The following is a 57,671-nucleotide window of genomic DNA, read 5'->3' on the forward strand; positions in this document are numbered from 1 at the left end:
GTTTGTAAACCACGCCGTAGGTCGGCATCCAGCGGCTGCCGTCAAAGCCATCGGCGGGGTTTTCCGCGCCGGTTTTTTTGTTGTATCCGCGGATCACCACTTTTTGATGACGTGCGCCCGCGGTGAACAGCAGTTTATCGTCCAGCACGCCGAGGGTGTCGCTCAGCAGCCAGCCCTGCATGCGGGTGCGGCCGCTGGTGAGCGGATCGCTGTAGTTACCGCCGGAGCCATTGAAGTTGCTGCTCTCAGGCTTATCGACGCCGGTGTTGTGATAGATGTTAGTGACCGGGTTATCCGCTGCCGCCGACATCTTCCACGCGATTTTTTCGTTTTTGGTCATCGCCGAGTAGCCGACGTTAACTTTGTGCGAGACGAAACCGGTATCGAAGTTACCGCGAATGCCCGCCATCCCGCTCATGGAGTCGCTGATGCGGTTGGTGTCCAGACGAGTCGCCGTCGCTTTGCCGCTCTTATCGACCAGCTTCGCGCCGCTGTACAAACCTTCCTCGTGAGCGTGCTGTGCGCCGAGCCCGGTGTAAGCGGTCCAGTTATCGGTAATGTCGTACTCGCTGCGCCACATGCCGAATTCGTTTTCGATGTTGCTGTAGGCCCATTTCTGCGAGTAGTTGCGATCGTTTTTCGGCGGCGTCGGGACGAAATCCACGGCGGAAATATTCACGCCCGTTTCGCTACCGTGGAAGGTTTTCTTCTGATAGCCCATGTCCACGGAGGTGCGGAAGTTGTCGCCTTTGTAATCGAGGCCCGTGGAGAGCAGCGTGGTGCGGCGGCGATCGTTAGCAATCGGCGCTTCCCCTTCGCGGTGGACCAGGTTGACGCGCGCGCCAAACTGATCGCCTTCGCCAAAGCGACGGCCCGCATCCAGGGTGGTGCCGATCTGCGAGTCGGAGGTGTAATCCACGCCGATTTTGGCCTGCGGCGTGTCGCCCGCGTATTTCGGCTCGAGGTTGATCATCCCGCCGACGCCGGAACTGGCCGCGCCGTTCATCAGGGAGTTGGCCCCTTTGAAGATCTCAATGCGATCGACCATCTGCGTATCCACCACCTGACGCGGCAGCACGCCGGACAATCCGCCGAAGGTCATGTCGTCCCCGTCGAATTTCAGGCCGCGAATGCGATAGCTTTCCGCGCTGTTGCCGTAGCCCTGCACCGACTGTACGCCCGCATCGTTGGCGACCACGTCGGCGATGGTTTTGGCCTGCTGATCTTCCACCAGTTTCGAGGTGTAGCTGATGATGTTGAACGGCACATCCATCGCGTTCTGCTGGCCGAGCATGCCCATGCGGCCGCCGTTAGCGACCTGGCCGTCGAGGAACGCAGGAACCAGCTGATCGCCGCCCGGTTTGAAATCGCTGGCCGGAGCAGACTGGACGACGAGCGTCTCTTCTTTTGGGGTGTCCGCCGCAAAGGCGGAGTGCGTTACCGCGCCGATGGCGAGCGCCAGCAGCGTTTTATTCATTCTGGTATTGGTCATGACTAACTCGTTCAATTTTCGCGCAAAATGGCCCGTTGCCGGGCCTGATTTTTATAAGAGGTTTATTTCAGTGCAATTCTGACCACGCTGTCCGGCCCGTTGGTCGAGTGGTCTTTGTTGAAAGGCTGTTTGACGGTCACGAACAGCGTCTGGCCATCGTCCGACAGCAGCAGGCTGTTTGGATTCGGCGGCAGATCCCAGCTCTGTTTGACGGCGTAGGTGGTCGCATCCAGGCTCAGCAGTTTCCCGCTTTCGCGCTGGGTGATGTAGAGCTCATTGCGTTTGGCGTTGAATTTCACCGCCAGCGAATCGCCCACATCGAGCTGCTTAATCACGTCGCCCGTGTGGATATCCAGCACCAGCGTGGTTTTCGCTTTGGAGTTATCGGTCACGAACAGGCGGCCCGTGGCTTTGTCTTCCGCCATATTCAGCAGCAGCGCCGGTTTGTCGCCGAGCGGCTTCCAGCGTTTTTCGATGCGGTTGGTGCGCGGGTTGACGATCAGGATTTCACCGCCGCCATTGGCAACATAGATGCGCTGCGTCTGTTCAGACCACAACAGCCCGGTCACCCACTGTCCGGCGTTTTTGATGGTTTTTTTCAGTTTCAGGGTTTCGGCATCCACCACCCAGACCACCGCCGGATCGGCGACGCCGCCGATGTACAGCGTGCCGTCATGGAGCAGCACCTGACGCGCGCCATACGGGAAGCCCTCTTTGTTACGTTCGGTAAACAGCAGACGGTTTTTCACTTTGCCGTCGGCGGTGCTGATGGCGCTGATGCCGCCGTCCAGGGAGTTGGTGGCATAAACGGTGCTACCGTCCGGGGAGATCGCCAGCGCGAAGTTTTTCAGGTCGGTGTGACTGCGGCCAATGGTTTTCAGCGTGGTTGGGTCGAGTTTGTAGATCACCCCGCCCTGCACATCCTTGAAGCCTTCCGAGCTCGCCACATACAGCGCGTCCCCTTTCGGGCTGAGCACCATTTCGTACAGGCCGTCGGCGAGTTCACGCTTCACCACGCCGGTTTCTGCCGGGGCGGTAACCGTGGTCTGGGCTTCAGGAGCAGGTTTGGCGGCGTGCTGCGCGGCACAGCCGGAAAGAGAGGCAGCCACCAGCAGCGCCAGCGCGGACAATTTTTTTGTCATCAGGAACATCCTTTACCGTTCAAAAAGAGAATCAGGCGGGAAACTGCGTCGCATGCTGCTGTGCGATTAGGGTTGTTTTGACAGGCTGTGAGGCCAGTGCAGATTCCACCGTTAACACTCAGTGTTCCGTGTGAGATCTGCGCTCACTGTTGATGCGGGAATCGTCCGTCGCTGCCCACAAACACTAAAGAGAATGAGAACTATACTCATTATCTTTATATGATCAAGCGTAAATATGGGCAACAGGATGAAAATGGCGTGCGTACGCGGGACTTTGCCCGGCGGGTGTTTATCCCTTAGTACAATAAAACACAGGTGCGTTGCCGTAGATAAATAAATAGCTGGAAGCGTTCGCCGGTATTATTTCCATCTTGAGTCCCCGGTCGCGAACCTGAAAGAAATCGGGGATATTATGCCTGAAGGCCTGGCTTCTCTTCGGCCGTTCATTGGTGTCACTGGACACCATAATGACGCTGTCCCCTTCCCGCCAGTAGTTAAACTCAATTTTATTGCTAATAGCAACCGGCGGCTGACCCAGCTGAATATAATCCCCGGAGGTTTCATAATTCCCTGTGTCGCCGCTAAAAGAATAATCCGCGACAACATCAAGAATATAATTATCATCCACAATGGTCAGGTGCGACTCGCAGCTAAAGTGATTACGCTGATAGTGAATGTACCAGGCATAAAGCAGCGGCGTGACGATCGCCAGCGCGATCAGCGTCCAGCTCAGAGCGGTTTTATTCATCTTCATTATTCTGCTGCCTGTAAATAATAGAATCGCACTGCGCACCAATATCCTGAGGCTGGCGGTCACAAACGATCACCGTATTCCCCTGCTGCGCGAAATTGACCGTCATCCAGGCCGTGCCACCGGGTTTGCACTGAATAGCAAAGCGCTTCGAAAGCGCGGTAAACATTTCACGGCTTTTTTCATTTTCATGCCATGAGGAATAAAGCGCACAGCCGTTAACCTGCCCGACGGACTGATAATCCACCAGCCAGGGCTTTCCCACTTTCATAACTGAATAAAGCACACTGCATGAAATAATAAACAGTATTCCGGCAAGCCCGTATGCCAGCGGCGAGTGAAAAAATGACCGCTTAGGACGAACCTCAGGCGTGATAACGCTGACAGGATCCGGTTCAACAGATTCCTCGGATGAAACGAAAACCGGGACTGTTTTCTTCGGAGAGACAAACTCACCCAGCTCCCCCACGCGTACCTGCGCAATCGACTTAAAACCCTCCTTAGGGAGAGTCTTAATGATGTTTTCTTCCATTCCAGCGGATTTCAGAACCTTACGGATTTGAGAAATCGTCTGGTAGAGGGCATTGGTGCTGACAATAGTGCCCTGTTTCTCCCACACCGAGGCGAAGAAAGTACGCTGCTTAACGACCTGATCGTTGTTTTCTAACAACAAAAGCAGGCATTCACTGACCGGCCCGTGCAGCGTGGTGGCCCGGTATGGGTACCCTTCCAGGGGTCCCAGTCGACGAAGATCAGGTTCAAAGAGCAAGGTATCGTTGATAAGGTACACTTTCTTCATAGTACTTTCGCAAGTTGTCATAAAAAACCTGATTCAGAATTTAATTATTATATATCAGCAGGTTGAAAAAACCACATCCACTTCTTATCGACACTTTCAGCGCCACGCTCTCCTCCCTTACTCAGTATAAATCATATAACTTCACTCCTCTTTTTGTCAGGTAATTCTTAAAGTTGTCGGTATCGAAAGCACGAGCAGGAGAAATCTTTATCATGAGTTCCCGCAATCAGCGATTAATGCTAAACGGCATAAGAAATTCACAACTTTATGTTAATGGGTTGATCGATAACGATTTTTTGACACATAAAACCACAAACAACATGAAAGGCAGTCATTAACACTACTAATTAGCCATATGTGAATGGAAACTCTATTAACGAAGCTTAAACACAGGGTTTCTTATAGCGCATGGGGTTGTGTATTGGAAAGCCCTGATAGCAGCCATATAATCCACCTTATAAAATGTATGGTCTCTAAAAAGCGTTATTCCCAGTGGCGTATGTCAGGTTTACTCTAAAGTAGGTATATAAGAGATGGGCTATCGTCTATATGGCTTTATGATCGGTGAAGAAATTCATTTTGATATTTCTAATCGCAGGCTTTACCGGCTCACCGGTAGCCATACCGATAAAAGCGTGGCGTTTGCGTCAATATATTTTAATGAAACCATGTTACGGCTTTTTCTCTATCTGCTGGAACATGGTCGTAAGAAAGTTATCGCCAAAGAAGAGTTGTTTGAAAAAATCTGGGAGGACAATAATTTAAGTCCTTCGACCCAGCGGTTATGGCAGGTACTTCATAACCTGAATAACAAACTCAATCTTCTTGGGCTGCCAGATGATTTTATTCGAAATATTAGAGGGCACGGTTACATCATTAACTATCAAGATGTCGTCCCCGTTTATTATAGAATGAGCGAACTCCCTGCTCATTCTGACAAAAAAAAGGAGAAGTCTGATCCCCTGAATGAGTGATGTCAATTCAGCGGTTTTGCCCTTAGCACCGAGTGCAAAGGGCTTTTTTTTATCTCCCTGGTTATCAATTTTTTCTTCCCCTTAATGATGAAACGCATAGCAGTAAAATATTGTTAATCGGCACAGGCCGGTACTGGATAAATAAATGAGTGTAATGAACAGCTTTGGAAATTTAAAAGTCAGCAGGAAGTTATTCTTCGGTTTCGCCACCGTACTCCTGGTGACCCTTGCCATTTTGACTGCCGGGATGCTGGGAATTAACAGTATTCAGGACCGCGTCGAAAAAAACGAACACACTACCGGGCTGTTTAACGCCCTCTCCGCCGTGCGTCTGGCCCGCTTGAACTATGGCTACACTCAGGATCCGAAGTTTCTGGATCAGACCAATGTGGCAGCCCAGCGCATGCAGGAGATGATCGCCACGCTGGAAACCTACAACTGGACGCCAGAGGGTAAAACCTCCGTTGATAACACCGATAACGCGGTGAAGAACTACATGGCCTCCCTGACGCCGTTTGTGAAAGCCGTGGGCGAGAAAAAGGAAAGCGAAAGCAAACTGAGCACGCAAAATATCAGCAACAACTCAGAAATCGCCTCCCAGTTAAGCCACAGCAATACGCTCACGACCCAGCAGGCACTGGTGGCTTCACAGATGGCTTTCATCATGAGCGATATCGACAGTCAGGCCACTCAGTACAAGCTGCACCCAACGGATGAACTCAAACACGGCCTGTTGGCGCGTCTGAACACCGCGGAAACCGCATGTGAAGGGCTGCTGCAGGTGGTTCCGGAAGATCAAAAAGCCTGGCTGAATTCCAGCATCAAAGATATGCAGACGATTGCAGGCGAACTGGATAACTACGAGCTGCTCTGGACCGAACAGTCGACGTTGTCAGATACCATGACGGCTAAAGCCGTGGCATTGATCGACACTATCCAGTCGATGTTCGCCCGTCAGCAGCAAAAAGTGGTTGAGACCGTGGATAGCGTGCAGCTGCAGATGACCATCGTGGCGGCAATCGGTATTGCCCTCGGTATCATGCTGGCGTTAGCCATCACCAAATCGATTACCCGTCCGCTGAATGAAACGCTGCGCGTCGCCGAGCAAATCGCCAAAGGCGACCTGACCAGCACGCTGACCAGCGATCGTCGCGATGAGCCAGGGCTGCTGATGCAGGCCGTCTCGACCATGAACGAAAACCTGAAAAACATCATCAATGATGTTCGCGAAGGCGTGGAGAGCGTCGCCCGCTCCTCCACGGAAATTGCCGCAGGCAACATGGATTTATCCGCTCGTACCGAGCAGCAATCTGCCGCCGTGGTGGAAACGGCGGCCAGCATGGAAGAGCTGACCTCGACCGTCGCGCTGAATGCGGAAAACGCCAACCAGGCCCGTGTGCTGGCTGAAGAGGCCTCCCTTAATGCCAGCGAAGGCAGCCAGATTTCGCAGAAAGTGATCGATACCATGAGAAACGTGCGACTCAGCTCGCATCGCATCTCTGAGATCACCACCGTGATTAACAGCATCGCTTTCCAGACCAACATTCTGGCGCTGAACGCCGCCGTGGAAGCCGCTCGTGCGGGCGACCAGGGCAAAGGTTTTGCGGTCGTCGCCGCAGAAGTTCGCACCCTCGCCCAGCGCAGTGCGCAATCTGCGAAAGAGATTGAGAACCTGATCCGCGAATCAGCGGTCCACGTCGATACCGGTTTTAACCTGGTGGAAGGCGCGGGCGAAGCGATGTTCAAAATCGAGAAATCGGTGGCGCAGGTGCGCGACATCATGAGCGAGATTGCCAGCGCGACGGATGAACAGAGCCGCGGGATTTCCCAGATTGCTCAGGCGATGGCCGAGATGGATACCACCACGCAGCAGAATGCGGCGCTGGTCGAAGAATCGTCTGCCGCAGCCAGCTCGCTGGAAGATCAGGCCGTACAGCTTGAAAAAGTGGTGTCGATTTTCCGTGTGAGCAAAACGCCGCAACCGCGCGTTGAGGTTCGCCCGGCAACGAAGGGCCACGTAGTTGCCCTGAACGCCGCCAAAAAAGAAGCCGCTCAGGATCAGAACGACTGGGTACAGTTTTAATCCCGGTCCACTGATTTAACTCCCACGCTCGTCAGGCGCTCTCTTACGGATCGCCTGACGACATTGCGATGAAAGTGAAAGATGGAAAACATCCTTAAAAAAGAACACGCGATCCTGACCGATATGGGTTCCCCGTGGACCCGCGCACTTTCATGGCTCAAAACCCCGAAGATCGACCCGACGGTGAGAACCCTGAAAGCGGCTATCGCTCAGGGTCATATCACCCCTTTTTATCAGCCTTTTGTCAACGCAGCGACGGGGCAAATTGCCGGTGTTGAGGTCCTCGCCCGCTGGCGTCACCCGATTTACGGCTATGTTTCACCTGACGTATTCATTCCTATGGCGGAAAAACACGATCTGATCGTGCCGCTGACCCATCTGCTGATTCAGCAGGTGATTGCCGATCTTGAGCATCAGATCCACCGCTTCCCACCAGGGGCATACATCAGCATTAATATCAGCGCCCAGAACTGTCTCGATCCTCATTTTGAGAAAGACACCTGCGAGCTTTTACAAAAATTTCTGGTGAATGAAAGCCAGGTGGTGCTGGAAATCACGGAAAGGCACCCGCTGCATTTTACCCCGCAGCTGAGCAACTGGTTTGCCGCCCTGAGACGCTCCAATATCTCCGTGGCGCTGGATGACTTTGGCACCGGCTATTCCAATCTGTCCTACATTTCGGCCCTGAATCCGGAATTTATTAAGATCGACAAAATGTTCGTCAGCCAGATTGGTGTCAGCGCCGATACGCGCCTCGTGGACAGCCTGATTGCCCTGGCCAAAAACATGCATCTGAAAATCATTGCCGAAGGGGTTGAAACGCTGGCGCAGGCTGAATATTTGCGCGATAAAAAGATCGACTTCCTGCAGGGGTTCTACTTTTGCAAACCGATGCCGGTCGCCGAGTTGATCAATGTCGTGATGGCCGGGCGTATTCCCCCGTCTGGGGCGCTGAACAGATCGGTATAAATGCACGCGTGACAAGGCTGTCCTACACAAGTCCGTAATCAGAGGGCTGAAAAAGCGACGTAACCCGCACAGAATTGATGGTTATTTATATTCTCAATCGTACCCGTTACGCTATACTTGTTGATTATGGCTATATCACTGATTAATTGTTAATTTCTTTAGCGGGCATTATTCTGACTTCATCTAAATGCATCGTCTAATGATGAATATACAATTAAGCAGTAGTCGATAATTTGTTCAATTATATCTTCGGGAAGTATGTGAATCATGTCAAATGACAAAAATACATCAAATTTTGAACGCATTCATACCTTTGACTTTAATTTATTATTAATTTTTGAAGCTGTCTTTACCCATGGCAGCGTCAAAAAAGCAGCCGAAACGTTAAACTCCAGCGGTTCAGCGATCAGTCAATCCTTGAGTAAATTGCGACTGCACTTTGCCGATCCCTTATTTGTTCGCACCGGGCAAAAAATTGAGCCGACGACGGTTGCCATAAAACTCCACGAACAAATCGGGAAAAACTTTGGCAGTATCATTGAATCGATTATCAATTTCTCGACGCAAACCACACCGCATCGTATTGTCATTTACGCGTCACCCTATCTGGCGCTGCGCATGTTGCCCGACCTCTGTGCCGAAATTAATCAAAGCGAAATTCCTTGTGAAATCGTGCACTTATCGGCTGATTCACTGCTGAACAATGGGGAAGATATCCTTACCTATCGCAAAGCGGATATTGTCATCGACACGCATCCTTATTACAGCGCATCCGTTATCTCCAAACGCTGCCTGAAAGAGCATGTCGTGCCGGTATGCCGCAAAGATCATCCCCGCATGGACCAAAACCTCACGCGTGAAGGGATGAAAGAGGTCACTTCCACCTTCCTGAACGTCAATACCGAAGGGCTAAAACGCGTGCAGCGCGATATTGATAATAACCTTGATGCGCGGAATTTTAGCTTTAACAGCAGTTCGGTCTTAGTCAACGCAGCGATCTCTGCAAAAACCGACGCCTTAAGCTTTGTGCCAAAATGGTTTGCCGAAAACTTTGCCGATGCGATGGGGTTAAAAATATTGCAGCCAGAATTCAGTATTGAACCGGCAGATTTATATCTTAACTACAATAAAAGCGCGATGGGCAACGATAACTTCGCCAATATTATTACGAAAATTGAAGATCATTTCCTGGCGAAAATGGCTGCAGAAGATAACAAACAATAACGGGTGAAGGTATTTATCCGCGCTGAAAAGGGTGACAGGTATTTCGCTGTCACATTTTCAGATCTTTTTTCTTAATGACTTTATCTTAAATTCCACCACTCCCGCCCTGTCTTTGGATATCCGCCCTCCTTTAATAACCTCAGCAGTTTTCCCGCTGTAAAGAGCGTCAACCTTTTAACACGCCATTATATTTATTGAAAACACTCACAATAAACGATTGGATAATATAATTGAACCTAATATAAAAATGATTTAAAAAAGCGACCAATAGATATATATGTAAAGAAAAACCACCACACGTTAATTTATGAGCATAGAAATCATAGCGTTACGTAATCATACCCAATTGTTTATAAATACTTATTTAATAAAACAGTATCACCTTAGATTTGTCATTTGTATATTATCTCAAGTTTAATCTCTTTACATACTTGACAATAATAAAACTCATTTGTAATTCATAGTGTTATGCCAGTCAAGGTTGTGTTTATTGATTTATTTCTGGAATGGAACCCTTATTAACGTCACTTATTCATTGCGACGTTAATGGACAAGACAGCCACGAGACCAGGATATGTTCACCCAGGGTTATTACTTAATCGTCACAAATGGAAATGGCCCTGCTCGCCTGAAATAGCGTGAGGGTTAATTCAAGGAGAACAGCAGCATGCCAAAACACCCTCACACGCGCCTTCATGATAAAAGCAAAAATACGCTTAAGATGCGTATACTCTCCGTTGCCATATTAGCAGCAATATCAGGTACCTCAGAGGCCACAACGATTATTGGGGACAGCACGAATGCCCGCACTTACAACAATGATACTGACTTTATAGTAGAAAAGGGAACAGTATCAGGCACGTTGTACATGGGCGGTGTAGACGGAATGGACGGTTATACTTTAACCAATTATGGCACAATCCGTTCTGCCCAGGATCCAACTGATTCAGGCGTAAGTACCTTCGCTTCTTTACACGGTACGATTATTAATCACGGTACGATCCGCAGTGTTCTGGGGGCAGCCATAACCCTGGACCACGGCCTTAACACTGTCGATAGTCACGGTTATAACCTTCAAGGGGATCATTCAGTTATCCTCTGCACAGGCTCAGTTTTAAGTAGTAGTAATAACACAGCTATCTTTAGTGCAAGCGAGGGAAATACCATCACACTCACCAGTGATGATGATGAAACGACCATTGAAAATGGCGATATGGTTGGTATGGCTGAGAGCTGGAGGAAATTTGTAAAGCTCACATCGGCGGCCAACAGTCACTGGCAACTTGGAGGAAATGTTGAGCTGGGCGGGACCACGGCTGATACCCTTTTTGTTGAAGGTGATTTAACCATCACCGGACATATCAAACAATTTGATCCTAACGGTGGAACGACCATCGCTGAGGGCGGCGTGCTTACGCTGGGGACGAATGGCATTGTTGACAGCAATATCATTGATAACGGCAGCCTGGTCTTTAACAGCAGTAAAGATGCCGTCAGCAACAACGTCATTTCAGGCACGGGTTCACTCACACAGGCAGGCACAGGTAACCAGACGCTATCGGCGGTCAACTCCTATACCGGCGCGACCTCTGTTCAGGCGGGTACCCTGACGACCGGCGCGGCCCACACACTTGACAGCAGTAGTAGCGTAGATGTCGCCAGCGGCGCGACGCTCAACCTCAATAACCTTTCTCAGACCCTCAAGGGATTAACGGGTGCCGGTAATGTCACAATGGGCACGGCAAACCTGACAGTGAATAACGCCGGCGCTGACAATTTCGCGGGTGTTATGTCCGGTACGGGCTCACTCACCAAAAGCGGTGCGGGTACCCTGACTCTTGGCGGGAGCAATACCTATGCGGGTGGCACTAACGTGGCGGAGGGCTCGCTTGCCCTGGCCAATAATAATGCGGCCAGCAACGGACAGATTAATATCCAGCAAGGGGCGAATCTCGATCTGGCGTACAGTGATGCTTCCTTCACCAACGAAGTCACAGGTGCGGGTAAAGTTAAAGTCAGCGGTCAAAATGTTGTGCTGAACGAAGACGCCACCACCCTCACCGGCGGCTGGGATATCACCGGCAGCGCGAGCATGACTCAGCAGTCTCAGCTGGGAGCCTCAGGCGTTCAGCTCGACGGCGCTCAGAGCAAATTGACCCTCAATCACCTCGGCAGCACCTTCACCAACATCCTCACCGGTAACGGGACTCTGGCGGTTAATCAGAGCAACATCACCGATGAGTTCCATATCTCCGGCAGCATGGGCACCGCATTTACCGGCACCCTTGAGATGCAGAAAGGTAATCTGACGCTCGATGACACCGCCGAGAAAGCGCTGGCGAACGCGACCCTGGCCCTGACCAAAACCGGCATCGCGACGATGAAAGACGATCGTACCCTTGGCGGCTTCACGACCGGCGGCGGCACCCTCATCGTCGATAACACCCGTACCGACCCGGATGTGCTCACCGTCAAAAATCTCGATGGCAGCGCGGGCGGCACTATTCAGGCCAATATTCCGACCGATCTCACCCCGCCGGTGATCTCCACCAACCCGTCCTGGTTCGCTCAGGATAACGTGCATGGCGTGCAGGTTGTGAAAGCCACCGGCGACGTCACCGGCGTCGGGACCCACCTGACCCTGCTGGATCAGAACGGTAACTCACTGCACAACCCTGTTGACGTGGACTTCAGTGAGAACGGTCAGCAGATCGGCACCGCGACCTACGGCGATGCGGCCGTCGTGGCTGCCGATGGCATCTGGGCGGGCTATGACCTGACCCGCTTCAACGTCAATGCCGGACAAACGCTGGTGCTGCAAAATGAGCCGGGCAAGGACAACGCCCTGGGCGCACAGCTCACCGGGGCCGGCAACGTCGATGTGCAGGCCAGCGGCAACGTGATCCTGAGTAATACAGACAACGACTACACCGGCAACACCACGATCAGCAGCGGCAGCGTGCAGATGGGCAGCGACAATGCCTTCGGCCACACCGCAGACCTGGTGCTCGCGAACAGTACCGGGCTGGATATGAACGGGAAAGCGCAGGCCGTCACGTCCCTGCACAATGCCGCAGGCAGCAGCCTGAATCTCAACGGCGGCAGGCTGACTATCGCGCAGGGAGGAGAAAGCCTCGGCACGCTCAGCGGCGGCGGCCAACTGGATGTGGATGGCGGTGAACTGACCGTTCACGGCGCGAACCAGGGGTTAAGCGCTGAGACAGACATTGCAAAACCCGCCACGGTCACTCTCGACAATACGCAGGGCCTGGGCACGGGCGCGGTCGATCTGGCAGGTAACCTGAACCTGGTCGGCGCGAACGGCGTCATGAACAATGCGCTCGCCGGTAACGGCACCCTGTCTCTCAAAAACAGCGCGCAGGTGACGCTGAACAATACGGCATCCACCTTTGCCGGTCGCATCGACGTTGCGAGCGACACTCAGCTGACGGCGCAGGGCGCCGGCACGCTGGGCACCGCGAGCGTCGTGGATAACGGTAATCTGGTGCTCAATTCAGCGACGGACGAGACGCTCAACAATGCCATCAGCGGCAAAGGCGGCATGGAGAAAACCGGCGCGGGCACGGTCACCGTCGGCAAGGCACAGACTTACACCGGCGATACCCACATCTCTCAGGGTGCCCTGAACGTGAACGGCGACTTTGGCAGCACCGGCACCGTCTATGTAGCGAAAGCCGCAGCCTTAAAAGGTAACGGCAGCGTGGCGGGCTCTGTGGATAACAGCGGCGTGATTGACCTGACCAGCGCCACCCCGGGCAACAACCTGGTGGTGAACGGCGACTACAGCAGCCACGACGGCCAGCTGTGGGTCAACAGCGCGCTCGGCGGGGATGATTCCGCACACGATCAGCTGACCGTGAAGGGTAACACCAGCGGCAACACGGCTGTCACAGTCAACAACATGCACGGTCTGGGTGACCGGACCGAAAACGGGATCAAGCTGGTCGACGTACAGGGTCAGTCCGGCGGGAACTTTGTGCTGCAGGGCCGCGCGGTAGCCGGGGCTTATGATTACGCCCTCAACAAGGCCAGCGACGGGGACTGGTATCTGCAGTCCACCTCCGCCCTGCGTCCGGAAGCCGGGGCATGGCTGGCGAACCAGAGCATGGCCAACAGCGTGTTCATGAACACCCTGCACGATCGCAGCGATGAAAACCGTCAAAGCGGCGACGATGCGCCGGCCACCTGGGCACACTTCGACGCCGGTCGTACCAACAGCAAAGGGGCAGACGGTGCCCTGTCGATGGGCTCCAACACCAGCATCCTGCGCATTGGCAGCGATATCTTCCGCCATGACTTCGGCAACCAGCGCATCAATGCCGGTGTGATGACGGGCTATGCCCACGTCGACACCGACAGCGATGCGAAAAATGCCAGCAACCGCGCAACGGGTAAACTGGATGGCTACAGCGTGGGCCTGTATGGCACCTGGTATGGCGGCGCGGCGGATCAGAAAAGCGGTCCGTATGTCGACACCTGGGTGCAGTACGGCACCTTCCATAACACCGTGAAGGGCGACGATCTGGCGGAAGAGAAATACCACTCGCACAACTGGATGGCGTCTGTCGAAGCGGGTTACGACCTGCCGCTCGGTGCGCTGACTGTTCAGCCGCAGTTCCAGACCCTGTACACCGATTACAGCCAGGGCGACTACACGGAATCCAACGGCACTCGAATTAAGAGCAAGGACTCCGGCGGCGTGACCACCCGTCTCGGCGCACGTCTGTATGGTGAACTCGGCACTGAAGCCGTCACTCAGCCGTACGTGGAGCTGAACTGGTGGCACGGCGGGAGCGATAACAGCGTGCAAATGGACAGTGTGACCGTGAACCAGTCTGTGCCGGTGAGCCGCTACGAAGCGAAAGTCGGTGCCCAGACGAAGGTCAGCGCAAACTGGACGCTGTGGGTCAACACCGGTGTCGAAGCCGGGAAAGACAACTACTCCAGCGTTCAGGGCCAGGTGGGCGGCAAGTACTCCTGGTAAGCGTTAAGCAGCAGTAACACGCCAGCGCGAACAACGGGATGGAAACGTCCCGTTGTTCGCGTTTTTCATTTCAGGATCGGCGCGAAAAGCAATGGGTACGACGGCATGGTTTGGGATGTTAAAACAAGGGGGAGAAAGCAATGGTACGCCCTGTAGGATTCGAACCTACGACCTACGGCTTAGAAGGCCGTTGCTCTATCCAACTGAGCTAAGGGCGCACTGAGAGAAGTGCACTTGCGGTGTGAAACGCCTGGAATTATACGGTCAATGGCAAGTGAGTCAATGCCTTTTAGCGCGATCGCCTGGCTTCTCACCTAAGCCGCCTCAATCCCCCATTAATACGCCTGTTTTTTCTCCATTCCTCTCATATTTCTGCCACTTGCCCGCGCTGCGAAAAGCCTTAACCCTCTTTAAGTAACGCCTGCTATTTTCAGAAGACAATCACCGTCACACTCGTCAGCGGTATCCCGGCACCAGGAGCCGGAAGATAACAGGACAGTGTTGTGACCGCCTCAGCCCCCCGTTTTCCTTCTGATCCGTCAGAAAGCCGCATTCCTCCGCTAAAAGGCGTCTCGCCAGAGATTGTCGGCATCAAACTCGAACCCATTGTGGCCCTCTCCTCTTCCCGCGTCGTCGGTATGGAGCTCCTCAGCCAGCTCGCTTCGCCCGAACAAAGCGAAACATTTTTCCAGCATCAGTCGGTGAAACAGTGCATTAGGTTACTGGAAGTGCAGCTCGCGGCTCTCAAAAACACAGGTTACGCTAATCATCTTTTCATCAACCTGCCGATAACCGTATTTATGGAGCCGGATTATTTCGCCCGGATCCTGCCGCTGCTTAACGCCGGACAGAACATTGAAATCGTCGAACCGGGTCTGTTCTTCCAGCTGCCTGCGGAGTTGCGCGAACGGGTGACCCGACACTGGGGAATGTTAGCCGATCGAGGCTGCCGGATTTGGCTGGACGACGTGAACACCGCCTCCCTCAGCCCATTTTTGTCACGTCAATTGCCGTTATGCGGCGTCAAGATCGATAAGATGGCGTTCTGGCGTAAAAGATCAACGCCCGCGCTGGCTGAGCTGGTGAATCTTTGCGCGCAGGTGGCGAACAATGTGTTGATTGAAGGCATCGAGTCAAAAAGGGATCGGGAATACGCGCTGCAGGCAGGGGCGGAATTCGGTCAGGGATATTACTGGCCCTCTGTAGGCTGGTCTGAGGAGAAAAAGAGATTAGCCTGAGAGAGAATCAATGCGCATGACCGTACGCCGCTACCGGCGTCGTCGAAAAGGGAGCGATTCGCTGGGTTTTTCCGATGTCCGTTCCCGCGCCCCTTTTTTTGACCGTCTTGTATACCTGAGTCAATCCATCAATCAGACACGCAGACCCGACGCACCCTTTATGCTCCTCGTCACGCACGATCAATTCCTGCAGACGGGAATTCAGTGCGGCCCTGCCCCTATGAAACATTGCTGCGGATACGACACCCTGGAATCAGCCTTCAGCGCGCTGGAGAACTGGCCGTCGGCACGGCTGGTCGTCGACATTGAAAGCCGGACGCTGCCGCTATTAGAGATGCTTGATGCCCTGCGCCGCATTATCTTGTACCCGCCGTTTACCGCCGTCAGTCTGCTGGTTCGCGCCGATGACTACGACGCCCGAATCATGTGTAAAACCAGCGGCCCTTTCGAGGTGCTGGAGCGGCAGCTGCCTGCTCAGGCCCTGCAGCACGCACTGGCAACCACCCTTCCCCCGGTTAACCATCGCAGCGCCTATTTTTCGCGTGAAGAGTGGACCATCCTGCAATTTTTATCTCAGGGCGAGTCGCTACGGAATATCGCCCTCTTCCACCAGCGCCCCTATAGCCGCATTGTTTATCGTCTTGGGCGGATCCTGAGTAAACTGGGATTACATCACCGTCAGGAATTACTGCATCTTCTGCATCGCCTCGCCGTATCCCCGTCTTATTAACCCATTAATTCCTAAAGAACTTTAGGAAATTACTTACGCAAAGCATTAAAAACATGTTTCATTTTAACATTCTGTTAAAGATTACAACTATTCCTAATCCCGCCTTTCTCTCAATGCAAATCTCTGACTAACGCAGGTAATCCAGGATTTTCATCCAGAAGTTAAGATTTAATTTAATCCGTTAAGAAGATGATAAGGATGTAAAGACGTGAGTATTCAAGGACTCGCTAAAACGGGCGCTCCCTGGTGGCAGGAGATCCTGCTGCAGTCTGAGGGAATTTTTGCTGAAAGGTGCACAGCACTTTCAAATGAAGGTCTCGCGCGCAGTGAGGAAAGATTTTTTCCGACTTTGTGGCCCAGGAATTTCCGCTGAAAGCGCTTAAAATAGCAACATTATATTAACATTGAGGGGATTCTATTATTTTTTGCAATTACATAAATAGGATAATCTCTGTTAAGAGCAATAACTGGTTATTTAGCCCAAATTTAAAATCATCGCTTTCCGTCCTCAGAAGATCATATTAAGAAACACTCCGCAGTTAATTTACAGGCTTTTCGGAGAAAACTTACACGGTATAATAAGCATGTTCTCAATGAGAATAAGAAATACCTTTACTCATCAAAGAAATTTAAATTTGGCAGACAGGCCGAATCAATTTTCATCACAACGTAAACAAGGATGCTTTCGCTTTTTCCAGGGAAATACCCCGTATAAGGATCTGCAGAATTATCCTTCCGGCATACCAGGCGCCTTTGTACCGATCTCAATTGCGCTTTCACAACCTGAGGCATAAAAAATGAAACCGGCATCCGTTATCATTATTGACGAGCACCCGATCGTCAGAATGTCAATCGAAGTTCTGCTCCAGAAAAATAAGAACATTGAGATTAAACTCAAATCCGGTGACAGCCACGAAGCGCTGGACTACATCCGCAATCACCCTATCGATCTGGTGATCCTCGACATCGAACTACCGGGCACGGATGGGTTCTCTTTACTCAAGAGAATCAAAAACTTAAACGAGGATATTAAAATCCTGTTCTTGTCCTCAAAATCAGAATCATTTTACGCCGGGCGCGCCATGCGTGCGGGTGCAAATGGATTTGTAAGCAAACGAAAGGATTTGGGAGATATCTATAACGCGGTGGAGATGCTACTGGCGGGGTATTCTTTCTTCCCCTATGAAACCCTGAGCTTTATAAACCATCAGGGCTCACACCGGGGAGCGATAAATGACATGCCATTATCTAACCGGGAAGTCACTGTCTTACGTTTTCTGGCGAATGGATTATCCAACAAGGAAATCGCCCAGCAATTACTGCTTAGCAACAAAACAATTAGCGCACACAAGTCAAACATCTATTCGAAATTAGGTGTGCAGACTATCGTTGAGCTTATTGATTATGCCAAAGCCCACGAGCTGTTATAATCTGAAAGCACTCCCTGCCGCTCAGGCGAGTTTCAGGGAGTGCAGTTAGTCTTAATTATAGTTAATCATAAAGGTCGCATCCGCATCGGCACGACCTGGCTGCGGATTATTGGCTGTGGCAATGTAATTCGCATAAAAGTCCAGAACGGCATTACCCTGCGCGTCTACCACCACGTCCTGACTCGCCTGCTGTAGCGGCAGACGCGTTTTATCCCGGTCGCGGATCTCCACCGCCACATTGCTCGCCTGGCTGGCATCATTGAGCGCCAGCAGCTCCGGGTCCTGTGGATCAGTTTTCCCCGAAAAAGTAATCGACGCCGCCCCCGGCGGGCATCCCGTGAGCTTTAAGGTGAAGGGCATCGCCTGCGTACGGCTGCCGGTGGTACTCAGCTGCTTTGTCGGCCAGGTGCCCAGCGTCACTGATTTGTCGCTGTCGCTCCCTTCCGCCACGCAGGTGAAATCCACAATGTTGCCGTACAGCTCAATGTTGATCTCCCCGAGCGGGGTATCCGCCAGCGCGCCGCCCGATGTCATACCCGCAAGCGCCATTGCGGCGAGTAAAAACCGTCTTTTCATCGCCCTCTCCTTAGTCGTAATCCACGCGCAGATAGCCGCGGGAAGTGAAGCGCCCTTCGCTCGGTTTGTTCCCGGTGATACTCACCGGCCAGGCGCTGATGCCGACCACCGCCGAGGCATTATTATCCAGGCGGAACGGGATCTTACTGGCGAGGTTGTTTGGTGTGAGCGGCGTGCCGCTGGTCGTGGCGACGATAAACCCTAAATCCGGGTTATCGGAAACCAGTGCATTTCCGGACACCTTTTCCGCCTCGACGCGCATCGTGAGATAGGCATTCGCTTCCACGTTGGTGCACTTGATGGCAACGGTCTGAGTTTTCGGGTTGATCCCCTGCGGGCGATTACCGGCCCCGGCCTGGCTGAACAGCGACGCGCCGATATCACCAAAATCAAACTCCACCACTTTCCCGGCGTTAATCGCGCAGCTCTGCGGCACCTGAATGGTTCCGCTGTAGCTGATGGTATAAACCGGCGTGGTGAGCGGGTCCGATGAGGTGGTGGTGACGTACACGCGGAACATCACCTGACGCGGGATCACCACCATATTGATAAACCGTCGCGTCACCTTGAGGCGAAACACCAGATTCGAGTCATTCACCGGGAACGGCTGATGTTTAGACACGTTCGGGTGGCTGCCCATCTGAATGAAGTTTTGCGGCGGATAAAATACCCCGGCATAGCTGTCGGTGATCTTCATCGCCCCATCAAGATAGTCATTCAGCTTCAGGTACTTATAGCCGTCAATGGTGCTGGTGATCGGGAAATCGGTGACGTAGCTACGTTTGGTGGTATTGCCCGAGGTGCCCGAAGGACACACGGCGTTAACCCCCACCCACTGTGATTTTTCAGCCAGGGTGACGATCTGCCCGACCTGGTTGTTGGAGCTGTTAAAGGTGTTCGTTAAATCGTAAGAGATATCAGTGGGGACACCGTTTTGGTTGGCGCAGACCGTGGCCAGCGCCTGCGTGGCAGGAAACCAGGGCAGCAGCGCCGCCATCAGGTATCTCATCTTAATCACAGCGGATCTCCTTCATCGTGATCGCCTGTTGCAGGCTCTTTTCTGGCAGGTCATAGGACGCGCGGCACTGGGCGTTCACGCCATTGCCCCACTGAACCAGTAACTCTCCCCTCAGCGGCAACCCGCTGAGATAGGCCTGCCCGTCATCGCCCACCATGCTGGTGACGCCGCTTTCGGTTTCGCGAACCACGGCCCCGAATGGCACCGGCTGATTGCCGCGCATCAGGGTCAGCAGGGCACGCACGCCAATGCGCGTGTCAAAGCTCGCGCGAACCAGCGCCCCGTTAGTCGGCACGACGCTGCTGACGTTGTTTTCGATATCGGTATTGTTGTTCATGGTATTGGTGTCCAGCGCCACACGGTTGTAGCGATAGACCGTGGCGTAAGGCATCACGGCATAACCGCGCCAGTCGGTTTTCACCCCGGTCTGGTTTTCGATGTTCACCCCGGATGCGCCCGGCGCTTTAATCAGCACGTTGGTATCGCCCAGCGGCTGGCTGAACGTCACGCCGTCCGCGTGGCCCACCACACCGCCGGACATCTGCCAGTTCAGGTCATGCTGGTCGCGGGAATAGTTATACCCGGCCCCGAAGGTGCCGTAGGTCGCCTGCCAGTTGGCGCTGGCGCTCCCGCTTGCCCCGTTGGTGCTAGTGTGACCCTGGCTGACGCTGTAGGTCAGGTTTCGGTCTTCCAGCAAGGTGCCGCTGACCCCGGTCTGCCAGCTGGTATCACCGTCACTGTTGCGACTGGCGGAGGCTGTGGCGTAGGCGCGGTCGATGGCGCTGTCACGGCGGAAACCGTGGCGGGTAAACAGGCTGAACGGAACAGAGACGTTAAACGAGGCCAGCTTATCGGTGCCGCCGATGCCCACCGCCTGGTTCCACGACCAGGAGACGGAATAGCTCACGCCCTGCCAGCCTCCGGCGTAGCCCAGCTGATACCAGGTGCTGGAATCGCTGGTTCCCCAGTAGGTCTGCTCGCTGCCGGAGACGTAGAGCGAACCGTAATCACCCAGCGACTGGGAGATGTTCACCTGGAAGCGCCCTTTTTTGTTCCACGTCAGGTTGTGATAGCTCTGCACGTCCGACGTACCGTCGTCGTTCTTGTCGTCGCTATATTGGTAGCCCTCCATGGTTTTCCACGCCACGTCATCGAGGGTGTAAAACCCTTTCGTCGAATAGCGATAGCCCAGGAGCTGGAAGTTGGTGCCGAAACCGTTGAGTGATTTGGCGTACAGGAAGCGCAGGGATTGCCCTTCGTGACGGCTGTCATCGGCCAGTTGGCTGCGAGCCTGGGTGAGATCGAGTGAGATCGCCCCCCAGTCACCGAGGTTTTTCCCCGCACCGAGCGCGATAGAGGTATAGCGCGAAGCGAGCTGGGTACCGCCGTACAGCGTGTAGCCGTTGCCCAGGCCCGCAATCAACGTTCCCTGGGTGAAGAACGGCGTGTCCTGATCGTCGTTGCCGCTGCGGTAATCCCCGGCGACCAGATCGTATTTCAGACGGCCTTCACGCTGTAACAGCGGCACGGTGGAGTACGGCACGGTGTAGTGCTGCGGATTGCCGTCTTTCTCTTCCACGGTCACATCAAGGTCACCGCTCGAGGAGGTTGGGTTCAGATCGCTGATGGCAAACGCCCCGGCCTGAACGTAGCTCTGGTAGATGACGTAGCCGTTCTGGCGAATCACCACTTTCGCTGGCGTGCGGGCGATCCCGCGCACGGTCGGCGCGTAGCCCTGCATGCTGTCCGGATACATACTGTCGGACGAATACATGCGCAGACCGCGAAAACCGAGGCTGTCGAACACATCGTTGCCGGTATTGCTGTCGCCGAGCACCAGCTCGCTTTTCAGCGGGATCACCGTGCGCTGCGCAGAGGTGCTGATATTCTGCCACTCGTTCTGGCTTTGACCGTTGCTTTGCGAGTAACGCCACGCGCCGTTATTGCGCAGACGCCACGGGCCATAGTTCAGGCCGCTTTGCAGGTTCAGATAGTAGCTGTTGTCATCGTCATTGCCCCGGTTGCCGGAAAAGCTGTAGTTGAGCAACAGGGCCGGGATCCCCTCGTCCCACTGGTCCGGCGGAATGTAGCCGCGCGCGCTGTTCTGCATCGCCACCTGCGGAAGGTTGACGTTAAGGCGCAGGGAGGCAAAGTTGAACGCGATTTCGGTGCCGGGGATCGCCGTCGTCAGCGGAATACAGGACTCTCCGGTTGCCTTCGTCAAGTCCGGAAACGCACTAATATTCACGCCAAAGCGGTCGAGCATCGCGCGCGTGATACACGGCGACAGCCCGCCAGCGACGGGCGGGGTCTCTTCTGCAGCCGTCTCAAAGCGGACATCCTGAGCGCCGAGAAACTCATCGTTACGCCAGATATCCACGCGATAGGTGCCAGGCGCCTGCTGATGTCCCTGCTCAAAGCGTGATAAATCCGCCACGCCTGCCGTGTCTTCCGACAAAAACGCGGGGTTGAAATAGCTCTGCGCCCACACCATCGCCGGGCAGAGCACCGTCATCACTGCCAGCGCACACGGGCGGAAGCGCCATCGTGGATTATTCATCACTCTGACTCGGCTCAAAGACTGACGCGACGCGCAGGAGTGATAGCGCCGTAGTCATTCACGCTCTGCCAGGACAGCGCACCGCTGGCCCCCGTCGGCAGGGTCTGCTGCGCAGAGTTCTTCGGCGCAATCATGATATTTTCCAGCTTCTGCCCGCCCAGATACAGGTTCACCAGCGTCACGTAATAGGGCGAGGCGTTGCTGACTTTCAGGTGGTTACCCGCCCGCTCAAAACGGAGCTGGGACAGAGCTTCTTCGGGCGGCATCGCCAGGTTTTTTGGCCGCACAAAGAGTTTGATGCGCGACAGGATCGCCAGCTGGAGCACGTTTTTCCCTTCCAGATTGTCTTTGTTGACGGAAGGAATGGCTTTGACGTTCATGTAGAAAAGGGATTCGCGATCGGCAGGCAGCTGCGGACCGGCGTAGATAATACGCAGCGTGTTTTCGCTGTCCGGCTCGCTGACAAACAGCGGCGGCGTCACAGCAAAGGTTTTTTCTTTCTGGCCGCGGTCATTTTCGATCCACGCGTTGACTAAATAGCGCTCTTGTTTATTGCTGTTCGTAATGGCGAGCGAAGTCTGTTTAGCCTCCGCCGGATAAATAACCCGCGTGGCCCCCAGGGCAATCCCACCGGACGCCTGAACGGGCAGAGAAATCATCATTAAAATAAACGAAACAATCAGTCCTGGTTTTATTAGAGTGTTCATCACAACTATACCTTTACTATTAAGTTCGCAGGTGTGTACGACGTTATGGATAAATCAACGTAAACCAGACATCCGACTGAATATTGCCCGGCACAAGGTGTTCTGAAATAGCCCGATAGCGAGCGCTGAAATGAAATGTCACATCACTGGTGTCTATCGGCAACATCGTGGTTGCGGTGGCATTAGGGATAATCTGGCGCTGCTGCGAATCAAATAACGCCAGCCCAATTCCGCTGCTGACGCGACTATCGCCGGGCCGGGAGGTCGCCAGAAAAACCTGCGGATCTTCTGCGGGCGTGACGCCCTCAAACATCATCCCCACCGTGCGTGACACGTCCACGCTGCAATCCACCAGCCGTAAGGTAAAGGGCACTGCTACCGTTGAAAAACTGCCGACGCTGGTAAAGGAGTTTGTGCGATATTGTCCCATTTCCACGCGCAGACTTTGGCTCTCAGGCGCCACGGCACAGCCGCCGTTAACCAGCTCGCCTTTCATCTGTACCCGCCCGCCGTCTACCACCACCGTATGCGCCAGCGCTGGGATCGCTACGAAGATGGACAGCAAAAACAGGAGCCATTTTCTGGTCATCCTTAGCCCTCGATATGCTTCAAACAGGCCTCTTCCCTGAGGCCGGGTCATCCCTGAAGCGCGGTTTATTCGTATTTCATCACGAAGGTAGCGTCCGCGTTGGCCTGACCAGGTTCAGTGGTCGCCGCAGTGGATTTGTAACGCGCGGTAAAGTTCAGAGTGTTAGTGCCTTCAATCAGCGTTTTCGCTGCGGAGAAGGTGGCACCGTCTGGAGTCAGGGTGCTGGAAGAGCTGTCGAGGATTTCGATACCAACACCTTTCGCGGTGTTGTCGTTATCGCCTGCGGTGACTGCCAGCAGGGTTTTATCGGTAGCATCGATCTGGCCGGTGAACGCAACGGAAGCGGTTGCCGCGACAGTCGGGTCACAATCATTCAGTTCAATGGTGAACGGAATATTGGAGGTGGTATCACCCACTTTGGTGAATTTCGCCGTACGATATTGACCCAGGGTCACAATCTGATCCGCAGATTCAGTATTTACCGCACAAGCTGCGTTAACTAATTCACCTTTAAAGTGAACGGTACCACCATTTACGGATACGGGATCCGCTGCATGTGCGGCACCCGCAACTAATACCAGCGATGCGATGACGGAAGAAGCAATATTGCTAAATTTCATATCTGTTCCTTTGAATGTAATAAGCCCTTCCCGCGTTAATTCGGGAATTAAAAACACAATCAATTGCACAATTGAATGTTTATTTTGGAAGCATCAAAGTAGCCTGGTAACGAATATTAAAACAGGTCAAAACACTGGCATTAATCCAGGCTACATCCTAATTTGTCTTAGGAAAAGACCATTCAAAGCACAGGGTTTAGCGCCTGATTGTGGAAATCTCTCAATGGGTGACTGACAGCGGGCCTCGCTTCTGACAAAATATAGGCAATCCCCCTTTCAAACGTTACAGACGGAATCCTCTCTCTGATGGCAGCAAAGATTATTGACGGTAAAACGATTGCGCAGCAGGTGCGCTCTGAGGTCGCGGAAAAAGTGAAGGCGCGTACAGCGGCCGGAAAACGCGCTCCAGGGTTAGCCGTTGTGCTGGTTGGTAGCAACCCGGCATCGCAAATTTATGTCGGCAGTAAACGCAAAGCATGTGAAGAGGTGGGCTTCGTCTCCCGTTCCTACGATCTGCCTGAAACCACCAGCGAAGCAGAACTGCTTGAGCTGATTGACACCCTGAACGCCGACGAGGTGATCGACGGGATTCTGGTGCAGTTGCCGCTGCCTGCGGGCATCGACAACGTGAAGGTGCTGGAGCGCATCGCGCCGGACAAAGACGTGGATGGTTTCCATCCGTACAACGTCGGACGTCTGTGCCAGCGCGCCCCGCGTCTGCGTCCGTGTACGCCGCGCGGGATTGTGACCCTGCTCGAGCGCTACAACATCGACACCTACGGCCTGAACGCCGTGGTGATTGGCGCGTCCAACATCGTTGGCCGTCCGATGAGCATGGAGCTGCTGCTGGCCGGTTGCACCACCACCGTCACCCACCGCTTTACCAAAAACCTGCGCCAGCACGTCGAGAATGCCGACCTGCTGATCGTGGCCGTCGGTAAGCCGGGCTTTATTCCGGGTGAGTGGATCAAAGAAGGCGCGATCGTCGTGGACGTAGGCATTAACCGTCTGGAAAACGGCAAAGTGGTGGGAGATGTAGTTTATGAAGATGCCGCTGCGCGCGCGTCTTACATTACCCCCGTACCGGGCGGCGTCGGTCCTATGACCGTGGCGACCCTGATTCAGAATACATTGCAGGCATGCGTTGAGTATCACGACGTAGAGGAAGCGTAAAAGATGGCAACATTTTCATTAGGTAAACACCCGCACGTAGAACTGTGCGATCTGCTCAAACTGGAAGGCTGGAGCGAAAGCGGCGCACAGGCGAAGATTTTTATCGCTGACGGGCTGGTCACCGTCGACGGCGTGGTAGAAACCCGCAAGCGCTGCAAGATTGTCGCCGGTCAGACGGTAAGTTTCCAGAACCAGAGCATTACGGTTACCGCCTGAGTCGCTTGATGCCCGGTGGCGCTGCGCTTACCGGGCCTACGATTTGTTGATTGTTGATTGTTTTTGTAGGCCGGGTAAGGCGTAGCCGCCACCCGGCATTTACACCATACCGCACCCATAATCCCCCTCTCCTATAACGATTAATTCTCGATCAACTTCAAAGAATCACTATTTCGTTTGCTCAAATGTGAAAATTAAGTTGCGCGAAATTCTGGCTTCTCTCACGATAAGTAGAACGTTCTACTAAAACGTTCTACTTACAATAACAGCGCCTCTCAAAGCGCTTCTCGGGGGAAATCAGCATGGGTCTGATATCAGGGTTTGTTAAATCGTTGTCTAAGTTATCGATGATTGGTCGCGCGTTGATGCTGCCAATCTCACTGCTTCCTGCTGCGGGTCTGCTGTTAGCCTTCGGCGATAAATTCCACATGCCGCTGATGATGAACGCCGGCGGGGTGATATTTGATAACCTGCCGATGCTGTTCGCCATCGGTTCCGCTGTCGGTCTGGCGTCAGAATCCGGGATCGCGGCCCTGTCGGCAGCGGTCTCGGTCTTTGTCACCAACATCACCATCGGCACTGTCCTGAGCATCACGCCGGAAATGGCCTCTCAGGGCGGGAAATACGCTATGGTGGTCGGCATCCCGACGCTGCAGATGGGCGTTTTCGGCGGCCTGATCTGCGGTATTCTCGCGGCCTGGTGCTATAACCGCTTCCACACCATGCAGCTGCCGGAATTCCTCGGCTTCTTCTCTGGCAAGCGTTTCGTCGCCATCGCCACCGCTTTCCTGTCGTTCGTTCTCGGCCTGCTGCTGCCGTACGTCTGGCAGCACATTCAGGCGGGGATCGACGCCCTGTCGGTGATTGTGAACGGTGATAATCAGGCGGCCTCGACCTTTATCTTCGGTCTGGTAGAACGTGCGTTAATCCCGCTCGGCCTGCACCACATCTGGTATCCGTCGTTCTGGTACTCGTTTGGCGATTACACCACTCAGGCGGGCCAGGTGATCCACGGCGACCAGACCATCTGGTTCAAAATGCTGGAAGAAGGGACCAAATCCTTTAGCAGCGACACTTACCAGAACGCCGGTAAATTCATGCAGGGCGAGTTCCCGCTGATGCTGTTCGCACTCCCTGCGGCCTGCCTGGCGATGTACCACGAAGCCCACACCAAGAACAAAAAAATCGCCTTCGGTATCCTGTTCTCGGCGGCACTGACCTGCTTCCTGACGGGCATCACCGAGCCGGTTGAGTTCACCTTTATTTTCGTCGCGCCAATCCTGTACGTGTTTAACGCCATCATGGCGGGCCTGGCCTACATGACGATGTATCTGCTGCACGCCCACATCGCCAAATCCTTCTCTGCGGGCCTGATTGACTACATCTCCTTTGGTATCCTGCCGTCGTTCAACGGCTACCAGACCAACTTCCTCAACGCCGTGATCATCGGTATTCCGATGGCGCTGATTTACTACTTCACCTTCCGCTTCGTGATCCGTCGTTTCGATGTCAAAACGCCGGGCCGTACGGAAGTGACCGCGACAACGGACGACAAAACCGACACCGAAATCGCGACCGAAATCATCGGCCTGCTGGGGGGAGCGAAGAACATCGACTCCGTCGGGTCATGCATCACCCGTCTGCGTCTGGAAGTGGCGAAGAGTGATGAAGTGGATAAAGACGGTCTCAACGGACTCGGCGCGCGTGGCGTAGTCTTTGTCGGCGACAACGGTATTCAGGTGATTTTCGGTGCCAGAGCACAGTTTATCGCCCAGACCATGTCCACCATGATCGGTAAATAATAAGATGCCGGACCGGCACGTCTCCTGTACTCTGGGTGACGTGTCTTATCCGGCTGATAATCAGGAAATTTCAGGGAGCGAGTTTGAAGAAAGTCGGCATTATTGATGTGGCAAAACAGGCTGGCGTGTCGGTCTCCACCGTCTCGCTGGTGTTGCGCCAGAAAGGGAAAATCTCAGAGGCAACCATTGAGAAAGTCCAGGCTGCCATCAATACGCTCGGCTACATTCATAACGTCGCTGCCGCCAATCTTCGCGCCAACACCTCCAATCTTATCGGCCTGATCCTGCGCGATTTCAGCGACAGCTTCTCCATCAAAGTGATGGCGAGCATCGTGCAGGAGCTGGAAAAACAGGGCTTTATGGTCTTCCTCGGGCAGCCGCTTAACGATCACGAACATCTTGAGCGCTGCCTGCTTTCGTTTAAACAGCAGGGCGTGGCGGGGGTGATTTATTTGTCGTCCGATACGCGAACGTCCAGTCTCCCGTCGCAGATCCGCGAATGTCCGCTGCCGCTGGTCGTGGTTTCTCAGTCCTTACTCAATGACCCCTGCAATCTGGTGATGCGCGATAATCGCCAGGCGGCGAATCTCGCCACCCGCTATTTGATTGAACGCGGCCACCGCAATATCGCCTACATCGGCGGGCGGGAAGGTTGTCTGATCCGCGAGCAGCGCCTGTTAGGTTTTCGCAGCGCGATGACCCAGTACGGGCTAGTGAACCGCGAAGAGTCCGCTCCGGTCTGTAGCGACGATACTCAGGCGGCGGGGTTTATCACCCGTCAGCTGCTGGAAAAAAATAACACCATTACCGCCCTGCTCTGCCATTCACCCGATGCGATGATCGGCTCGATTTCTGGCATTCATCAGGTGGGCCGCACGGTCGGGAAAGACGTGTTTCTGACGCAGCAGGTCGCGCTGGTAGGGTTTGAAGATATGCTGCACGTGAATCTCACCTCGCCGTCGTTCACCTATGTGTCGTCGGCGAGCGAAGAGACGGGCCGTCAGGCGGCCGGGTTGATGATTCGCAAGCTGAAAGAGCCGGAGCTGCAAACGCAGCGCATCACTCTGTCCGGGCAGCTGATCGCCCGCGAGTCGGCCTAGAAATGAAAAAGCGCCCGAATCCGTCGGGCGCTGAGGGTTTACAGCATTATTTTGCGGGGCTGATGCTCACGACTTTCACGTCGTAGACCATCGTCGCATTCGGTGGAATATTCGGCGGACTCCCCGCTTCACCGTACGCCAGCTCCGGCGGTACGACCATCTGCAGTTTGCCCTGATTATTCATCATGCTGATGGCGGTTTTGAACAGCGGCGGGAATCTGTCCAGCGGCAGCGCCAGCACTTTACCCGTTTTGTTCATGTCCTTGATCACTTTGCCATTCGACAAGCTTTCGGTCACCGCAATCGCCACGATATCGCTGTTTTTAATCGCGCCGCGACCTTTCTCGGTGATGCGATAGTAGTAACCCATCTCCGACTTTTTGACGCCCGGCTTTTTGCTGTATTTCGTGATGAAATCACTGTTGGCGGCATCCGTCGGCGCAGGCTGCTGCGATTTCGCGGTCACGCTGGCATCCATCTCCTGCAGCTCAGCCAGCATCTTCTCTTTCGGAATTTTAAACTTGCCGCTCATCATATCCGTCACGCCGCTGACGACCTGAGGCTGGGACACCTTGAAGCCATCGGACTCGACCTTTTTCATTGCGTTCAGCACGTCATGACCCCAGAAGGCACCCAGCGCATAGGCCCGAATGTCTTCCTTGCTGACAGGCGCAGGCGTTTCCGGTGTGGTCTTGAGGCTCGCCATCTGTTTGGTCTGCGCATCGAGCTTCGCGGTCGTTTCCTGCCATTTGGTCTGCAGCTCGGTGGATTTCCCGTTGCTGTCCGCCAGGGCTTTCTTCACAGAGGCGAGCTCGGTGGCTTTCGCACTCTGATCGGCGGTGAGCGCCGCCAGTTTTGTCGTCAGCGCGGCCATTTCATTCTGGCTGTCCGCCAGGGACTGCTTAAGCTGGGCGGTCTCTTCGCCTTCGTCCAGACGCGTCGCGGTGAGATCGGCGATCTGCTTGTTGGCGCTTTCCAGCTGCTGCGCGGTGGTTTGCAGCTTCGTTTGCAGGTCTGCCAACTGCTTCTCGCTGTCGGCGAGTTTCTGCTGTTGCGCTTTGGTCGTGGAATCCTGCGTCGAGGCGTACTGCTTCGCCAGCTCCGCGATTTTCTTTTCCTGCTCGGCTTTCAGCGCCGCAACCTGGGCATTGAGTGCGTCGGTCTGCGCCTGCGAGGTTTGCAGGCGATAGCCCGCGCTCTTGTGCATCGGTGCCGCTTTTGGCTTCGACGGCACGATCTCTTCCGCATCCGGCAGGTTGACCGGCGTTTCCATCAGCAAAGAGGGAATTTCACTGGACTGAGAGGTAATCGAATCCAGCGATTTCACCGCCGCGGCGTTATCACCGGCCTGCGAGGTCTGAGCCAGGATGCAGCTCAGTAAAACCGGAATCGAGATAACCAGAGGTTTCAATCGGAATATATTCAATTGGTATTCTCCACTCGACTAATCAACGCCTGTCGAACCGTTTGTTCTATATCGCTGCATATTTTCTGCGTTTTAAATTTATAAAACGCGTCCATGGTATCTTTTGTTTGCATCGTAATATCTTCGCGCACGGCGGTATAAACGGAAGCACTGGCTAATAACTCATTAAATATCGATTTTTTCTGCGCATACAGACGCGGGCTAATTTTGGACAATGCGACCAGTTCACGCTGACAGGTCGATGCCGAGCCTTCTGCGCTCGCCGCGGCTGGCTGCGGCTCTGGCATGGCGGCTGGAGTAAGCACAGGTGCCGGGACGTAAGACGTTGTCGGGCCTGACATTGTCTTCTTATTCGCTGTTTTATTTTGCTGGCAACCGGCGGTTACCAATAGCGTTGAGATAATCATCAACGAAAAGAGCGGCCTTCCAGCATATTTGCGGAATTTATCAGTAACGATCACGAGCTTATCCTTTAAATATCCACTTTGGTTCACGTCAAGGAATTAACGTCACATGCCAGTTGGAATAATAGACGAGCGATTATAGGGCGAATAAATGCGCAAAACCATTTTATTGGGGTGTTAAGTTATCCAAAATGAGACCGCTTAACGGGTGACATTTATTGAGGAAATATGGCGGGGTGTGGTGCAGTAAAAAGCCGGGTGGCGCGATGCTTACCCGACCTACGGTATAAACGCAAAACGGCAACATCCGTTGCCGTTTTTAATATTTTCTCCCTCTCCCCGTGGGAGAGGGTTGGGGTGAGGGCACCAGACCGCACTCATTTGTAGGCCCGGCAAGCCTCGCGCCGCCGGGCAACACAAACTTACTTCCGACGCCAGGTCGTCCCCTGCGGACCATCTTCCAGAATGATCCCCATCTCGGTCAGGCGATTACGCGCCGCATCTGCCGCCGCCCAGTCTTTCGCCTGACGCGCTTCCAGACGCGCTTTAATGAGCGCTTCAATCTCCGCCACTTCACCATCGTCCGCCTGCGCGCTGCTCTGCAGGAACACTTCTGGCTCTTGCTCCAGCAGGCCCAGCACCGCAGAGAGTTTACGCAGATGAGAAGCCAGCGCGTTTGCTGCCGCCATATCTTCTGTTTTCAGACGGTTCACTTCACGCGCCATATCAAACAGCACGGAGTAGGCTTCCGGTGTGTTGAAGTCGTCGTTCATCACTTCGATAAAGCGCGCTTCGAACGCCTCGCCACCTGCCGGTGCAACGGATTTGTCGGTTCCGCGCAGCGCGGTGTACAGACGCTCCAGCGCCGAACGAGCCTGTTTCAGGTTCTCTTCGCTGTAGTTCAGCTGACTGCGGTAGTGGCCCGACATCAGGAAGTAACGCACGGTTTCCGCGTCGTAATATTTCAGTACGTCGCGCACGGTAAAGAAGTTGCCCAGAGATTTGGACATCTTTTCGCGATCGACCATCACCATCCCGGAGTGCATCCAGTAGTTGACGTACTCGCCGCCGTGCGCACAGGTGGACTGCGCGATTTCGTTTTCGTGGTGCGGGAACATCAGGTCCGAACCGCCGCCGTGAATATCGAAGTGTTTGCCGAGCTGTTTGCAGTTCATCGCCGAACACTCAATGTGCCAGCCCGGACGCCCTTCGCCCCACGGAGATGGCCAGCTTGGCTCGCCTTCTTTGGACATTTTCCACAGCACGAAGTCCATCGGGTTACGCTTCACGTCAACTACGTCAACGCGCGCACCGGCCTGCAGCTGGTCCAGATCCTGACGGGAAAGCTGACCGTAGTTTGGATCCGTCGGCACCGAGAACATCACATCGCCGTTGTCCGCCACATAGGCGTGACCGCGGGCGATCAGCTTCTCGGTGATGTCGATAATTTCGTGGATGTGATGCGTGGCGCGCGGCTCGCTGTCCGGGCGCAGAATGTTCAGTGCATCAAAATCTTTGTGCATTTCGGCGATCATGCGATCCACCAGCGCCACAAAGCTTTCGCCATTTTCATTGGCGCGTTTGATGATTTTGTCGTCGATATCGGTGATGTTACGCACGTACTTGAGCGTATAGCCCAGGAATCGCAGGTAGCGTGAGACCACGTCGAAAGAGACAAACGTACGCCCGTGACCGATATGACAGAGATCGTAAACAGTGATACCACACACGTACATGCCGACTTCCCCGGCATGGATAGGTTTAAATTCCTCTTTTTGGCGCGTCAGAGTATTAAAGATTTTTAACATCGAAGATTCCGTGTAGACGTGTGTGGACAATAAAGTCTGTATAATACCCATAATTCAGACCGGAATCAGCACACAATGCAAGATGATCCCGTCTGAGGGTTATGCTATAACAGCCCTCTATCTGTGACCCAGAGTTGGGTCGACGCTCTACAATACCGGAACAGGATGCAAAAATGGTTACTTTCCACACTAATCATGGCGATATCGTTATCAAAACCTTTGATGATAAAGCGCCTGAAACAGTCAAAAACTTCCTGGACTACTGCCGCGAAGGTTTCTACAACAACACCATTTTCCACCGCGTGATCAATGGCTTCATGATTCAGGGCGGCGGTTTTGAACCTGGCATGAACCAGAAAGAGACCAAAGAAGCGATCAAAAACGAAGCCAACAACGGTCTGAAAAACACCCGTGGTACCCTGGCGATGGCGCGTACTCAGGCTCCACACTCTGCGACTGCCCAGTTCTTCATCAACGTGGCTGACAACGACTTCCTGAACTTCTCCGGCGAAAGCATGCAGGGCTGGGGCTACTGCGTGTTCGCAGAAGTGGTTGAAGGTATGGACGTGGTTGAGAAAATCAAAGGCGTGTCGACTGGCCGCAGCGGTATGCACCAGGACGTTCCAAAAGAAGACGTGATCATTACTAGCGTGACCGTTAGCGAGTAATTGGTGGCGACACTCTTTATTGCAGACCTCCATCTGCAAACAGAAGAACCGGCGATTACCGCCGGTTTTCTGCGTTTTTTACGCGGTGAAGCGCAGTCTGCCGACGCGCTCTACATTCTGGGCGATCTGTTTGAGGCCTGGATTGGCGACGACGATCCTAACCCGCTGCACCGCGAAATGGCCGTCGCCATCAAAGCGCTGGTCGATTCCGGCGTCCCCTGCTTCTTCATCCACGGCAATCGCGATTTTCTGATTGGCAAAGGTTTTGCCCGCGAAAGCGGCATGACATTGCTGCCGGAAGAAAAGGTGCTGGATCTCTACGGACGCAAAGTCTTGATCATGCACGGCGACACGCTCTGCACCGACGATACCGGCTACCTGGCGTTTCGCGCCAAAGTCCACACGCCGTGGATCCAGACGCTGTTCCTCGCCCTGCCGCTGTTCATCCGCAACCGCATCGCCGCCAAAATGCGCGCCGGCAGTAAAGCCGCCAACAGCAGCAAATCCATGACCATCATGGACGTCAACCCGCAGGCGGTTGTCGACGTGATGGAAAAACACCGCGTGCAGTGGCTGATCCACGGCCATACCCATCGCCCGGACGTTCACACGCTGACGGCCAACGGCGAACCCGCACACCGCGTGGTGCTGGGTGCCTGGCACACGGAAGGCTCGATGGTGAAAGTCACGCCAGACGGCGTTGAGCTGATTCAGTTTCCGTTTTAATTCCCTTCGATTAGAGAATTCGTTTAATCGCTTCCGAATAGACATCGGAGTGCTCTCGTCTTCCGACCGACACCACAAAGACAACGACTTTTTCGTCGATGACCTGATATACCAGTCGATAGCCGGATGCTCTGAGCTTGATTTTGTAGCAATCCGGCATTCCGCGAAGTCTGTTTGCTTCGATTCGGGGCGACTCAAGCACTTCCGCTAACTTCTTTTTGAGTTGTTCACGTATCGTCGAGCCCAGCTTTCGCCATTCCTTTAGTGCACGCTCGTCAAAATCCAGGAGATAAGTCATTAGAGGTCATCCAGCTTCACACGCACTGGCTTAGGGTTACGAAGACGCTCTTTAACGATTTCTACCAGCTCAGCATCTTCGTCACTCAACAGAGTCTGTCTAAAAGGCAGACGTTCATTTTCAGCAATATACTCAAGCATAAGACGCAGCGCTTCAGAAGGCGTAACGCCCATTCTCTCCAGCGCGGCATAAGAGCGTGCTTTGAGTTCGTCATCGATGCGCAGATTGATGCTACCCATTTTAAAACCCTTTTTGTAATTACAAACGTCATTACAAGTATTGCACCGCCCTGAAGGGAATACAAGCCAGCAGCCATCAAAGAACGTTGGGTTAACAACCGCCACGCAATCGTTTTCCTTGGCACAATTTAATGCTATTCTCTGTGCCCTCAAAGCAGTGTGTTCCGCACCACAGGAGTTTTAAGACGCATGTCTTCCCGCAATAATCCGGCGCGAGTCGCCATCGTGATGGGGTCCAAAAGCGACTGGGCTACCATGCAGTTTGCCGCCGAAATCTTCGAAATCCTGAATGTTCCACACCACGTTGAAGTGGTCTCCGCGCACCGTACCCCCGATAAACTGTTCAGCTTCGCCGAAGGCGCAGAAGAGAACGGCTATCAGGTAATCATTGCCGGTGCGGGTGGTGCAGCACATCTGCCGGGCATGATTGCCGCCAAAACCCTGGTGCCGGTGCTCGGCGTGCCGGTGCAAAGCGCCGCTCTGAGCGGCGTTGATAGCCTCTACTCTATCGTCCAGATGCCGCGCGGGATCCCGGTCGGTACGCTGGCGATTGGCAAAGCGGGTGCCGCGAACGCCGCCCTGCTGGCCGCACAGATTCTGGCGACGCACGACAAAGAATTGCATCAGCGTCTGGCCGAGTGGCGTAAAGCCCAGACCGACGAGGTGCTGGAGAATCCCGATCCGCGAGGTGACGCATGAAACAGGTTTGCGTCCTCGGAAACGGTCAGTTAGGCCGTATGTTGCGCCAGGCGGGTGAACCGCTGGGCATCAGCGTCTGGCCCGTCGGGCTTGACGCCGAGCCGGAAGCCGTGCCGTTTCAGCAGAGCGTGATCACCGCTGAAATCGAGCGCTGGCCCGAAACTGCCCTCACCCGCGAGCTGGCGCGCCACAACGCCTTCGTCAATCGCGATGTGTTCCCGATTATTGCCGATCGACTGACGCAAAAGCAGCTCTTCGACAAGCTGGGTCTTGCCACCGCGCCGTGGCAACTGCTGGCGGATAAGAGCGAGTGGCCTGCGGTGTTTGAAACCCTCGGCGAGCTGGCGATCGTCAAGCGTCGCACCGGCGGGTACGACGGTCGCGGTCAGTGGCGTCTGCGTGCGAACGATACCGCTGAGCTGCCGGACGAGTGCTACGGCGAGTGTATCGTCGAGCAAGGCATCAATTTTAGCGGCGAAGTGTCGCTGGTCGGCGCGCGCGCGCATGACGGCAGCACGGTGTTTTATCCGCTAACCCATAACCTGCATCAGGACGGTATTCTGCGCACCAGCATGGTGTTCCCGCAGGCGAACGCTGCCCAGCAGGCGCAGGCCGAGGATATGCTCTCGGCGATCATGCACGAGCTGGGTTATGTCGGCGTGATGGCGATGGAGTGTTTTATTACGCCAGCCGGTCAGCTGATCAACGAGCTGGCCCCGCGCGTGCACAACAGCGGCCACTGGACGCAAAACGGCGCCTCCATCAGCCAGTTCGAGCTGCACTTGCGCGCCATCACCGACCTGCCGCTGCCGCAGCCGGTGGTGAACAGCCCGTCGGTGATGATCAACCTTATCGGGACCGATCTGAACTACAACTGGCTGAAACTGCCGCTGGTGCATCTGCACTGGTACGACAAAGAGGTGCGCGAAGGACGCAAAGTCGGCCATCTCAATCTGAACGATGACGATACGGGCCGCCTGAGCGCGACCCTTGAAGCGATGATTCCCCTGCTGCCGCCGGAGTACGCAAGCGGCATCGCCTGGGCGCAAAGCAAACTCAAATAAGTGCTAAATGCCGGGGAGTTGATCTTCCCCTTCCCCGGCTTCATCTGACGCGCGTAAAATCCCACACCATTGCTGTTTTGCACTTTTCAGGATTTTACATGAACGATGGAACGGACTATCGCGCCATTCTCGCCACTGCGACACCCTTAATCGACGTTCGCGCGCCGATCGAATTCGCCCAGGGCGCTATGCCTGCGGCTCTTAATCTCCCCCTGATGACGGACGACGAGCGCGCCGCCGTGGGCACCTGCTACAAACGTCAGGGGCCAGAAGCGGCGCTGGCGCTGGGCCATCGTCTGGTCAACGGCGAGACGCGCGAGCAGCGGATTAACGCCTGGCGCGAGGCTTGTCTGGCCAATCCGAACGGGTATCTCTGCTGCGCGCGCGGCGGGCAGCGCTCGCATATTACGCAGGCGTGGTTAAAAGAGACGGGCATCGATTACCCGCTGATTCCGGGCGGTTACAAAGCCCTGCGTCAGACGGCAATTCAGGCCACCGCCGAGCAGGTGCAAAAACCGATGGTGCTGATTGGCGGCTGTACCGGGAGCGGGAAAACGATACTGGTGAGAGAACACCAACAGGGTATCGATCTGGAAGGGCTGGCGCATCATCGCGGCTCCTCGTTTGGCCGCACGTTGCAGGCCCAGCTGTCGCAGGCCAGCTTTGAAAATCACCTGGCCGTCGAGCTGCTGAAAAAGGACGCCCCGCGCTGGGTGCTGGAGGACGAGGGTCGGATGATTGGCTCGAACCATCTGCCGGAATGCCTGCGCGAACGGATGGTCGACTCCCCCATCGTGGTGGTGGACGATCCCTTTGATGTGCGTCTGGAACGCCTGCGCGAGGAGTATTTCGCGCACATGTGGCAGGAATTTTCTGCCGCCTACGGCGAAGAGGCGGGCTGGCAGGAGTACGCGGAGTATCTTCATCACGGCCTGTTTGCCATTCGCCGTCGCCTGGGGCTGCAGCGCTTTGCAGAACTCACCGCGTTACTGGATTCCGCGCTCATCGAGCAGCAGCGCACAGGACGTACCGAGGCGCACTATTCCTGGCTTGCGCCACTGCTCAATGACTATTACGACCCGATGTATCGCTATCAGCTGGAGAAAAAAGCCGACAAGGTAGTCTTTCGGGGCGAATTTAACACGGTGGCCGCCTGGCTGGCGGCCTGATTCTCTAGCGGCGATCGCGCTTATCGGCGCGTTTCGCCAGCCAGTCGCCCAGTACCTGGACGATCTGCACCAGGACGATCAGCGCGATCACGGTGACGACCATCACCTGGGTTTCATAGCGGTAATAACCGTAGCGGATCGCCAGATCCCCTACCCCACCGCCGCCGACGATCCCCGCCATCGCCGAGTAACCGATCAGGCTGACCAGGGTGATCGTCAAACCGCGCAGCAGCCCGGCACTCGCCTCCGGCAGCAGGACGGTGCAGATGATACGCATCGGGCTCGCGCCAAATGCTTCTGCCGCTTCGATAATCCCTTTATCCACTTCGCGCAACGCGCTATCCACCAGACGGGCGTAAAACGCAATCGCCGCCACGGAAAGCGGAACCGACGCCGCAATCGGGCCGATGGTGTTGCCGAGCAGGAGCTGCGTCAGGGGCAGAAGCAGCACCAGCAGGATCACAAAGGGTACCGAACGAATGATGTTCACCAGCACCGAACTCACCAGGTAAACAAAACGGTTCTGCCAGAACACATGTCGGTCGGTGACAAAAATCAAAAAGCCCAGCGGCAGGCCGCCAATGACCGCCAGTACCGTGGAGATGCTCAGCATCTGGAAAGTTTCGTTAAACGCCAGGCCGAGGTCGGCCACCAAATCATCCACGGATCACCTCCACCTGCGCAGTACGATGACGAATATGTTCAACAGCGGTTTCCACGACGGCAGGATCATCCGCTGTCAGCTGCACCACCAGAATCCCCAGGGCACGCTCGCCGATGTACTCGATTTTGCCGTGCAGAATATTCACCGCCACGCCAAATTTGATCGCCACGTCCGAGAGCACCGGCTGCTCGGCGGAATCGCCGATAAACAGAATTTTCAGCAGTTGTCCCGGCAGGTGCTGCTGCAAACGCTCCGGCAGGGTCAGGTTCAGGGTGTGTGACACCAGCTGCTGCGTGAACGGATGCTGCGGATGGGCAAAGACGTCAAACACTTCGCCCAGCTCCACCACTTCGCCGCCGGACATCACCGCCACGCGATCGCAGATAGATTTGATCACGTTCATCTCATGGGTGATCAGCACGATCGTGATCCCCATCTGCTGGTTGATCTGCTTGAGCAGCGCCAGAATGGTGGCGGAGGTTTCCAGATCCAGCGCAGAGGTCGGTTCATCACAGAGCAGGACGTCAGGATGGTTGGCAATGGCGCGGGCGATACCCACGCGCTGTTTCTGCCCTCCGCTCAGCTGCACCGGATAGCGATTCGCCTTGTCCGTCAGCCCGACGAGGGCGAGGATCTCCGTGACGCGCGGGGCGATTTTACTGCGCTCCCATCCGGCGGCTTTCAGGCTGAACGCCACGTTCTGCGCCACGGTGCGGGTGTGCATCAAATTGAAATGCTGGAAAATCATGCCGATACGCTGGCGGGCTTTGCGCAAATCCACGCCGTCGAGAGCGGAGATCTCCACGCCGTTGACGTTGACGCGGCCCGCGCTTGGGCGCTGGAGGGCGTTCAGGGTGCGCAGCAAGGTGCTTTTCCCCGCGCCGCTGGTGCCGACGATGCCAAAAATCTCACCGGCGGCAATGGTCAGGCTGACGTCGGAGACCGCGCGGGTGGAAGGCCCGCGCCCGGTCTGGAAGTCGACGCATACCTTGTCTAACTCAATCATGACTACCTCAGAAATGCGAAAAGGGCAGACTCAGCTGCCCTGTCAAACCTGCGCGCGATTAGGGTTTTGCCGCTGTCATCCAGTCGGGTTTCTGGAACGCGGTGTAGACGTTTTTCGGGTCGTCAATCACCGCGCGATAGGCCGGAGACTCAACCACCGCCACGATATCTTTGGCGAAAGGTTTATCCGCATCTTCGGTACGTACGGCGATGATATTTTTCAGGTTTTCGTCAAGATGCTCCTGCGCCAGCGCGCTGGAGAGATCCATGCCGGCGGCAATCGCGAAGTTGCCGTTAACCAGCGAAGCGGTCACGCTATCCAGCGTGCGCGGCAGCTGTGCGGCTTCCAGCGGTTTGAATACCAGCCCTTTCGGGTTGCTGGCAATATCACGCTCGGAGGCTTTGGTCGGATCGATGTTCTCTTTGATGGTGATGAGCTTCAGGGACTGCAGGAAACGCAGGCCGCGCGCGAGGTTGGTCGGATCGTTTGAAAGAGTAACGATATCGCCCTTTTTCAGCTCGTCCAGGCTTTTGATCTTGTGAGAATAAAAGCCCATGCCCGCCGTCGGCACGGTGAGTAATTTGGTCAGCTTCAGCCCTTTATCCGCCGTGAACTTGGTGAAATAGAGCGAATGCTGGAACAGGTTGGCGTCGATGCTGCCGTTGGAGAGCGCCATATTCGGCTGTACGTAATCGCTGAATTCGCGCACCACGACTTTGTAGCCCTTCTCTTTAAGCGAAGGGGCGATGGCCTGTTTGACCATGTCGCCGTACGGGCCAGGCGCGACGCCAAACACGATAGTGTGCGGATCGCTGTTAGCGTGGGCAGCCTGCAAACCGCAGACCAGCAGAAGCGCACCGGCAGCGGCGCGAAGCGTGTGACGAATTCCCATGAGATCTCCATTTCAAAGCGGTGTGGCGTTGTGTTGCACCGTGCGATGCGGCGCAGAGTCTGTTTAACATGACACAGATCACAAGCGGCTGTCCTTGAAATTATTTCATGATGTTGCGGAATATGTCGTTGAATGTGCAGGAGATTGGGATATGCGATTTACGGCAAAGGTTAGACAGCAGATGAGGGTTTTGTAGCCCCGGTAAGCGAAGTGCCACCGGGGACCACGCGCTCCGACTTAGAAGTCGTAACGCAGACGCACCAGGTTCATATCACCCAGATCGTCGGTGCTGGAGGTAAACACGTGCTCATAATCCACGCGGAAACCGTAATCCAGCTGGAAGCTCACACCCACGCCGTTGTCGGTGCGCTGGTAGTTGCGGCCATTCACATACTCAATACGATCGCCCATCACATACGGCTGAACAGATTTCAGCGCGTACTGACCGACCGGGATTTTGTAGCCCGCGAAGTACTCAATACCCCAGGCATCACCGGCGAAGTAGTCGTTCACCGACACTTTTTTGGTGGTCATGAAGTTCTGGTACCAGCCGCCGCCTGCGGAGAAGGTCCAGTTGTCCGGGGTCCAGCTCAGCGCTGTACCGAGGATGTTCTGGTCATAAGATTTGCTGTCGCCGTTATCCGGGTTACGCATATCCGCACGGGTGTAGTTCCACGCCGTACCCCAGGTCAGATCGGTGGTCAGGTGGTAATCAATACCCAGTGAGCCGCCACCTTTACGCTTGTAACGCAGGCCGTTACCCGGCAGGTATTCACCGTCTTCGAACAGGTAAGATGCGTAGATGTCAGCATCACCTACGGTTTTCTTATATTTCAGCATTTTGCGTGAACGATAAGAGCCGTCGTAGTCGCCGTTGATGCCGTTACCCGGAGCCTGACCGATCATGTCGTAGTCCCAGATATCGGTTTTCGCGCCGACCACATCGTAGTACACGCTGTTCTGTTGACCGAAGGTCAGCGTACCCCAGGTCGCGCTTTTCAGGCCGGTGTAAAGCATACGGCGAGAAGTATCGTTCGCGCCTTCGGCGTAGTGGTTATCCCAGTCGAACAGCGCCGGAATGTTCACACCCAGCTCGTAGTAGCTGATCCAGCTGATATCATCGAACAGGTAGTAATCTGAGGCGAAACGGAAACGGGTGCCGCCGTCGAAACCGTTACGTTTGTAAGAACCTTTGTCGCCGTCGCCCGTCATCATGTTGAACTGAGGACGAATACTGCCGCCGACGGTGAAGTTAAGACGGCTGAGCGGATCGCCCGCCTGCGGATCTTGCTTCAGTAAAGTGATTTCCGCTTGTGCTGCGAAAGACGCCAGTGCCACTGCCGCGCCGATCGTTACCGCCAGCGCTGTTTTTTTTATGGTCATTATTATTCCTTGATAGACATACTGCTAACTATTTAGCGCAGGGATAATATCTGGAATTAAACGAACCGTGTTGTCGGGTTTTTAATGATTTGTGCTGCTAAATGTGGGGGTATTATCGTTTTGTGCTACTAAAGGATTACGCACCAGTCGATAAACCGGTGCGCAATCATCACAGGAGGGAATTAACTGGCAAACTGACGGAACAGCGCTTTACCTTTTAACAGCCGCGTTCCCAGCCAGCCGCCGCACAGGGAGAGCAGCACCGCGCCCGACACCGGCAGGATCAGCCACAGCCGCCAGTCCGGCTCCCACGGGAAGTCGAACACCTTGGTCTGCAGCACGGCCAGCGCGGTTTCCGCACCTATCGCCGCCACCAGGCCGGAGACCAGCCCGAGCAGCGCAAACTCACACCACAGGGTGGTGCGCAGCAGGGATTTACTCGCCCCGAGCGTGCGATACACCACCAGTTCCTGATGACGCTGACGCATGCCCACCTGCACCTGCGCCAGCAGCAACAGCACGCCGCAGGCGGTCACCAGCACCACCATCACCTCCAGCGCACGGCTGACCTGCTCCAGCACCTGGCCGACCTGTTTCAGGATCGCGCCGATATCCAGCAGGCTCACCGTCGGGAACTCACGGTTCAGCTGCGTCAGCATGCCGTTGCCATTTTCCCAACGGAAGCTGGTCAGCCAGCTTTGCGGCTGACCGTCGAGCGCCCCGGACGGGAAGATAAAGAAGAAGTTCGGGCGCAGGCTTTCCCAGTCCACTTTACGCAGGCTGGTCACTTTGGCGCTAAAGTCCTGGGTGTCGCCGGTGAAGGTCACCGTGTCGCCAAGGCCGACGTTCAGACGCGCCGCCAGCCCCTCCTCCATCGACACTTCACCCACTTTTGGCGGCCAGTCACCTTTGGTGATCGGATTGTGGTCCGGGCGTTTGTCCTGCCAGGTCAGATTCAGCTCGCGGTTCAGGGATTCATCCTGATTCCCTTCCGTCGACTTGCCGTTAATTTGCGTCAGGCGCGCGCGAACGATGGGATAGAACGACTCGGGCACTATCTGATGTTCCGCGAGGAAGCCCTTCAGCGGCGTCACCTGTTCCGGCGCGATGTTGATCAGGAAATAGTTCGGACTTTCCGGTGGAAGCTGCTGCTGCCAGCGGTCGAGCAGATCGCCGCGCAGCACCAGCAGCATCGCCAACAGCATGAAGGAGAGCGAAAACGCCGACAGCTGGCTCAGGGTCGACCACGGCTGACGCAGCAGGCGATTCACCGCCAGACGTACGGGCAGGGATTTCAGCGTCAGCCCTTTCAGCAGGTTCAGCAACATCCAGCCGAGCACGCCGCACAGCAGCGCCAGCACCACGGCACCGGCCAGCACGGCCCACAGGAGCATACTCCCGCCCATCAGCCAGGCGAGCAACATCACCACCACCACGACCACCACCGGCAGATAAAACTTCAGCGGCCAGACGCTGGCGACCACGTCACGGCGCAACACCCGCAGCGGCTGCGTCGCCAGCAGCAGGCGGTACGGACGCAGACCGACCAGCAGAGAAATCACCACCATCGCGCCGATGGCCCACAGCCACGGCCACAGGCTGGCGGGCGGCAGTTCGGCGGGCAGCACCGGTTTCAGCAACACCATCAGCACTTTTTCAAACAGCAGGCCAATCGCCCCGCCGGTGATGGCGGACAGGATCAGCACCATCAGCCACTGGCCGACGATCAGCTTCCGCAGCTGCGCCCTGCCCGCGCCGAGGGTTTTCAGGATCGCCACCAGATCGTAGCGGCTGCGGCAATAGTGCCCCATCGCCACCGCCACGGCAGCGACGGCCAGCAGCATGGTCAGCAGCGCGGAGAGGAGTAAAAACTGCTGCGAACGCTCAAGGGATTTTCCCAGCGCACCGTCGTCCTGCTCCATACCGATCCAGCGATGTTCCGGCTTGAGCTGCGGTTTCAGCCAGTTTTCGTAGGCTTCGAGCTGCGCGGGCGTGCCACCGAATTTGTAGCGCCAGGTGACGCGACTCCCCGGCTGCACGGCCCCGGTTTTTGCCACGTCCGCCGTGTTCATCAGCAGACGCGGTGCCATCTGGAACGGGTTAAAGCCGGAGTCCGGCTCCTGCACCACTTCCCCGGCGATTTTCAGCGTGGCGTCGCCGACGTCAATGCTGTCGCCGGTTTTCAGGTTCAGCAGGGCCATCAGGCGTGGCGCGAGTAACACCGAGCCCGCCGTCGGTTTGAGGCCCGGCGGATTGGTTTGCAGATCGCCGTACATCGGATAGACGTCGTCGACGGCTTTGACGCTCGCCAGCTGCGGCGTGTCGGCGGCAAAGGTCATGGTCTGGAAGCTGAGCTGCTGACCAACTTTCAGCCCCTGCTTACGCGCCTCCTCGATCCACGCCTGGGGTACGTCGCGCGAACTGCTGAGCGTGCGGTCGCCCGCCATAAACTCGCGGCTCTGCTGGCTTAGCCCCTTTTCCATGCGGTCGCTGACGCTGCCGAGCGCCAGCACGCAGGCCACCGCCAGACTCAGCGCCAGCCAGACAATCAGCAGCGACGGCGAGCGCCATTCGCGCCAGAACCAGCGTGCAATCATGCTTCCTCCTGCAACTGCCCGTTGACCAGACGCAGACGGCGGTCGCAGCGGGCCGCCAGCTCAAGGTCGTGCGTGACCAGAATCAGCGTGGTGCCGTGCTCGCGGTTGAGGGAGAAGAGTAAATCGGCAATTTTATCGCCCGTCTGCCGGTCCAGATTGCCGGTCGGTTCATCGGCAAACAGCACCTCCGGGCGACCGTTGAAGGCTCGGGCCAGCGCCACGCGCTGCTGCTCCCCGCCGGACAGCTGCGCCGGGAGGTGGTCCAGACGCTTGCCAAGACCCAGCTGTTCAAGCAGCGCTTTCGCACCGCTGCGGCTCTGGCTGGCATTCTCACCGCGCAGCAGGCCAGGCAGTTCAACGTTTTCCAGCGCGTTGAGCGTCGGAATGAGCATGAAAGACTGAAACACAAAGCCGATATGTTTGGCCCGCAGCGCCGCGCGCGCCTCTTCGTCGAGCTTGTGCAGCGGCTGGCCGACGAGGTTCACCTCGCCGCTGCTGCCATCGTCCAGCCCGGCCAGAATCGCCAGCAGCGTGGACTTACCGGAACCGGATTCACCAATCAGCGCGATGGTTTCAGCGCGTTTGACAACGAGTTCAACTCCGGTGAGGATGGATAACTCGTGCTCACCCTGACCGACGGACTTCTTAAGATGATGAACTGCAACAATGTTTTCCGCTGGCATTTGCCCTTCCTGTTTCTGATTCTGATGACCTTTCGCGCCGCCGCGGCGGACACGTTACTGGTGCTGGGTGACAGCCTGAGTGCGGGCTACCGGATGGCGGCCACTGCCGCCTGGCCTGCGCTGCTCAACGATAAGTGGCAGACCCAAACGCCGGTGCTGAATGCCAGCATCAGCGGGGATACGTCCCAGCAGGGGCTTGCGCGCCTGCCCGCCTTGCTCAAACAACATCAACCGCGCTGGGTGCTGGTCGAACTGGGCGGTAACGACGGTTTACGCGGCTTCCAGCCGCAGCAAACAGAAGAAACCTTACGCAAAATTATTACGGATATTCAGGCGGCCAACGCCCAGCCGCTATTAATGCAAATTCGTCTGCCTGCGAACTACGGACGCCGTTATAATGAGGCCTTTAGCGCCATCTATCCCAAGCTTGCCAAAGAATTCGATATTCCGCTGCTGCCATTTTTCATGGAGGAGGTCTATCTGAAACCGCAATGGATGCAGGATGACGGTATTCACCCCAACCGCGACGCCCAGCCGTTTATCGCCGACTGGATGGCAACGCGACTGGCTCCTCTAGTTAAACATGACTCGTAATACAGCGGAGATCCTGACAGGTAAAGTTATGCAAAAATCGGTCTTAATAACAGGATGTTCCAGCGGAATTGGCCTTGAGAGCGCGCTCGAACTAAAGCGCCAGGGATTTTGGGTATTAGCCGCATGCCGCAAACAAGAAGACGTTGATCGCATGCACAGCAAAGGTTTTCAGGGCGTGCTGCTGGATCTGGACTCGCCGGAAAGCATAGAACGCGCCGCCGCCGAGGTGATCGCCCTGACCGGTAATCGTCTGTACGGCCTGTTTAATAACGCCGGGTTCGGCGTGTACGGCCCGCTGCAAACCATTTCACGCGAGCAGCTTGAGCAGCAATTTTCCACCAACTTTTTTGGCATCCACCAGCTCACCATGGCGCTGCTCCCGGCGATGCTCCCGCACGGCGAAGGGCGCATTGTGATGACCTCCTCGGTGATGGGATTGATCTCCACGCCGGGCCGCGGGGCCTATGCCGCCAGCAAATATGCGCTGGAAGCCTGGTCCGATGCGTTACGCATGGAGCTGCGCCACAGCGGGATTAAGGTCAGCCTGATCGAGCCTGGTCCGATTCGCACCCGTTTCACGGAAAACGTGAATCAAACCCAGTCCGACCATCCGGTTGAAAACCCCGGCATTGCCGCACGATTTACCCTCGGGCCGGAGGCGGTGGTCGCCAAAGTGCGCCATGCTTTTGAAAGCGAACGGCCAAAAATCCGTTATCCGGTCACCCTGGTGACGCACGCCGTGGGCTGGCTTAAGCGCCTGCTGCCGGGCCGGATGATGGATAAAATTTTACGCGGATGAGTTGAAGCCTGGCTCCTCATCCCCCATGTATTTGTCAAATTGATAAAAGAGAATGCCGTATGTCCGTACAGAATATTGTCAACATCACTGAAGCGAACCTGCATCAGACACTTGAAGTGTCGATGACCAAACCCGTGCTGTTCTATTTCTGGTCCGAGCGCAGCCAGCACTGTCTGGAGCTGACGCCGGTGCTGGAGAGCCTCGCGGCGCAGTACAACGGTCAGTTCCTGCTGGCAAAACTGGACTGCGACGCCGAGCAGATGGTGGCGTCTCAGTTTGGCCTGCGCGCCATTCCGACGGTGTATCTGTTCCAGAACGGTCAGCCGGTCGATGGTTTCCAGGGCCCGCAGCCGGAAGAGGCGATCCGCGCCCTGCTCGACAAAGTGCTGCCGCGTGAAGAAGAGTTGAAAGCGCAGCAGGCGCTGGAACTGATTCAGGAAGGCAAGCACGACGAAGCGCTGCCTCTGCTGAAAGAGGCGTGGCAGATGTCGAACCAGGACAGCCAGATTGGTTTGCTGCTGGCGCAGACGCAGATTGAGTTGCATCGTTCAGAAGACGCTGAAGCGGTGCTGAAAACCATTCCATTGCAGGACCAGGATACCCGTTATCAGGGCCTGGTGGCGCAGATTGAACTGCTGAAACAGGCGGCAGATACCCCGGAAATCCAGCAACTGCAGCAGCAGGTGGCGGAGAACCCGGACGATGCGGCGCTGGCCAGCCAGCTGGCGTTACAGCTGCATCAGGTTGGGCGTAACGAAGAGGCGCTGGAGCTGCTGTTCAGCCATCTGAAAAAGGATCTGGCTGCCGCCGACGGTCAGGCGCGCAAGATGTTCCAGGAGATCCTCGCGGCGCTGGGCACAGGCGATGCGCTGGCGTCGAAGTATCGTCGTCAGCTTTACGCGTTGTTGTATTAATCCCACGCGATGCACCCGTAGGCCGGGCAAACGCAGTGCCGCCCGGCAAAAATGCCCGGTGGCGCTGCGCTTACCGGGCCTACGAAACCGCGAAAAACCTTCACCTCACCCCGTTTTCTTCAACTGTGTCACCACCAGCTGATGCCGCGAGTTGTAAAACTTCCGATAGGTTAAATAGCAGGCAATAATGGTCGACAGGCTGGCGGTCGAAAGCAGCATAAAGGTCACCATAATCTGATACTTAATCGCTTTCACCGGGTCGATACCGGCGAAAATCAGCCCGGACATCATCCCCGGCAAACTCACCAGCCCGACCGTTTTCGCTGAATCCACCGTTGGAATCAGCGAGGATCGAATACTCTCGCGGATCAGCCGCGCTGACGCCGTTTTCGGCGTGGCTCCCAGGCTCAGCTTCTCCTGGATCTGATGCTGCTCGCTGCTAAACCGCTGGCCGAGATTGTTGTAGCACAGCCCCACCGCCACCATCGCGTTCCCCGCAATCATCCCCGAGATGGGAATCACCTGCATTGGCGCAAATTCGATCGAGCCCGAGAGGACCAGCACCGTCAGCGTCAGCGCCGTGCCCGTGGTAATCGCGATAAACGAAGAGATAAAGGCTTTGTCGATGTATTTACTGCGCTTTTGCGCATTCCACGCCGCGTTGAAGCAGATAAACAGCACCATCAGCAGCGTCAGCACCGCGTGGTTGACGTTGAAAATGTACTTCAGCACATAGCCGACGATAATCAGCTGGATCACCGCGCGGCAAATGCTCCACACGATGTCCTTTTCCAGACCGAGCTTTTCCCGGTGGCTGACCAGGATCGCCACCAGCACCAGCACCATCGAAAGGGCCAGCGATTCGTTAGTAATATTATGCTCGTTCACGGTTTGCCTCCTGCATCTTCCCGCCGTGTGCCTGAAGGGTGATCACTTCGTCGGCATGGGCAATCTCACCCGCGTCGTGCGTCACCCACAGCACCGCAATGTTGTTCTCTTTGGCATGGCGATGAATGATCTCATTCACGTTGCGCTTGTTGCTCTCATCCAGCGCACTGGTCACTTCATCGAGCAGCAAAATTTTCGGCAGAAATTGCAGATTACGAATCAGCGAGACGCGCTGTTTTTCGCCGCCGGAAAGTTCGTTTACGGACTTAGTCAAGGTTTCCTCTGGCAGATTAAAACGCGCCAGATCGGTGATGAATTTTTCCGGTTCCGGCGCTTTATCGCGGATCTGCCAGGGGAAGATCAGATTGTCGTAAACCGTCTCACCAAACAGGGAAGGCGTCTGCACGCAGTACGAGACCTGCTGGCGGTAGCTCTCAGGTGAAAGCGTCGCGATATCCTTGTCTTCAAAGAAAATGTTCCCTTCGGTCGGGCTGAGCAACGAGGCAATGATCTTCAACAAGGTGCTCTTTCCGCAGCCCGACGGCCCGGTAATGAGCCTGAATTCGCCAGGCTGTACGCGAAAATTAATCCCCTGCAATATCGTGGTTTCGCCCACGCGAAAACCGACGTTCCTGAGTTCCAGAAGCGCGTGATTATCCTTCATATCATTTCCCATTTTTTCATTCTGCTTCGTCTCAATATTGTAAACAGGTTAATGGATTAGAGGCGAACTTCCCTTCAATAGTCGATATACTTAAGTTCAACAAACGAGCAATTTTTGTGATTACACGGAATGCAGAACAGGAGGTTTTTTCATGTTGATCGTTATCCCTATCCTTATTTTTGTGGTGCTGGTGATCGTCGGCGCAGGCGTGAAGATCGTGCCACAGGGCTATCAGTGGACGGTCGAACGCTTCGGTCGTTACACCAACACCCTCCAGCCAGGCCTGAACCTCATCGTTCCGTTCATGGACCGCATCGGGCGTAAAATCAACATGATGGAACAGGTGCTGGATATCCCTTCCCAGGAGATCATCTCGCGCGATAACGCCAATGTCACCATCGATGCCGTCTGCTTTATTCAGGTGATCGACGCGCCAAAAGCCGCCTATGAGGTGAGCAATCTTGAACTGGCGATCATCAACCTGACGATGACCAACATCCGTACCGTACTCGGCTCGATGGAGCTGGATGAAATGCTCTCTCAGCGCGACAACATCAACACCCGCCTGCTGCATATCGTCGATGAAGCCACCAATCCGTGGGGAATTAAAGTCACCCGTATTGAAATCCGCGACGTGCGCCCACCGGCAGAGCTGATTTCGTCGATGAACGCCCAGATGAAAGCCGAGCGAACCAAGCGCGCGTACATCCTTGAGGCCGAAGGGGTGCGTCAGGCAGAGATCCTGAAAGCCGAAGGGGAAAAACAATCCCAGATCCTGAAAGCAGAAGGTGAACGCCAGTCGGCCTTCCTGCAGGCAGAAGCCCGTGAACGTTCCGCCGAAGCAGAAGCGCGAGCCACGCAGATGGTGTCGGAAGCCATCGCGGCCGGTGATATCCAGGCGATTAACTACTTTGTGGCGCAGAAATATACCGATGCGCTGCAGAAAATTGGCTCGGCCAATAACAGCAAAGTCGTCATGATGCCGCTGGAAGCCAGCAGCCTGATGGGCTCTATCGCCGGGATCGCGGAGCTTATCAAGGACAGCGGAGATGAGCGCAAAAAATGATTGAGATGATTGCAGCACACCCTCATGTTTTCTGGCTCAGCCTCGGCGGGCTGCTGCTGGCGGCTGAGATGCTGGGCGGCAACGGGTATCTGCTCTGGAGCGGCGTCGCGGCTGTCATCACCGGGCTGTTGGTCTGGGTCACGCCGTTCGGCTGGGAGTGGCAAGGTGCCCTCTTCGCCGCGCTGACGCTGATCGCCGCCTGGCTGTGGTATCAATGGCTGTCACGCCAGGTGCGCAGGCAAAAACCGGCTGATGGCGCACTCAACAGGCGCGGACAGCAGTTGGTCGGCCAGCGCTATACGCTGGATACCACGCTCATCAACGGGCGCGGGCACGTCCGCGTCGGGGACAGCACCTGGCCGGTGGTGGCCGATGAGGATCTCGTGGCGGGGACACGCATCGAAGTCATCGCGGTCGAAGGGATTACGCTGCGGGTAAAAGCCAGCTAAACGCTGGCCTTACGATGACAGCAGCCGGAGAGATTATCGATAATCGGACAGTCGGCGCTGTCATCCCCAGGGCAAGATTCCGCAAGCGACAGCAGCTGGTCGCGCATCGCCTGGAGCTCCACGATATGGCGCTCAATCTCCGCCACCTTTTCCAGTGTGCGTTTTTTGACATCGGCGCTGTGCCGTTTGGGATCGTTGAACAGATGGACCAGCTCGCCGCACTCTTCGAGGTTAAACCCGACCTGGCGCGCCTGACGCAGTAGCGTGAGTTCATCGAGGTGCAGCTGAGTGTAACTCCGGTAGCCGTTTTCACTGCGCAGCGGCGCCGTCACCAGCCCCTTCTCCTCATAAAAACGAATCGCTTTGCTGGTTAACCCGGTTTTTTTCGCCACATCACTGATATTCACATTTCCCCCTTGACCTTCCCCTTGATGGAAGGTTTAACCTTCATAACAGTCAGCTAAACACATTATGTTGGTCAATCGTTGACCGGATAATCATACAGGAGTTTTGCTATGTCTCACACAATCAACCTGACCCTGGATGGCCTCTCCTGCGGTCATTGCGTCAAACGCGTGAAAGAAAGCCTCGAACAACGTCCTGACGTTGAACGTGCCGATGTGACCGTCGAAAGCGCCGTCGTCACGGGCAGCGCCAGCGCTGAAGCGCTGATCGATACCGTAAAACAAGCCGGTTATGGGGCGGAGCTCAGCCACCCAAAGGCTAAACCGCTGACAGAGTCATCAATCCCGTCGGAAGCACTGACAGCGGCGACCCCTGAGCTTCCGGCAGCCCATGACATTGACGACAGCCAACAGCTGCTGATCAACGGCATGAGCTGCGCCAGCTGCGTCTCTCGCGTACAAAATGCGTTGCAGGCCGTACCGGGCGTCTCACAGGCGCGGGTGAATCTGGCGGAACGCACGGCGCTGATTATGGGCAGTGCGTCCGCCGCAGAATTAGTACAGGCGGTGGAAAAAGCAGGCTACGGCGCGGAGGCCATCGAAGATGATGTGAAACGCCGTGAACGCCAGCAAGAGACCGCCATCGCCACCATGAAACGCTTCCGCTGGCAGGCGATTGTTGCCCTGCTGGTCGGTATTCCGGTGATGGTGTGGGGCATGCTCGGCGACAACATGATGGTCACCGACGACAACCGCACGCTGTGGCTGGTGATTGGTGTCATCACGCTGGGCGTAATGGTCTTCGCGGGTGGACATTTCTACATCAGCGCCTGGAAGAGCCTGAAAAATCGCACTGCGACCATGGATACGCTTGTCGCCCTCGGCACCGGCGCGGCGTGGCTCTATTCGATGAGCGTAAACGTCTGGCCCCAGTGGTTCCCGATGGAAGCGCGGCATCTTTATTACGAAGCAAGCGCGATGATTATTGGTCTGATCAACTTAGGCCATATGCTCGAAGCCCGCGCCCGCCAGCGTTCATCCAAAGCGCTGGAGCGACTGCTCGATCTCACCCCGCCGTCAGCCCGCGTGGTGACGGATGAAGGCGAAATCAGCCTGCCGCTCGCCGAGGTGCAGCCGGGCATGACGCTGCGCTTAACCACCGGCGATCGCGTCCCGGTCGACGGTGAAATCACGCAAGGTGAAGCCTGGCTGGATGAAGCCATGCTGACGGGCGAACCCGTGCCACAGCAAAAATCCGCCGGTGATGCCGTTCACGCCGGGACGGTGGTGCAGGACGGCAGCGTGCTGTTCCGCGCCAGTGCGGTCGGCAGCCACACGACGCTGTCGCGCATCATCCGCATGGTGCGCCAGGCGCAGAGCAGCAAGCCCGAGATCGGCCAGCTTGCTGATAAAATTTCCGCCATTTTTGTGCCGGTCGTGGTGGGTATCGCCCTGTTCAGCGCTGCCATCTGGTACTTCTTCGGCCCGGCGCCACAGATTGTCTATACCCTGGTGATTGCGACCACGGTGCTGATCATCGCCTGTCCGTGTGCCTTAGGGCTGGCGACGCCGATGTCGATCATTTCTGGCGTAGGTCGCGCGGCTGAATTTGGTGTGTTGGTTCGCGACGCCGATGCCCTCCAGCGTGCCAGCACGCTGGATACGCTGGTGTTTGATAAAACCGGTACCCTGACCGAAGGGAAACCGCAGGTGGTGGCGGTGAAAACCGTCGCACTTTTGCAAGAGGAAGCCCTACGTCTCGCGGCGGCGCTGGAACAAGGCTCCAGCCATCCGCTCGCCAGAGCGATTCTTGAGAAAGCGGATAGCACCAGCTTGCCGCAGGTGAATAACTTCCGCACCCTGCGCGGTCTGGGGGTCAGCGGTGAGGTGGATGGACAAACGTTGCTGCTCGGTAACAAAGCGCTGCTCACCGAGAACGGAATTGATACCAGCGCGCTGGATGATGAATTAACCGCACAGGCTTCCCAGGGGGCCACGCCGGTGCTGCTGGCCGTCGATGGCAACGCGGCGGCGCTGTTCGCCATTCGCGATCCGCTGCGCGCCGACAGCGTAGCCGCGCTGAAACGGCTGCATCAGGCGGGCTATCGCCTGGTGATGTTGACTGGCGATAACCCGACCACCGCCAATGCCATTGCGAAGGAAGCGGGTATCGACGAAGTGATCGCGGGCGTGCTGCCCGATGGCAAAGTCGATGCGATTATTAAACTGCAAAGCCAGGGCCGCCAGGTGGCGATGGTGGGTGACGGCATTAACGATGCGCCCGCGCTGGCACAGGCGGATGTCGGGATTGCGATGGGCGGCGGGAGCGATGTGGCGATTGAGACCGCGGCGATTACACTGATGCGTCACAGCCTGATGGGCGTGGCCGATGCGCTGGCGATCTCGAAAGCGACGCTGCGCAACATGAAGCAAAACCTGCTTGGGGCGTTTATCTATAACTCGCTGGGTATTCCGATTGCCGCGGGGATCCTGTGGCCGCTGACCGGGACTCTGCTTAACCCTGTGGTTGCGGGGGCTGCGATGGCGCTGTCGTCCATTACCGTAGTGAGTAACGCCAACCGGTTGTTGCGCTTTAAACCAAAAGAGTAATCTGACCTTGTAGGCCGGGTAAGGCGAAGCCGCCACCCGGCATTTTTTGCCTGATGGCGGCTTCGCCTTATCAGGCCTACAAATGCATCAGTTGCACCTTCAATCCCCACGCGCTAGCATGAACTTTTCCATGAATGGAGCGCGTATGAGTCTGTTTCGTCGTATAAAAACCACCTTTCGCGCTCTGTTTCCCCGCCGCTATCCCTGGCCGGGGCTGGATATTTCTCTGCCGGGCGGTCAGCATCTGCATCTGGTCGGCAGCATCCATATGGGCACGCGCGATATGTCGCCGCTGCCTCCTGCCTTGCTCCAGCTGTTGCGCAAAGCTGATGCGCTGGTCGTTGAAGCGGATATTTCCGGCAGCGAATCCCCCTTTGCGAACCTTGATATTCCCCCTCCGCTGAGCGAGCGCCTCAACGAATCTCAGCTTGCCGAGCTTGAGCGTGTGGCCGATGAGCTGGGGCTCTCCCTTTCCATGCTGGAAACCCAGCCCCTGTGGCAAATCGCGATGGTATTGCAGGCCACGCAGGCCCAGCGTCTCGGTTTGCGCGGGGAGTTCGGTATCGACTACCAGTTGCTGAACGCGGCTCGCGCGCGCCATCTTGCCATTATCGAACTGGAGGGCGCAGACAGTCAGGTTGCCCTTTTGCGCCAGCTCCCCGAGGACGGTCTGCTGCTGCTGGATGACACCCTCACCCACTGGCACACCAACGCGCGTCTGTTGCAGATGATGATCGGCTGGTGGCTTGATACGCCGCCCGCCAACGGCAAGCTGGAGCTGCCCTCGACCTTTAGCGAATCGCTGTACGATGTATTAATGCATGAGCGCAATCAGGCCTGGCGAGAAACCTTACACAGACTGCCTGCTGGCCGTTACGTGGTGGCTGTGGGAGCGTTGCATCTGTACGGGGAAGGGAATTTGCCGTCACTGTTGAAATAAAAAAAATGGCCAATATTTCTATTGGCCCGTCAAAGAGGAATTTCATCGTTATTATTATGCCGAAGGAGACCTTCGGTCAGAGCCGATTGTCGCTCAAAGTAACCATCACTGCCAATACTATTGCGCAAGATGGTGCTATTTTTTAGACAACTGTCAGGCGTATGCTCTGCGTGTAAATTGTCTGTGGTAAGAAGGATCATTATGACTCCCGCCGTTAAATTACTCGAAAAAAATAAAATATTCTTCCGGATCCATACCTACGATCACGACCCTGGCGAAACCAACTTTGGCGACGAAGTGGTCCGTAAACTCGGCCTGAACGCCGATCAGGTCTATAAAACTCTGCTGGTCGCGGTGAACGGGGATATGAAGCACCTGGCCGTGGCGGTGACGCCTGTGGCCGGTCAGCTGGATTTGAAGAAAGTCGCCAAAGCGCTGGGCGCGAAAAAGGTCGATATGGCAGACCCGATGGTTGCGCAACGCACGACGGGCTATCTGGTGGGCGGGATTAGCCCGCTCGGGCAGAAAAAACGCCTGCCAACGCTGATTGACGCGCCGTCGCAGACCTTTGACACCATCTACATTTCCGGCGGTAAGCGCGGGCTGGATATTGAGCTGGCGGCGGACGATCTGGCGAAAATGCTGGATGCGAAATTCGCGGATATTGCGCGCCGGGATTAAATAAAGCCGGGTGGCGGCTACGCCTTACCCGGCCTACGTTCGAACTTGTAGGCCCGGTAAGCGAAGGGTATGAACCGGAAACATGGGTAACACTTTAGACCGGATACATGGGTAACAGTTATAACTGGCATAGAAGAGGAGACTCACTATGCCCTGGACTGAGACCCGACCTATGCAACGCCTTGAATTTATCCGTGCCTGCCATGCAGGCGCGGACTCCTTTTCTGCCCTTTGCCGTCTCTTCGGCATCAGCCGCAAAACCGGCTACAAGTGGCTTCAGCGCTTTGAACCTTCTGACCCTTCCTCGCTCTTTGACCGCTCGCGGGCACCCCACTCCTCGTCCCGCTCTGTCCCGGATGACATCGCCGGTTATCTGACGGCATTACGGCAAAAACATCCGGACTGGGGGCCTAAAAAACTGCGGATGTGGTGTCTCAATCACGCTGTCGATTTTACCGTGCCCGCGGCCAGCACCATCGGCGATATCCTCAAACGCGAGGGCCTCGTACCGGATAAAAAACGTAAGCGCAGGACACCGGGAAATCGTCAGCCGCTGACCAGGGTCAGTGAAAACAATCAGGTCTGGAGCGCTGATTTTAAAGGCAAGTTCAGACTGCTGAGCAGGGAGTATTGCCATCCCTTCACCCTGACCGATAACCACAGCCGGTACCTCCTGAGCTGTCGCGGAACAGACCGGGAGAGCGAGCCGTTCGTTCGACAGTGCCTGACGGAGGCGTTCCTGGAATACGGGCTCCCGGATGTGCTCAGAACCGACAACGGCCAGCCGTTCGCCGGGACGGGTATCGCCGGATTAAGCCGTCTTGCGGTCTGGCTGATAAAGCTGGGTGTCAGGCCGGAGCGTATCCGGCTGGGCCATCCGGAGGAGAACGGACGTCATGAACGTATGCACCGTTCGCTGAAGAGCGCCCTGCGGCATGGCAATACCTTCATGACGATGGAAGAGCAGCAGCGCTGGTTCAGCCATTACCGGGAGGAGTTTAACCACGAAAGGCCGCATGAAGCCCTGGCGGGCGCAACGCCCGGAACGGTGTGGCAACCCTCAGGCCGGCAGTGGGATGGCAGGGTTCCTGAATACGCTTATCCGACAGGGGGTATGGTCTACAGAGTAAAATCGAGGGGCACACTGTATATGGGTAAAAAGGGGACGGTGTTCCTGAGTGAAGCCCTGACAGGCGAATGCATTATGCTGCAGGAACAGGATGATGGCCTGGAGGCCATCATCTTTAATGGAATAACGCTTGCGTACTACGACCGAAAAACCGAGAGTGTGGTCCGGATAGACTAGAAAGTGTTACCTATGTTCCCGGTCTGATCTGTCACCTATGTATCCGGTCATACAGAAGCGCCACCGGGCACCCCCCTATTACTGCCAGCTCACCTAGCCTTTCGGCTCGTACGCATTCACATCCAGCGGTGAATTCTGCTGAATAAACTGCTTCAGCACTTCGGCGTCGATAAAGCCGGTATTCACGTAGCCAGGTTTGTTGTCGATATGCGGATAGCCATCGCCGCCCGTGGCGTTAAAGCTCAGGGTCGCCATGCGGTAGGTTTTGGATGGGTCAACCGGCTCGCCTTTGATTTTCAGATCGTTGAGCTTACCGTCTTTCGCCACAAAACTGACGTTCGCAAACTGCGGATAGGCTCCCGAGTCCGGTTTCATTTGCGCAACGGCGGTGAGATAGTCGATCACCTCTTTTCCGCTCATATCCGCATACACCACGATGTTGCCGAACGGCTGAACCTTCAGCACATTTTTGTAGGTGATATCCCCCGCTTCGATGGAGTCACGCACACCGCCGCCGCTCATTACCGCAAAGTCGGCGTTAGTGCGCGCCATTTGCGCCGCCAGCAGCAGGCGTCCCATGTTGGTCTGCACGAAGCGCACCTTGCTGCGATCGCCTTCAAGGCGGCCATTCACCGTACCGATTTTCACGTCGAGCTGTGCTTTACCTTTGTTCTGGAACGGCGTCAGGAGCGACAGCATCTGGGCGTTTTCAGCGATTTCTGGGGTGTAAAGTACGCGCTCACTTTTCCCGTCGTCGTAAGTGACTTTCTTCTTGAGATTCACCGGGATCAGCTGGTAGCGCACCATTTTCATTTCGCCGTTGCGGAATTCAAAGTCTGCGCGACCGACGTATTTACCCCACTCGTGGGCCTGAACAATCCAGATCCCATTCTGGCGATCCGGCGCGCACGGGGTGCCCGGCACGTAATCAACCTGCTTTTTGTTCTCGGACGCCATACACACCGGATCTTGTGAGTGACCACCCACAATCATCGCCAGCGCGCCCGCGGGCAGGCTGCGCGCCATCTCCACGTCGCCCGGTGCATTCGAGCCGTGCTCGCCGTTATCGTAGTGTCCCATGTGGGTGGTAGCGATAATCACATCTGGCTTTTCGTTTTGATTCAGCTCCTGAATGACCAGTTTCGCTTCGTCAGCCGGTTTGCGGAATTCGATGTCTGTGAAATATTCCGGGTTGCCGATTTTGGCCGTGTCGTCGGTGGTTAAACCGATGACCGCAATTTTCAGATCGTCGCGTTTGAATAACGCCCAGGGTTTAAACAGGCGCTCACCCGTGCTCTTCTGATAAATATTGGCGGAGAGGAACGGGAATTTGGACCACTTTTCCTGCTGACGCAGCACGGTTAACGGATTGTCGAACTCGTGGTTGCCGACGGCCATGGCGTCATAGCCGATTAAATTCATGCCGCGGAAATCCGGCTCGGCGTCCTGCAAATCGGACTCCGGCACGCCGGTGTTGATGTCGCCGCCTGACAGCAGCAATACGCTCCCACCCTCGGCTGCCACCTCTTTACGAATGCCGTCCACCAGCGTTTTTTGTGCCGCCAGACCGTACTCACCGTATTCGCTGCGCCAGAAATGGCCGTGATGATCGTTGGTATGCAGAATGGTGATTTTATATGTTTTATCTTTTTCATACGCCTGCGCAGGCTGGCTTGCCAGCGCCCATGCGGCTATCAGCGCCAACGCGACGCCTCGCTTCATCAACTTCATATTCTCGCTCCCTGACCAAAAGACAAACGCAAAAATTACAATGAGTAAGAAGAATAGACAAATATGTTTTCAGAAATGCGACTTTCTTCAAAACTCACACACAGGTATGTTAGCGGGATAATAATGACACCCTGCACTTCTCTTAACAAAAGACGTGGTATTTATGGCAATCAGTGAATCAACTCCGCCTGTTACGGGCACCCCGGCGTCTGAGCCAAAATCGCGCACGGCATTTGGTATTTTAGGCGCCATCAGTCTGTCGCATCTGCTTAACGATATGATTCAGTCGCTGATTCTGGCGATCTATCCCCTGCTGCAGTCAGAATTCTCATTAACCTTCGTACAGATCGGGATGATCACCCTGACCTTCCAGATGGCGTCGTCGCTGCTCCAGCCGGTCGTCGGTTACTGGACGGATAAGTATCCGATGCCCTGGTCGCTGCCGATCGGCATGTGCTTCACTCTGAGCGGCCTGGTACTGCTGGCGCTGGCGGGAAGCTTTGAGATGGTGCTTATCGCCGCCGCGCTGGTCGGGACCGGTTCGTCGGTGTTCCACCCTGAATCGTCGCGCGTGGCACGTATGGCCTCCGGCGGGCGCCACGGTCTGGCGCAGTCGCTTTTCCAGGTTGGCGGTAACTTTGGCAGCTCCCTCGGTCCGCTACTGGCCGCTGTCATCATTGCGCCTTACGGGAAAGGTAACG

52 protein-coding genes and 1 tRNA gene (2 of these 53 cut by a window edge) are annotated in these 57,671 nt (G+C 55.6%); 27 read left to right on the forward strand and 26 right to left on the reverse strand.

Annotation, left to right across the window (positions count from 1 at the left end):
- The 4 genes from AC3WS9_RS16190 to AC3WS9_RS16205 form a co-directional block, all read right to left on the reverse strand.
- Positions 1-1,492, reverse strand: partial view of a TonB-dependent receptor gene (locus AC3WS9_RS16190; protein WP_492489327.1) — the 5' portion only. Its footprint begins 695 nt before the window's first position; 1,492 of the gene's 2,187 nt are visible here — the first part of the coding sequence; the start codon lies at positions 1,490-1,492; the stop codon falls past the left edge of the window.
- 62 nt (positions 1,493-1,554) lie between these two features.
- Positions 1,555-2,634 carry a YncE family protein gene (locus tag AC3WS9_RS16195; protein WP_492489329.1) on the reverse strand — a complete coding sequence of 360 codons (1,080 nt, stop codon included), beginning with the start codon at positions 2,632-2,634 and terminating at the stop codon, positions 1,555-1,557.
- Positions 2,635-2,923: 289 nt separating this feature from the next.
- Positions 2,924-3,382 (reverse strand): YqeJ family protein, encoded by a 459-nt coding sequence (locus tag AC3WS9_RS16200; RefSeq protein WP_492489331.1) that lies wholly within the window; start codon positions 3,380-3,382, stop codon positions 2,924-2,926.
- Entirely contained in the window at positions 3,375-4,184 is an 810-nt protein-coding gene (locus AC3WS9_RS16205) for a winged helix-turn-helix domain-containing protein (RefSeq protein ID WP_492489333.1), read from the reverse strand. Before AC3WS9_RS16205 ends, AC3WS9_RS16200 begins: the two co-directional genes overlap by 8 nt.
- A 533-nt stretch (positions 4,185-4,717) precedes the next feature.
- On the opposite strand from AC3WS9_RS16205, the gene AC3WS9_RS16210 reads away from it, so the two are divergent.
- From AC3WS9_RS16210 to AC3WS9_RS16230, 5 genes are all read left to right on the forward strand, one after another.
- Positions 4,718-5,158 carry a winged helix-turn-helix domain-containing protein gene (locus AC3WS9_RS16210; RefSeq protein WP_282493878.1) on the forward strand — a complete coding sequence of 147 codons (441 nt, stop codon included), beginning with the start codon at positions 4,718-4,720 and terminating at the stop codon, positions 5,156-5,158.
- A gap of 145 nt (positions 5,159-5,303) precedes the next feature.
- Positions 5,304-7,241, forward strand: a complete 1,938-nt coding sequence (locus AC3WS9_RS16215) for a methyl-accepting chemotaxis protein (protein WP_492489335.1) — start codon at positions 5,304-5,306, stop codon at positions 7,239-7,241.
- An 81-nt stretch (positions 7,242-7,322) separates the two neighbouring features.
- On the forward strand, positions 7,323-8,210 hold the full coding sequence (locus tag AC3WS9_RS16220) for an EAL domain-containing protein (RefSeq protein WP_492489337.1): 888 nt from the start codon (positions 7,323-7,325) through the stop codon (positions 8,208-8,210).
- A 267-nt stretch (positions 8,211-8,477) separates the two neighbouring features.
- Positions 8,478-9,434: a LysR family transcriptional regulator gene (locus AC3WS9_RS16225; protein WP_492489339.1), complete on the forward strand. Its 957-nt coding sequence runs from the start codon at positions 8,478-8,480 to the stop codon at positions 9,432-9,434.
- Positions 9,435-10,656: 1,222 nt separating this feature from the next.
- On the forward strand, positions 10,657-14,439 hold the full coding sequence (locus AC3WS9_RS16230; RefSeq protein ID WP_492489341.1) for an autotransporter outer membrane beta-barrel domain-containing protein: 3,783 nt from the start codon (positions 10,657-10,659) through the stop codon (positions 14,437-14,439).
- Between the two features lie 141 nt (positions 14,440-14,580).
- Here AC3WS9_RS16230 and AC3WS9_RS16235 read toward each other — a convergent pair.
- Positions 14,581-14,657: transfer RNA gene (locus tag AC3WS9_RS16235), tRNA-Arg, on the reverse strand.
- A gap of 285 nt (positions 14,658-14,942) precedes the next feature.
- Here AC3WS9_RS16235 and AC3WS9_RS16240 point away from each other — a divergent pair.
- From AC3WS9_RS16240 to fimZ, 3 genes are all read left to right on the forward strand, one after another.
- Positions 14,943-15,677 (forward strand): EAL domain-containing protein, encoded by a 735-nt coding sequence (locus AC3WS9_RS16240; RefSeq protein WP_282492530.1) that lies wholly within the window; start codon positions 14,943-14,945, stop codon positions 15,675-15,677.
- A gap of 10 nt (positions 15,678-15,687) precedes the next feature.
- A complete protein-coding gene (locus AC3WS9_RS16245; protein WP_492489343.1) occupies positions 15,688-16,407 on the forward strand; it encodes a DNA-binding response regulator in 720 nt (239 codons plus the stop codon).
- Positions 16,408-17,204: 797 nt separating this feature from the next.
- Positions 17,205-17,837 (forward strand): fimbria biosynthesis transcriptional regulator FimZ, encoded by a 633-nt coding sequence (gene fimZ / locus AC3WS9_RS16250; RefSeq protein ID WP_282492532.1) that lies wholly within the window; start codon positions 17,205-17,207, stop codon positions 17,835-17,837.
- A gap of 51 nt (positions 17,838-17,888) precedes the next feature.
- Here fimZ and sfmF read toward each other — a convergent pair whose 3' ends face one another.
- The 6 genes from sfmF to fimA form a co-directional block, all read right to left on the reverse strand.
- Positions 17,889-18,413: a fimbria assembly protein gene (gene sfmF, locus AC3WS9_RS16255; protein ID WP_390888238.1), complete on the reverse strand. Its 525-nt coding sequence runs from the start codon at positions 18,411-18,413 to the stop codon at positions 17,889-17,891.
- Positions 18,414-18,423: 10 nt separating this feature from the next.
- Entirely contained in the window at positions 18,424-19,422 is a 999-nt protein-coding gene (gene fimH / locus AC3WS9_RS16260; RefSeq protein WP_390888239.1) for a type 1 fimbria D-mannose specific adhesin FimH, read from the reverse strand.
- A gap of 1 nt (position 19,423) precedes the next feature.
- Positions 19,424-21,991 (reverse strand): fimbrial biogenesis usher protein, encoded by a 2,568-nt coding sequence (locus AC3WS9_RS16265; RefSeq protein ID WP_492489346.1) that lies wholly within the window; start codon positions 21,989-21,991, stop codon positions 19,424-19,426.
- A 14-nt stretch (positions 21,992-22,005) separates the two neighbouring features.
- Entirely contained in the window at positions 22,006-22,698 is a 693-nt protein-coding gene (gene fimC, locus AC3WS9_RS16270) for a type 1 fimbria chaperone FimC (RefSeq protein WP_282492535.1), read from the reverse strand.
- Between the two features lie 43 nt (positions 22,699-22,741).
- Entirely contained in the window at positions 22,742-23,287 is a 546-nt protein-coding gene (gene fimI, locus AC3WS9_RS16275; RefSeq protein ID WP_285146728.1) for a type 1 fimbrial protein subunit FimI, read from the reverse strand.
- A 65-nt stretch (positions 23,288-23,352) separates the two neighbouring features.
- Positions 23,353-23,907, reverse strand: coding sequence for a type 1 fimbrial major subunit FimA (fimA, locus tag AC3WS9_RS16280; protein ID WP_282492537.1), 555 nt, complete (start codon positions 23,905-23,907; stop codon positions 23,353-23,355).
- Between the two features lie 306 nt (positions 23,908-24,213).
- On the opposite strand from fimA, the gene folD reads away from it, so the two are divergent.
- The 4 genes from folD to malI all read left to right on the forward strand — a co-directional run bounded on the left by folD (position 24,214) and on the right by malI (position 28,198).
- Positions 24,214-25,080 (forward strand): bifunctional methylenetetrahydrofolate dehydrogenase/methenyltetrahydrofolate cyclohydrolase FolD, encoded by an 867-nt coding sequence (gene folD, locus AC3WS9_RS16285; protein ID WP_282492538.1) that lies wholly within the window; start codon positions 24,214-24,216, stop codon positions 25,078-25,080.
- 3 nt (positions 25,081-25,083) lie between these two features.
- Positions 25,084-25,296, forward strand: coding sequence for a ribosome-associated protein YbcJ (ybcJ, locus tag AC3WS9_RS16290; protein ID WP_282492539.1), 213 nt, complete (start codon positions 25,084-25,086; stop codon positions 25,294-25,296).
- 302 nt (positions 25,297-25,598) lie between these two features.
- Positions 25,599-27,098: a PTS transporter subunit EIIC gene (locus AC3WS9_RS16295; protein ID WP_282492540.1), complete on the forward strand. Its 1,500-nt coding sequence runs from the start codon at positions 25,599-25,601 to the stop codon at positions 27,096-27,098.
- A gap of 83 nt (positions 27,099-27,181) precedes the next feature.
- Positions 27,182-28,198: a Mal regulon transcriptional regulator MalI gene (gene malI, locus AC3WS9_RS16300; protein ID WP_285146732.1), complete on the forward strand. Its 1,017-nt coding sequence runs from the start codon at positions 27,182-27,184 to the stop codon at positions 28,196-28,198.
- A 46-nt stretch (positions 28,199-28,244) separates the two neighbouring features.
- On the opposite strand, the gene AC3WS9_RS16305 is transcribed toward malI, so the two are convergent.
- The 3 genes from AC3WS9_RS16305 to cysS all read right to left on the reverse strand — a co-directional run bounded on the left by AC3WS9_RS16305 (position 28,245) and on the right by cysS (position 31,836).
- Positions 28,245-29,609 carry an FKBP-type peptidyl-prolyl cis-trans isomerase gene (locus AC3WS9_RS16305; protein ID WP_492489350.1) on the reverse strand — a complete coding sequence of 455 codons (1,365 nt, stop codon included), beginning with the start codon at positions 29,607-29,609 and terminating at the stop codon, positions 28,245-28,247.
- A gap of 11 nt (positions 29,610-29,620) precedes the next feature.
- A complete protein-coding gene (locus tag AC3WS9_RS16310) occupies positions 29,621-30,085 on the reverse strand; it encodes a YuaE family lipoprotein (RefSeq protein ID WP_492489352.1) in 465 nt (154 codons plus the stop codon).
- Between the two features lie 365 nt (positions 30,086-30,450).
- Positions 30,451-31,836, reverse strand: coding sequence for a cysteine--tRNA ligase (cysS, locus tag AC3WS9_RS16315; RefSeq protein ID WP_285158256.1), 1,386 nt, complete (start codon positions 31,834-31,836; stop codon positions 30,451-30,453).
- Between the two features lie 173 nt (positions 31,837-32,009).
- Between cysS and ppiB the strand changes: the two genes are divergently transcribed.
- The gene (ppiB, locus tag AC3WS9_RS16320; RefSeq protein ID WP_095281072.1) at positions 32,010-32,504 is read left to right on the forward strand and encodes a peptidylprolyl isomerase B; all 495 of its coding nucleotides are present in this window, start codon (positions 32,010-32,012) and stop codon (positions 32,502-32,504) included.
- 3 nt (positions 32,505-32,507) lie between these two features.
- Complete coding sequence (lpxH, locus tag AC3WS9_RS16325; protein ID WP_492489354.1) at positions 32,508-33,230, forward strand: UDP-2,3-diacylglucosamine diphosphatase; 723 nt, start codon at positions 32,508-32,510, stop codon at positions 33,228-33,230.
- A gap of 10 nt (positions 33,231-33,240) precedes the next feature.
- Here the strand turns inward: lpxH and AC3WS9_RS16330 are convergent, their stop codons facing one another.
- Complete coding sequence (locus AC3WS9_RS16330; RefSeq protein ID WP_324723777.1) at positions 33,241-33,528, reverse strand: type II toxin-antitoxin system RelE family toxin; 288 nt, start codon at positions 33,526-33,528, stop codon at positions 33,241-33,243.
- Positions 33,528-33,767 (reverse strand): type II toxin-antitoxin system RelB/DinJ family antitoxin, encoded by a 240-nt coding sequence (locus tag AC3WS9_RS16335; protein WP_324723775.1) that lies wholly within the window; start codon positions 33,765-33,767, stop codon positions 33,528-33,530. The genes AC3WS9_RS16330 and AC3WS9_RS16335 overlap by 1 nt, the downstream gene beginning before the upstream one ends.
- A gap of 189 nt (positions 33,768-33,956) precedes the next feature.
- On the opposite strand from AC3WS9_RS16335, the gene purE reads away from it, so the two are divergent.
- From purE to mnmH, 3 genes are all read left to right on the forward strand, one after another.
- Complete coding sequence (gene purE, locus AC3WS9_RS16340; RefSeq protein ID WP_282492546.1) at positions 33,957-34,466, forward strand: 5-(carboxyamino)imidazole ribonucleotide mutase; 510 nt, start codon at positions 33,957-33,959, stop codon at positions 34,464-34,466.
- Complete coding sequence (gene purK / locus AC3WS9_RS16345; RefSeq protein WP_492489357.1) at positions 34,463-35,530, forward strand: 5-(carboxyamino)imidazole ribonucleotide synthase; 1,068 nt, start codon at positions 34,463-34,465, stop codon at positions 35,528-35,530. Before purE ends, purK begins: the two co-directional genes overlap by 4 nt.
- 98 nt (positions 35,531-35,628) lie before the next feature.
- Entirely contained in the window at positions 35,629-36,699 is a 1,071-nt protein-coding gene (mnmH, locus tag AC3WS9_RS16350; protein ID WP_492489359.1) for a tRNA 2-selenouridine(34) synthase MnmH, read from the forward strand.
- A 4-nt stretch (positions 36,700-36,703) separates the two neighbouring features.
- Here mnmH and AC3WS9_RS16355 read toward each other — a convergent pair whose 3' ends face one another.
- The 6 genes from AC3WS9_RS16355 to ybbA all read right to left on the reverse strand — a co-directional run bounded on the left by AC3WS9_RS16355 (position 36,704) and on the right by ybbA (position 43,924).
- On the reverse strand, positions 36,704-37,363 hold the full coding sequence (locus AC3WS9_RS16355; RefSeq protein ID WP_492489361.1) for a methionine ABC transporter permease: 660 nt from the start codon (positions 37,361-37,363) through the stop codon (positions 36,704-36,706).
- Positions 37,356-38,369, reverse strand: a complete 1,014-nt coding sequence (gene sfbB, locus AC3WS9_RS16360; protein WP_285150514.1) for a virulence-associated ABC transporter ATP-binding protein SfbB — start codon at positions 38,367-38,369, stop codon at positions 37,356-37,358. The genes AC3WS9_RS16355 and sfbB overlap by 8 nt, the downstream gene beginning before the upstream one ends.
- Before the next feature lie 58 nt (positions 38,370-38,427).
- Positions 38,428-39,261 carry a MetQ/NlpA family ABC transporter substrate-binding protein gene (locus AC3WS9_RS16365; protein WP_282492568.1) on the reverse strand — a complete coding sequence of 278 codons (834 nt, stop codon included), beginning with the start codon at positions 39,259-39,261 and terminating at the stop codon, positions 38,428-38,430.
- 237 nt (positions 39,262-39,498) lie between these two features.
- Positions 39,499-40,650 carry a porin gene (locus AC3WS9_RS16370; RefSeq protein ID WP_285158359.1) on the reverse strand — a complete coding sequence of 384 codons (1,152 nt, stop codon included), beginning with the start codon at positions 40,648-40,650 and terminating at the stop codon, positions 39,499-39,501.
- 176 nt (positions 40,651-40,826) lie between these two features.
- Positions 40,827-43,241: a putative ABC transporter permease subunit YbbP gene (gene ybbP, locus AC3WS9_RS16375; protein WP_492489364.1), complete on the reverse strand. Its 2,415-nt coding sequence runs from the start codon at positions 43,239-43,241 to the stop codon at positions 40,827-40,829.
- On the reverse strand, positions 43,238-43,924 hold the full coding sequence (ybbA, locus tag AC3WS9_RS16380; RefSeq protein WP_285146743.1) for a putative ABC transporter ATP-binding protein YbbA: 687 nt from the start codon (positions 43,922-43,924) through the stop codon (positions 43,238-43,240). Before ybbA ends, ybbP begins: the two co-directional genes overlap by 4 nt.
- Between ybbA and tesA the strand changes: the two genes are divergently transcribed.
- From tesA to AC3WS9_RS16395, 3 genes are read left to right on the forward strand one after another with little or no spacing between them, the layout of a single operon-like run.
- On the forward strand, positions 43,892-44,518 hold the full coding sequence (gene tesA, locus AC3WS9_RS16385; RefSeq protein ID WP_100780759.1) for a multifunctional acyl-CoA thioesterase I/protease I/lysophospholipase L1: 627 nt from the start codon (positions 43,892-43,894) through the stop codon (positions 44,516-44,518). The two genes, ybbA and tesA, sit on opposite strands and share 33 nt — an antisense overlap.
- Positions 44,508-45,317, forward strand: a complete 810-nt coding sequence (locus tag AC3WS9_RS16390) for an SDR family oxidoreductase (protein ID WP_285146744.1) — start codon at positions 44,508-44,510, stop codon at positions 45,315-45,317. Before tesA ends, AC3WS9_RS16390 begins: the two co-directional genes overlap by 11 nt.
- A 59-nt stretch (positions 45,318-45,376) precedes the next feature.
- Complete coding sequence (locus AC3WS9_RS16395) at positions 45,377-46,231, forward strand: co-chaperone YbbN (protein ID WP_285146745.1); 855 nt, start codon at positions 45,377-45,379, stop codon at positions 46,229-46,231.
- Positions 46,232-46,336: 105 nt separating this feature from the next.
- On the opposite strand, the gene fetB is transcribed toward AC3WS9_RS16395, so the two are convergent.
- Entirely contained in the window at positions 46,337-47,119 is a 783-nt protein-coding gene (gene fetB, locus AC3WS9_RS16400; RefSeq protein ID WP_492489367.1) for an iron efflux ABC transporter permease subunit FetB, read from the reverse strand.
- Positions 47,106-47,783, reverse strand: a complete 678-nt coding sequence (gene fetA / locus AC3WS9_RS16405; protein ID WP_492489369.1) for an iron efflux ABC transporter ATP-binding subunit FetA — start codon at positions 47,781-47,783, stop codon at positions 47,106-47,108. Before fetA ends, fetB begins: the two co-directional genes overlap by 14 nt.
- Positions 47,784-47,934: 151 nt before the next feature.
- On the opposite strand from fetA, the gene AC3WS9_RS16410 reads away from it, so the two are divergent.
- Both AC3WS9_RS16410 and AC3WS9_RS16415 read left to right on the forward strand, forming a co-directional pair.
- On the forward strand, positions 47,935-48,849 hold the full coding sequence (locus AC3WS9_RS16410; RefSeq protein WP_282492575.1) for an SPFH domain-containing protein: 915 nt from the start codon (positions 47,935-47,937) through the stop codon (positions 48,847-48,849).
- A complete protein-coding gene (locus tag AC3WS9_RS16415; RefSeq protein ID WP_492489371.1) occupies positions 48,846-49,298 on the forward strand; it encodes an NfeD family protein in 453 nt (150 codons plus the stop codon). Before AC3WS9_RS16410 ends, AC3WS9_RS16415 begins: the two co-directional genes overlap by 4 nt.
- On the opposite strand, the gene cueR is transcribed toward AC3WS9_RS16415, so the two are convergent.
- Positions 49,295-49,705 carry a Cu(I)-responsive transcriptional regulator gene (gene cueR, locus AC3WS9_RS16420; RefSeq protein WP_282492577.1) on the reverse strand — a complete coding sequence of 137 codons (411 nt, stop codon included), beginning with the start codon at positions 49,703-49,705 and terminating at the stop codon, positions 49,295-49,297. The genes AC3WS9_RS16415 and cueR overlap by 4 nt on opposite strands.
- Positions 49,706-49,813: 108 nt before the next feature.
- On the opposite strand from cueR, the gene copA reads away from it, so the two are divergent.
- The 4 genes from copA to AC3WS9_RS16440 all read left to right on the forward strand — a co-directional run bounded on the left by copA (position 49,814) and on the right by AC3WS9_RS16440 (position 55,239).
- Positions 49,814-52,312, forward strand: coding sequence for a copper-exporting P-type ATPase CopA (gene copA / locus AC3WS9_RS16425; RefSeq protein ID WP_492489374.1), 2,499 nt, complete (start codon positions 49,814-49,816; stop codon positions 52,310-52,312).
- A 145-nt stretch (positions 52,313-52,457) separates the two neighbouring features.
- Positions 52,458-53,252, forward strand: coding sequence for a TraB/GumN family protein (locus tag AC3WS9_RS16430; RefSeq protein WP_285150538.1), 795 nt, complete (start codon positions 52,458-52,460; stop codon positions 53,250-53,252).
- A 201-nt stretch (positions 53,253-53,453) separates the two neighbouring features.
- Complete coding sequence (ybaK, locus tag AC3WS9_RS16435) at positions 53,454-53,933, forward strand: Cys-tRNA(Pro)/Cys-tRNA(Cys) deacylase YbaK (RefSeq protein WP_492489376.1); 480 nt, start codon at positions 53,454-53,456, stop codon at positions 53,931-53,933.
- A 148-nt stretch (positions 53,934-54,081) separates the two neighbouring features.
- The gene (locus AC3WS9_RS16440) at positions 54,082-55,239 is read left to right on the forward strand and encodes a DDE-type integrase/transposase/recombinase (protein WP_492487627.1); all 1,158 of its coding nucleotides are present in this window, start codon (positions 54,082-54,084) and stop codon (positions 55,237-55,239) included.
- A gap of 93 nt (positions 55,240-55,332) precedes the next feature.
- Here AC3WS9_RS16440 and ushA read toward each other — a convergent pair whose 3' ends face one another.
- On the reverse strand, positions 55,333-56,970 hold the full coding sequence (gene ushA, locus AC3WS9_RS16445) for a bifunctional UDP-sugar hydrolase/5'-nucleotidase UshA (protein WP_492489378.1): 1,638 nt from the start codon (positions 56,968-56,970) through the stop codon (positions 55,333-55,335).
- Between the two features lie 163 nt (positions 56,971-57,133).
- On the opposite strand from ushA, the gene AC3WS9_RS16450 reads away from it, so the two are divergent.
- Positions 57,134-57,671, forward strand: partial view of an MFS transporter gene (locus tag AC3WS9_RS16450; RefSeq protein WP_492489380.1) — the start only. The gene runs 683 nt beyond the window's last position; only the first 538 of its 1,221 coding nucleotides appear in the window; its start codon is at positions 57,134-57,136; its stop codon lies off the right edge, out of view.

The organism is Lelliottia sp. EB106-05-01-XG201 (assembly GCF_058791735.1).

What these genes read in the sequence shown, in the direction of transcription:
- ybaK (WP_492489376.1), top strand. Translation starts at nt 53,454, where the DNA reads ATGACTCCCGCCGTTAAATTACTCGAAAAAAATAAAATATTCTTCCGG.
- copA (WP_492489374.1), top strand. Translation starts at nt 49,814, where the DNA reads ATGTCTCACACAATCAACCTGACCCTGGATGGCCTCTCCTGCGGTCAT.
- AC3WS9_RS16225 (WP_492489339.1), top strand. Translation starts at nt 8,478, where the DNA reads ATGTCAAATGACAAAAATACATCAAATTTTGAACGCATTCATACCTTT.
- AC3WS9_RS16295 (WP_282492540.1), top strand. Translation starts at nt 25,599, where the DNA reads ATGGGTCTGATATCAGGGTTTGTTAAATCGTTGTCTAAGTTATCGATG.
- purK (WP_492489357.1), top strand. Translation starts at nt 34,463, where the DNA reads ATGAAACAGGTTTGCGTCCTCGGAAACGGTCAGTTAGGCCGTATGTTG.
- AC3WS9_RS16245 (WP_492489343.1), top strand. Translation starts at nt 15,688, where the DNA reads ATGCGCATGACCGTACGCCGCTACCGGCGTCGTCGAAAAGGGAGCGAT.
- AC3WS9_RS16440 (WP_492487627.1), top strand. Translation starts at nt 54,082, where the DNA reads ATGCCCTGGACTGAGACCCGACCTATGCAACGCCTTGAATTTATCCGT.
- AC3WS9_RS16230 (WP_492489341.1), top strand. Translation starts at nt 10,657, where the DNA reads ATGGCTGAGAGCTGGAGGAAATTTGTAAAGCTCACATCGGCGGCCAAC.
- AC3WS9_RS16335 (WP_324723775.1), bottom strand. Translation starts at nt 33,767, where the DNA reads ATGGGTAGCATCAATCTGCGCATCGATGACGAACTCAAAGCACGCTCT.
- ushA (WP_492489378.1), bottom strand. Translation starts at nt 56,970, where the DNA reads ATGAAGTTGATGAAGCGAGGCGTCGCGTTGGCGCTGATAGCCGCATGG.
- ybcJ (WP_282492539.1), top strand. Translation starts at nt 25,084, where the DNA reads ATGGCAACATTTTCATTAGGTAAACACCCGCACGTAGAACTGTGCGAT.
- AC3WS9_RS16220 (WP_492489337.1), top strand. Translation starts at nt 7,323, where the DNA reads ATGGAAAACATCCTTAAAAAAGAACACGCGATCCTGACCGATATGGGT.
- AC3WS9_RS16410 (WP_282492575.1), top strand. Translation starts at nt 47,935, where the DNA reads ATGTTGATCGTTATCCCTATCCTTATTTTTGTGGTGCTGGTGATCGTC.
- AC3WS9_RS16265 (WP_492489346.1), bottom strand. Translation starts at nt 21,991, where the DNA reads ATGAATAATCCACGATGGCGCTTCCGCCCGTGTGCGCTGGCAGTGATG.
- ybbA (WP_285146743.1), bottom strand. Translation starts at nt 43,924, where the DNA reads ATGCCAGCGGAAAACATTGTTGCAGTTCATCATCTTAAGAAGTCCGTC.
- purE (WP_282492546.1), top strand. Translation starts at nt 33,957, where the DNA reads ATGTCTTCCCGCAATAATCCGGCGCGAGTCGCCATCGTGATGGGGTCC.
- fimI (WP_285146728.1), bottom strand. Translation starts at nt 23,287, where the DNA reads ATGACCAGAAAATGGCTCCTGTTTTTGCTGTCCATCTTCGTAGCGATC.
- cysS (WP_285158256.1), bottom strand. Translation starts at nt 31,836, where the DNA reads ATGTTAAAAATCTTTAATACTCTGACGCGCCAAAAAGAGGAATTTAAA.
- AC3WS9_RS16210 (WP_282493878.1), top strand. Translation starts at nt 4,718, where the DNA reads ATGGGCTATCGTCTATATGGCTTTATGATCGGTGAAGAAATTCATTTT.
- fetA (WP_492489369.1), bottom strand. Translation starts at nt 47,783, where the DNA reads ATGAAGGATAATCACGCGCTTCTGGAACTCAGGAACGTCGGTTTTCGC.
- fimC (WP_282492535.1), bottom strand. Translation starts at nt 22,698, where the DNA reads ATGAACACTCTAATAAAACCAGGACTGATTGTTTCGTTTATTTTAATG.
- sfmF (WP_390888238.1), bottom strand. Translation starts at nt 18,413, where the DNA reads ATGAAAAGACGGTTTTTACTCGCCGCAATGGCGCTTGCGGGTATGACA.
- AC3WS9_RS16390 (WP_285146744.1), top strand. Translation starts at nt 44,508, where the DNA reads ATGACTCGTAATACAGCGGAGATCCTGACAGGTAAAGTTATGCAAAAA.
- AC3WS9_RS16395 (WP_285146745.1), top strand. Translation starts at nt 45,377, where the DNA reads ATGTCCGTACAGAATATTGTCAACATCACTGAAGCGAACCTGCATCAG.
- AC3WS9_RS16215 (WP_492489335.1), top strand. Translation starts at nt 5,304, where the DNA reads ATGAGTGTAATGAACAGCTTTGGAAATTTAAAAGTCAGCAGGAAGTTA.
- ppiB (WP_095281072.1), top strand. Translation starts at nt 32,010, where the DNA reads ATGGTTACTTTCCACACTAATCATGGCGATATCGTTATCAAAACCTTT.
- fimA (WP_282492537.1), bottom strand. Translation starts at nt 23,907, where the DNA reads ATGAAATTTAGCAATATTGCTTCTTCCGTCATCGCATCGCTGGTATTA.
- AC3WS9_RS16205 (WP_492489333.1), bottom strand. Translation starts at nt 4,184, where the DNA reads ATGAAGAAAGTGTACCTTATCAACGATACCTTGCTCTTTGAACCTGAT.
- AC3WS9_RS16415 (WP_492489371.1), top strand. Translation starts at nt 48,846, where the DNA reads ATGATTGAGATGATTGCAGCACACCCTCATGTTTTCTGGCTCAGCCTC.
- fimH (WP_390888239.1), bottom strand. Translation starts at nt 19,422, where the DNA reads ATGAGATACCTGATGGCGGCGCTGCTGCCCTGGTTTCCTGCCACGCAG.
- sfbB (WP_285150514.1), bottom strand. Translation starts at nt 38,369, where the DNA reads ATGATTGAGTTAGACAAGGTATGCGTCGACTTCCAGACCGGGCGCGGG.
- tesA (WP_100780759.1), top strand. Translation starts at nt 43,892, where the DNA reads ATGATGAACTGCAACAATGTTTTCCGCTGGCATTTGCCCTTCCTGTTT.
- AC3WS9_RS16195 (WP_492489329.1), bottom strand. Translation starts at nt 2,634, where the DNA reads ATGACAAAAAAATTGTCCGCGCTGGCGCTGCTGGTGGCTGCCTCTCTT.
- ybbP (WP_492489364.1), bottom strand. Translation starts at nt 43,241, where the DNA reads ATGATTGCACGCTGGTTCTGGCGCGAATGGCGCTCGCCGTCGCTGCTG.
- AC3WS9_RS16330 (WP_324723777.1), bottom strand. Translation starts at nt 33,528, where the DNA reads ATGACTTATCTCCTGGATTTTGACGAGCGTGCACTAAAGGAATGGCGA.
- AC3WS9_RS16365 (WP_282492568.1), bottom strand. Translation starts at nt 39,261, where the DNA reads ATGGGAATTCGTCACACGCTTCGCGCCGCTGCCGGTGCGCTTCTGCTG.
- folD (WP_282492538.1), top strand. Translation starts at nt 24,214, where the DNA reads ATGGCAGCAAAGATTATTGACGGTAAAACGATTGCGCAGCAGGTGCGC.
- AC3WS9_RS16430 (WP_285150538.1), top strand. Translation starts at nt 52,458, where the DNA reads ATGAGTCTGTTTCGTCGTATAAAAACCACCTTTCGCGCTCTGTTTCCC.
- AC3WS9_RS16200 (WP_492489331.1), bottom strand. Translation starts at nt 3,382, where the DNA reads ATGAATAAAACCGCTCTGAGCTGGACGCTGATCGCGCTGGCGATCGTC.
- fimZ (WP_282492532.1), top strand. Translation starts at nt 17,205, where the DNA reads ATGAAACCGGCATCCGTTATCATTATTGACGAGCACCCGATCGTCAGA.
- mnmH (WP_492489359.1), top strand. Translation starts at nt 35,629, where the DNA reads ATGAACGATGGAACGGACTATCGCGCCATTCTCGCCACTGCGACACCC.